Source organism: Amycolatopsis sp. NPDC051903 (genome assembly GCF_044452505.1).
Lineage (GTDB): Bacteria > Actinomycetota > Actinomycetes > Mycobacteriales > Pseudonocardiaceae > Amycolatopsis.
The window spans coordinates 1-51,372 of sequence record NZ_JBITBT010000056.1 but is presented as its reverse complement, the minus strand read 5'-3'; the positions used below and the strand labels follow the sequence as shown (position 1 = coordinate 51,372).

The window sequence follows — 51,372 nt, the reverse complement described above, 5'->3', positions numbered from 1 at the left end:
CGCGGCTATGACCCGCACCTCGTGCAGCACCTGGGCAACGTCGCGATCGACTACCGCAACGGCGTGTTCGCCGGCACCAACGACGTCGTCGAGAAGATCGGCGGGAAGCCGCCTCAGTCGGTGGAGCAGTTCGCGCGGGAGAAGCGCGCCGGCTTCGAAACCAGCGGACCGCGCTTCGTCCCGGCGTCGTGAGGGTCGACCGTGTCGGCGGGCTCCGCCCGAGTGCGGCCTTGACCGAACACCGGTGTCGCTGACGGCTGCGAGGTTCCCATGGTTTTTCCGGCGACCGAACGCTACGGCCTGGTGCCCGCTCCGGGCGGGCTGGGGCTCGTGCAGGACCTGCTGAACACCCACCGCAGCCCCCGCGGAACCTTCGGGGACCTGCTCGCGTCCGTCGGCTCGGCTCAGGCGTGGGCCGGCGCGGCGGTCGCCGAGTGGGCCTCGGTGGAGGGCCGGCGCGCCTGTCGAGTCCGGCTCAGGGCAACGGATGTCGACGCGCTGCGCACGCTCCGGGACCAGCTCGGGGATCCGGCGTCCGAGGCACCGCCCTTGCTGGCCGGCCTGAGCGTCGTCGCCGGGAACGACGCCGCCGGCCGGCTGGTGCTCGAACCGGCCGGAACCGGGTGGCAGGTCGTCGCGGGCGCGGTCCTGCTCGGGGTCCACCGCGCCCAGCGGCGCGACGAGTGGCGGCGGCTCAAAACCTGCCGCAGCCCGATCTGCCGCGCCGTGTTCTACGACCGGTCACGCAACAACAGCGGTGTCTGGCACGACGTCCGCGCGTGCGGCAACGCCATCAACCTGCGCGCCTCCCGGGCGCGGCGGTCTCAAACGGCGGGAAGTGAGGCCGGTGCGTAGCCGGTCAGCGCCGGGAGCGGCTGCGCTTGACCCGCGCCTGAGTGTCCTCGATGGACACGTCGTGGCCTGCCGTGCAGCGCACCGCGGCGGCCAGCGGTTCACCGCAGCCGGCGTGGACGAGCTCGACCCCGGCGGAAGGCCCGCCCAGCCCGGCTCCCCACTCCATCAGCGCCACCACTACCGGGAAGAGCGCGCGTCCGCGGTCGGTCAGCACGTACTCGTGGCGCGTGCGCGACCCGGGCTCGCGGTAGGGCTGCTGCGTCATCAGGCCGTCGTCGACCAGCTGCTTGAGCCGCTTCGCCGCGACGGCGTCGCTCAGGCCGGTGCGCCGGGTCAGCTCGTCGAAGCGCCGGCCACCGTAGAAAGCCTCGCGGATCAGGATCATCGCCGACCGCGTGCCGACGACCTCCAGCGAGCGCTCGATCTTGCACCAGCCTTCCGCCGTCCACGCGTCGCGGTCGACGAAACCTCCGACCCGCGTGAACACGGGACGCTCTTCCGGCGACTCCGGCCGGTCCGCACGGGGGTGTGTCATGGCTATCACCCTACCTGTCTAGTGCTCGGCATAGTCAGGGTGCTAGCTTGCTGACTATGTCTTTAGAAAGTCAGCTGGCGCCGGCGCGCGTCGAACCCGGGCAGCGCGGTCGCTGGGCCGGCGTGGCCGTGGTGTGCCTCGGGGTGATGATGGCGTTCGTCAACGTCTCGTCCACGATCTCCGCGTTGCCGGCCGTGCAGAACGACTTGCACACGTCGCCGAGCCAGCTCGTGTGGATCAGCAGCGCCTACAGCCTGCTGGTGGTGAGCCTCGTGATGTCCGCCGGCACGCTCGGCGACCTCGTCGGCCGCCGGGCGGTGTTCCTCTCCGGAGTGGCCGTGTTCGCCGCGAGCAGCGCGCTCGCGTTCTTCTCGGGTAGTGCCGGAGCGCTGATCACCGCGCAGGCGCTCATGGGTGTCGGCGGTGCCGCGATCCTGCCGGCCAGCCTGTCGATCGTCAGCCACGCCTTCGCCGACCCGCGCGAGCGCACCGGCGCGATCAGCGTGTGGGCGAGCTGTTCCGGCCTGGGGCTCGCGATCGGCCCGCTCACCGCGGGCGTCCTGCTCGACGACTTCGGCTGGCACGCGGTGTTCCTCATCAACGTGGTGCTGGGTCTCGTGGCGCTCGCCCTCACGCCGTCGCTGGTCCCGGAGAGCCGGTATCCGTCGCGGCGCCTCGATCTCGGCGGCGTCGTGCTCGGCACGATCGTCGTGGCGTCGGCGACCTACGCGATCATCGAGGGCGCGTCCGCCGGCTACACGGCCGGGCGGATCGTCGCGGTCTACGTGGTTTTCGCGGTGTCCCTCGTGGCGTTCGTGCGCGTCGAACTGCGCCACCGCGACCCGATGCTCGACCTCCGCCTGTTCCGGAGCCCCTCGTTCTCGGCCGTGCTGGGCGTCGCGGCGGCCACCATGTTCGGCTTCGTCGGCGTCGCACTGCTGAGCGTGCTCGACCTCGAACGGGTGCGCGAGCTCGGCGCCCTCGCGACGGGCCTGCGGATGCTCGTCATGTTCGGCACCTACATCCTGGTCAGCGCCGCGGCCGCCCGGCTCGTCCGCCGTGTCGGGTTCCTCGCGATGCTGACCGGCGGCCTGCTGATCATGGGCGGCGGAGCGCTGCTCCTGCTCGCCACCGGCCCGTACGCCGGCTTCGAGCGGATGTGGCCCGGCCTGCTCGTCGTCGGCATCGGCTCCGGGCTGCTCGTGGCGCCGTCGACCGCCGCCGCGGTGAACAGCGTCCCGGCCGGGCAGGCGGGCATGGCCAGCGCCGCCGTGAACATGTTCCGCCAGCTCGGCAGCGTGCTCGGCCCCAGCATCCTCGGCACCATCGTCACCACCGGATTCTCGCGCACCCTGGTGACGGGTCGCTCCCCGGCCGAGGCCTTCACCTCCGCCGTCCACACGGGACTGCTGGTGGGTGGCACCACGCTGCTGGCCGTGGTCGTGCCCACCGCGCTGTTCGTCCGCCACCGCGCGGCTCCGGCCGGGAAGGACTGAGGGCTGCCGCCGGTCGTTCACGGCCGTTTCGTTCACTGAAAGGAGAAGAACGTGATCACCCAGTACACAGTGGAGAACTACGAGTACGTCACGGACAAGACGTACGAAGAGGTCGTCGCCGCGTTCGACGCGGTGCTCGGGGACGTGGAGTACGGCAGGTTCACGGAGATCCTCAAGGCCGCCGAGACGCGAGAGGAGTGGGAACGGGCGGTCACCGAGGTTCTGGGCACGAGCGGGATGCTGCGCTTCTTCACCGTGGACCACGGCAAGTGGATGGGCTTCTACGGGCACGCGGTGAAGGCGAAGAAGTACGTGTACGGCAACCCGCTCATCGCCGAAACCATGATGCGCCACGACACGCGGTTCGGACAGCAGGCCCCGAACCGGCTGCAGGTGTACGAAGACGCCGACGGGCACGCGCGCGTCTCCTACGACCTCCCGTCGTCGATCTTCGGCTTCATCGGCAACGAGGAACTGACGCGCACCGCCTACGGCCTGGACGCCAAGGTCGCCGAGTTCGTCGAGCGGATCACCGGCACCACCGCCAACGCGCGCTGACGGGCCGGCTCGCGGCGCGCGGCCGCTCAGCCGAACGCGAGGCGCTTCCTCGGCTTGCCGGGCTCGAGCAGCTCGAACTTCAGGTCCAGATCGCTGCGGTGCAGAAGATCCACCTGCTGCGTGAACTGCTCACTCGTGACGTAGACGGTCTTGTCGAGCTTCCACCCGTCCTTGAACCACGCACGGAGCGCGGCGAGAAGGCGCTCGTCCATGCCGCTCTCGACCTGGGACAGCCGAGCCCAGAAGAAGATGACGGCATCCACGTCCGCCCACTCGTCGTCGCCGACCGGAATCACGGTGCAGTTCGCTAGGAATGTGGCGCTCGTGGGGAAGACGTACACGCAGCCCAGGCACCTGGTGCCGGCCGGGTCGAGCACCGTGTACGTGAACGCACGATGCGCAGCGTGGCGTTGTTCGAGGTCGACGACGTCTTTCCGGTTCGCCTCCACCGTGAAGTCGTCCTCGGGCCACGCCGTCTGGCGCCACAACCGCAGGTGCTCACGCGTTTCCATCACGGCCGCGTAGTCCAGCTCCGTGTCTTCGGCCACGATCGGCCGCAAGCTGAACCCTTCGGTCGTCAACTCGGCGGGGACGGGTTCGGTCGAATCGGTGAACGGCACGCGCAGCTCCTCGGCCGGGTATCCCTGGGTGCTGCTCACGTTACGGCGGCGCGCAAGTGATTATGCCGTCCCGACCGACCGGCCCGCCACCATCACCCGGCCGGCGTGAACACCAGGCTGCCGTTGTGCCCGCCGAAACCGAAACTGTTCGACAGCACCGGTCCGGGTGTCCACGGGGTGGGCTCGCGCGCGACGTCGACGTCGAGTTCCGGGTCCTGAGTGGACAGTCCGAGTGTCGGCGGGACGAGCTCGTTCGCCATCGTCAGCGCGACAACGACCGCCTCCACCGCACCGGCCGAGCCGAAGGAGTGCCCGGTGGCACCCTTGACGCTGGTCACGAGCGGCCGCGCCGCGCCGAAGACGCGGCGGATCGCGTGGGCTTCGGCGGCGTCGTTCAGCGCCGTCGAGGTGCCGTGGGCGTTGATGTGCGTGATGTCCCGCGGCGCGTAACCGGCGTCCTCGATCGCCATGCGCATGCACCGCTCGGCGCCGGCGCCGTCCGGGGCGGGCGCGGTGACGTGGTGCGCGTCGGCGGTGGAGGCGGTGCCGTCGATGGTCAGGTACACGTGCGCGCCGCGGGCGAGGGCCGAGTCGAGGGGCTCCAGCACGAGGATCCCGCTCGCCTCCGACGCCGCCAGGCCGTCCCGGTCCACATCGAACGGACGCGAGATCCCGCTGCGGCTCAGCGCCCGCATGTTCGTGAACCCGGCGATGCACGTGGGCGTCAGGCTGGAATCGCTGCCGCCGGCGAGCACGACGTCGGCCGCGCCGGACGCGATGAGCTTGGCGCCCGCGGCGATGGCGTCGGTCCCGGCCGCGCACGCGGTGGTGATGACGGACGCGCTACCGCGCAGCCCGTAGCGGATGCTCAGCGCGGCGGCACCCGCGTTCGGCATCGTCATCGGCACGACGTGCGGGGAGACCTTGCGCTCGCCCAGCCGGCCCAGGACCTCGGCCTGCGCTTCCAGCGTCGACACGCCGCCGATACCCGTGCCGAGGCTGACGGCGGCGCGCTCGGGCTCGACGCCGGCCAGGCCGGGGGCGGGATCGTCGGCGTCGCGCCTGATCAGGAGACCGGCGTCGGTGAGGGCCTCGTCCGCCGCCGCGACGGCCATCTGCGTCGCGATGTCCGACGTGCGCGCCACTATGTGGGACATCCAGAGCCGCGGGTCGAACCCGCTGAGCCGCCGCACGTTCGCCGCGGCGGCGGGGCGGGAGAGGCCGTCCCAGAACGCCTTCACGCCGATGCCCACCGGCGAGACGACCCCGATCCCGGTCATCGCCACACGTCGGTTGAGGGCTGGCTTCATGCACTTGCTCCTTCGAATGACAGGTGACCCCGGCGTCACCACCTTATCCACTGGCTAGGCCTTTGCAAAGTCAGGGTGCTGGAACTTGAGTCACAGCAGCGGTTGACGAGTGAGTCTCGTTGAGCAACTCTGTACGGGCGACCCTTCGACGAAAGCAGGCGAACCGTGTTTGTCGGCATCTACAACGAGTACAGCGCGAAGGGCGGCTTTCGCGACCTGGCCGACGACGTGGTCGCGTACGAGCGCGCCGGCGCGGACATCACGTACGTGGCCGAGGTGTACACGTTCGACGCCGTGAGCCAGCTGGGTGCGCTCGCGGCACTGACCAGCCGGATCCGGCTCGGTTCGGGGATCCTGCCGATCTACACGCGCACACCGGCGCTGCTCGCCATGACCGCCGCCGGGCTCGACCACGTGAGCGAGGGCCGGTTCGTCCTCGGCCTCGGCGCTTCCGGCCCGCAGGTCGTCGAGGGCTTCCACGGCGTGCCCTACGACGCACCGCTCGCGCGCACCCGCGAGATCGTCGACGTCTGCCGGCAGGTCTGGCGCCGCGAACGCCTCGTCCACCAGGGCAAGCACTACCGCATTCCGCTGCCGGAGAGCGAAGGGACCGGTCTGGGCAAGCCCCTCAAGCTGATCAACACCCCGGTGCGCGACCGGATCCCGATCATGATCGCCTCGATCGGCCCCAAGAACGTCGCTCTCACCGCGGAACTCGCGGAAGCGTGGCAGCCGTTCTTCTTCTTGCCGGAGAAGGCGAAGGACGTCTGGGGCCAGGCGCTGGCGGACGGCGCGGCGAAGCGGCTCGACGGCCTGCCACCCCTGCAGATCGAGGCACAGGCGGTGTTCCGCATCACCGACGACCCGGGCCCCGTGCTCGACTCGATGCGCCCGACGCTCGCGCTCTACCTCGGCGGGATGGGGGCGAAGGGCCGCAACTTCTACAACGACCTCGCCCGCCGCTACGGGTACGAAGCCGAGGCCGAGCAGATCCAGGACCTCTACCTGGCGGGGAAGAAGACGGAAGCCGAAGCCGCGGTCCCGGAGTCCTTGCTGCGCGCGATCTCGCTCGTCGGCCCCGCATCGTACGTCCGCGAGCGCCTCGCCGCGCACGCGGAAGTCGGCGTCACCACGATCACCATCACCCCTTCCGGCGCGAGCCGCGCCGAACGCGTGCGGACGGTCGAGCAGTTCCGCGCGCTCGCCGACGAAATCTGAGCGCGCCCCCGTCCGTCCACAGAGGAGGACTCGTGACCGACGACGTCCGGATCGAGACCGAACAGCACGTGCTCACCTTGACGCTGGCGAGGCCGGGCAAGAAGAACGCGCTCACCGAGGCGATGTACTCGGTGCTGGCCGACGCGCTCGAGTCCGCCGAGGACGATCCCGGCGTTCGCGCCATCCTGGTGCGCGGCGAGGGCGACAGCTTCACCGCGGGCAACGACCTCGCCGAGTTCGTCACCGACGACGCCGTCGTCACCGGCTCGGACCGGCAGGTCTTCCGCTTCCTGCGTGCGCTCTCCACCGCCACCAAACCCGTCGTCGCGGCGGTGCACGGCCGGGCGGTCGGCGTCGGCACGACGCTCCTGCTGCACTGCGACGTCGTGTTCGTCAGCCAGGACGCCCGGCTGTCCTGCCCGTTCGTCGACCTGGCCCTGGTGCCGGAAGCCGCCGCCAGCCTGCTGCTGCCCGCCCGGATCGGGCACGTCCGCGCGTACGAGATGTTCGCGCTGGGCCGCACCGTCGACGGCCCGACCGCCGTCGCGTGGGGCCTCGCGAACCACGTTGTGCCGGCCGGTGAGCTCGGCCCCGCCGCCCTCACCGCGGTGCGCGACCTCGCCACCCGCTCTGCGGCCGCGCTCGCCACCACCAAGCGGCTCATGCGCGACAACGCCGCCGTGGCCCACCGGCTGGACGAGGAGGTCCGGCTCTTCTCCGAACGCGTGGTGACCGCGGAGGCCCAGGCGAAGTTCGCCGCGTTCACGCACCGGCAGCGCTGAGCCCTAGCGCGGCGGCCGGCCATCGGTACGAGCGCACCGGCCGGTCACCGTCGCAAGTGGACGAACCACGCTCCCGTGCTCACCTGGCGGCTTACCGCGCGACCATCCCGCGCCGGGAGGGCCGTCATTCGCACAGCGACCGGACGGCGCGGTCCAACGCTGTCCGGTGCAGCTGGTCGAAGTGGGTCCGCAACGAGGCCCGCTCCGCCGACAGGCGCACCGCCACCCCGCACACCGCCGAGGTCCGCAGGGACTTCGTGGCCACCATCCCGTCGAGCAGCTCCCCGGTGATCCGGTCGAGGATCGGGCGGATCTGGCTGAGGTCGGGGATCGTGGTGGGGGCGTGCTCGGGGTTCGCCGTCCAGTCGGAGAAGAGCCCGTACTGCACGGTCTTGCTCGCCGCGATCTGGTCACCGAACACGGCGACCGCGCCGGCCGGGTCGAGTCCGCGCTCGGTGGCACCCGCCGACGCCGCGTCGAGGACCACCTTCTCGCGCGCGGGGTCTTCGATGGGCCCCCGCGTGGGCCACTTCGCGGCGGCCACGGTGTCGCCGGTTTGCAGCCGCTCCACGACGGCGCCGATCAGCTGGTCGAGCGGGGCTGAGGTGAGCTGGTCCGCGGCGCCGGCAGCCGGGGCGGCACCGGCGACCGGGCTGGTCAGCGTGGTCAGGGGCACGAGCACGGCCAGAGCGACGGTCAGCCGGCGGAACGTGGGCACGGGATCTCCTCGTGGTCGGGAACAGGTCGGAACGTGAGCACGTACCGACCGGACTGGGTCGGCCGCGCGGAGTCAAGGGTGACGCCCGCGTCCCGGCCGAGCGACTCGAATTCGGCGCGCGTGCGCTCGCGGCCGCCGAACAGGACGAACAAGCGCAGATCCTGGTGCGCGGCGTCGTGGCCGCCGTGGTCGAGCAGGCGCTCGATCACCAGCACCACGCCCGTCGCGCCGGCGGCCTCGGCGGCGCGACGCAGGATCGTCCTGGCGGTGTCGTCGGGCCAGTCGTGCAGGACGTGGGCCAGGACGTAGACGTCGGCTCCCGCACGAAGGGGGTCGCGGAAGTCGCCGGCGACGACTTCGACGGCCGCGGGTACGTCAGCGGCTCCCGACCGGTCGACGAGCACACCACGCAAATGTGGCCACCTGGCCGTGAGGGCACGCAGCAGGTGCCCCCGGCCGCCCCCGACGTCGACGACGCTCCGCACGCCGGCCCACAGGTCCAGCTCGGCCACCGACGGCACCCACTCCGCGGACCGGGCGGTCATCAGCCGGTCGAAGGACGCGCCGAGCGCTGGTTCGGCCAGCTCGGCCCACAGGTCGCGACCACTGCGGCCAGTCCGGAGCACGGTGAGCAGATCGGCGATGAAGACCCGGTCGAGGTGGCCGGCCGCGCCGGTCCAGTCCAGGCGCGCGGCGGCCGACGTCCCGGAGACGAGGCACGCGCCCGCGGCAGCGAGCCGCACCGCTCCGTCGCTGGTCACCGTCACGATCCCCCGCGTGGCGAGCAGCCGGACGAGCCGCGCGAGCGCGCCCGCGTCGGTACCCAGGTCGGCGGCGAGGACCTCGACGGGAACCGGCTCGTTTGCGATCCTGTCCGGCAGGCCCAGTGCCACCGCCGCCCGCACCGCCAGCGGCGTGACGAGATCGGCCAGTTCGTCCATGGCAGCAGCCTGTACGCACCGGGCCCGGCAGCGCAGGGTGTTGGCGAGAACTCGCCACGGAGGGGGATTGCATGGGGGACGTCCACGCCCGGCTGCTCGCCGCGCTCGACGAGTCCGATTTCCGCGCCCGCCGAGGCCAGGCGGTCCCGGCCCGGATCGTCACCGGACCGCGTTCCCGCATCTGGGGAGTCATCGGGACCCTGCGCGCCGCGGTGTCCCGCGAACTCCTCAGCTGCGACGACACCGGGTACCTGATCCGGGCGGGTGTCCCCGAACGCATCCAGGCACGTGGCCCGCAGACGCTCACCGCCGCACTGGACCGCGGCGTGGCCGTCCGGCAGCTCACCACCCAGCCCGGCCTCCTCGCCGACCGCAACCTCGGCGCGATCGTGCACCGCGCCGGCGGCCAGGCCCGCGTCGTCGGCCGCATCCCCTTCAAGCTCTCCATCCTCGACCGCCGCGTCGCCTGCTTACCCCTCGACCACACTGTCCTCGCCGATGGCTTCCAGCTCATCCGCGACCCCGTGCTGGTCCACGCCCTCGTCGCCCTCCACCGGCAGCTCTGGTCGTCCGGTCGGGTTCCCCAAGACGCCGGCCTGCCCCCTCGGCTGGCTGTGCTGCTGCCCGTGCTGGCTTCGGACGAGCCCGACGAGGTGGCCTGCCGCCGGATCGGGTTGTCGCCGCGCACCTACAGCCGCAGGGTTGCCGAACTGCTGGTGGTGCTCGGCGTGAAGAACCGTTTCCAGGCCGGCGCCGAAGCCGGCCGCCGCGGCTGGTTGTGAGCCCGGCCGGCCGAGCGGGGCGGTGGCCCGCGGGTGTGCTGATGGACGTGTGGACCAGCCGCCCGAAGCCGGCTCGACGACGCGCGCCACGGCGGCCGTGGGTACCGACGGTCGTCAGGCGTTTTGCCGGGCCGGCTCACCGAACGCCGCCAGCGCGACCGGCTGCCATTCGTGCCACGTGCGCAGGCGCTCGGCGTAGATCTGCTCGACGTCGGCGAACGATTTGCCGAAGAACACGCGTCGCGGCGGGGCTTCGGCGTCCGCGACGGCCAGGATGGCCGGGCCCGTGGCGAGGGGGTCGCCGAGCTCGAAGGCCGGGGCGAGCGTGCTGCGGACGGCGGCGTAGTCCGGGTGTTCGGCGCTGACGCGAAGGCTGTCGCCGCCGAACTCGGTGGCGTAGGGGCCGGGTTCGACGATCGTGACGTGCACGTCGAAGGCGGCGACCTCCTGGGCCAGCGACTCCGTCAGGCCTTCCACCGCCCACTTCGACGCGTGGTAGGCGCCGAGACCCGGGTACGCGCGGACCCCGCCTTCGCTCGTGACCTGCAGGATCCGGCCGGAGCGCTGGGTCCGCAGCACGGGCAGCACCGCCTGCGTGACCCACACCGTGCCGAAGAAGTTCGTCTCCAGCTGCGCGCGCAGCTCGGCTTCGGTCAGGTCTTCGAGCAGCCCGACCTGGCCGTAGCCGGCGTTGTTGACGACGACGTCGAGCCGGCCGAGCCGCTCGGCGGCGTGCGCGACGGCGCCGAACACCGCCGCACGGTCGGTGATGTCCAGCCGGACCGGGACGAACGCGTCGCCGAACCGGGCGGTGAGCGGTTCGAGCGCGGCCGGGTTCCGGGCGGTGCCGGCGACGCGGTCGCCACGGCCGAGCGCCGCCTCGGCCCACACCCGGCCGAGGCCGCGCGACGCGCCGGTGATGAACCAGGTCTTGCTCATGACTTTCTCCTCGAGATCGCAAAGGGCTTTCGCCTTCCATCGTGGGCACCGGGCACTCATTCCACCAGCGATGATCAAGAAGAACAGACATGACGAGACCGCATGCCTCAAGATGGGGGCATGGCCGAGTTCACCGTCACCGCGCTGAGAGTCGTCCACGCCGTCGCCGGCACCGGGTCCTTCACCGCGGCCGCCGAACTGCTCGGCTACACGCAGTCGGCGGTGTCCCGACAGGTGGCCGCCGCCGAAACGGCCGCGGGCGCCCCGCTGTTCGTGCGCGGCGCCCGCGGAGTCTCGCCCACCCCGGCGGGTGCGGCCGTGGCCCGTCGCGCGGCGACTGTGCTGAGCGAGATCGACGCCGTGGACCGGGATCTCGCGGAGCTGGCCGACCGCCTCGCCGGACGGGTCGGGCTCGGCGCGTACCCGACGGCGATGTGGGTCCTCGTCCCGCGCGCCGTCGCCGAAGTCCGCCGGCGCCACCCGGGGCTCCTCGTCGAGCCCCGGGTGGCGGCCACGCCCGCCCAGCTGCGGCAGCTGCGCGCCGGGCGGATCGACGTCGCGGTGGTCGCGGTCGGCCCGGACCTGCCGTCCTACGACCTCGACGGCCTGCGCCTGGCGCAGCTGCCCGGAACCGGCTTGCGCGTCGCGGTTTCTCGCGAGCACCGGCTGGCCGACCGCACCCGGGTCGCGGTGACCGAGCTGGCCGGCGAACCCTGGATCGCCGGCGCCGGGCTCAAGGGCGAACCGCAGTTCGGCGCGTGGCCGACCCTGGCCGACCCGCACCTCGCGTACGTGATGCGCGACTGGCCCGCCCGCCTCGGCCTGGTCGCGGCCGGCCTCGGGATCACCGTGGTGCCGGCCCTGGCCGCGCCCGCCGTGCCGGCCGGCGTCGTGACCCTCCCCGTCGACGACCCGGCCTGGCTCGGCCGCACCACGGTCGCCGCGACGCGCGAAGACCACACCGCGAACGCCGACGCGGTGGTCGCCGCGCTGCGCCAGGTGGCGGAACAGCTGGGGGAGTAGCGCTCTGTGTCCGGGGCGACCAACGAAGGTCGGCCGAGGGTCAGCGAGCCGGATTCCTGCCGTGGACGAACCAGATCGCTTCCGCCGGCCCGTCACCCCGGTTGGTGAGGCGGTGCGGGGTCGTGGAGTCGAACGCGATCGAGTCGCCGGCGTGGAGGTGGTAGGTGTCGAAGGCGAGGGCGACTTCGAGGGTGCCGCTGATGATGTAGCCGTATTCGATGCCCGCGTGGCGCGTGAGCTTGTCGTCGGGGACGGAGCTGCCGTCGACTTCGTAGCGGACGTAGAGGAAGTCCACCGTGCTGTCGTGGATGGACGAGAGCTGCTCCCAGGTGACGCCGGAGTCGAGGACGAGCTGGCGGCGCTCGCCGGGGCGGAGCATGGGGCTTTCGTGCTCCTCGGGATCCTCGTTGAGCTTCGCGAGAGCGCCGTGGAAGCTGTGCTTCTCGACGCCGGCGGCCGGTGCGGGCGCGGGCGCTTCCGCCGCGTCCGCACCGCTGCCGGCGAACAGTTCGTCGATGGAGACGTTCAGCGCGCTGCACATCGCGTACAGCGTCGCGACCGACGGCTGCGACTTCCCGTTCTCGATCTGCGACACGAAGGCCGCCGAGTAGCCGAGGTCGCGCGCGAACTGGCGCAGTGACAAGCCCGCGTCCTGCCGGCGGGCGCGCAGCTTCGAGCCGAGGTGCGCGGCCTCGGGGTGCTCCGCCGGCTCGTGCTTGGCAACCACGTCTCGCTCCTCGTGCTGTCGTTCAGTAAGTGTTCACTGTAGCTTGACGCGGGACTCAAGCGGTGAGCCGGTCGCGCACGAACTCCAGCTCCCGCACGACGTAGTCGGTGATGTCGCCGGACTTGAGGTGCTCGGGCAGCACGTCCCACGTGTACGTCTCGATCTCCAGGTGCGAAGACTGCGGCTGCGCGCGGTGCCGGTCCAGCGCCTGCTCGAGTGCGAAGCGCGTGGTGCGGAACGGGCCCAGGTCGTCGAGGAAGACCGGCACGTGGAAGTGCGTGCGCCACTCGCGCGCGCCACCGGGTTCCCGGCGCCAGGCGGCGATCGCGTCGGAGAGGTTCAGGTGCCGTGTGACGGAACCGTCGCGCAGTTCCGACGTCTGGCTCAGGTAGATGGTGCGGGTGAACCGCTCCAGCTCGCGCACGACCTCGTCGGTCACCTCGGGCACCCACAGCGCGGCGGCCTGCTGCAGCTTGAAGATCGGCACGCCGGCGTCCGCGAGCAGGTCGAGCGACGCCGGGATGTCGTCGAACTCCACCGCCTGGTGGCCGATGTCGAACACGATCCCCGCGTGCCTGCGCAGGGCCCCGAACGCTTCCGCGAGCGGGAGGTCCGCGAGTCCGGACAGCGCCTCCGCCGCCGCACAGGAGTACAGCCGCGTCGTGAAGTAGCGGACCGTCTCCTCGATGGTTTCCAGGTAGCAGAACGGTTCCGGCTCGATCGCGAGCTTCACGCGCCGGCCGGTCCGGCGTTCGAGCCCGACGAGGTGGGCCACGACCCGCAGGACGTTGCGGGTGAACGATTCCACGTACGCTTCGCCGGTGACCTTGGGGCGGTAGGCCAGCGGCACCGTCTGGATCGTCGGCTCGACGCCGTCGGCCGCGACGTCCGCGAGCACGTCGGCCACGCGCATCGTGTAGGCGACGCGCTCTTCGGTGCTCCAGTCCGGTTCGTACACGTTCTCCATCACCGAGCGGCCCTTGAACGGCCCGTGCGGGAACGCGTTGACGGTGTAGACGTAGAGATCGTTCTCCGCCAAGTACTTCTTCAGCCGCTCGCGCTCGGGCCCGTCGTCCGAGAGCCGGTCGGCCGACGCGCCCGAGAGCCGCAGCGACACCCCGAACGGCGCGTCCGGCGAGACCCGGCGTTTCACTTCGGGGACGTACGTCTCGAGGCTGGTGTTCATCTCGTCCCAGGTGTCACCCGGGTGCACGAGAGTCGAGTAGGACAGGTGGCCCAGACGCGTGCCGAGGTCCATGAGGTTCCTCCGGGGAAGGCGGCAGAGAAGGTGCCGGAAGCGCTGCGGTGACGGCTCGCAGCGGTCGTTTGCTCGAAGTGAACAGTCCGGATCCCAGTCCTGTCAAGGATGAAGGAGCATGACCTGCGGGTCTGGCAAAGTTGTTCGCTGACCCTTGACTCACCGTTCGGTTCATTGTTCACTATCGCTGTACAGCGTCGTCGAACGGGAACGCACCCGGCGATCACGACGCCGCGTCCGCGCCCGGATCCCGGCTGCGCGGGCTCTCGGAGACAACGAAGACTACGAGGAGTAGAGCATGCGCGCCGCAGTCTTCCACGACAAGCACGACATCCGGGTCGAGAACGTACCCGAGCCGGCCGCGGTCGGCGCCAAGGAAGTGCGCGTCCGGCCCTACCTGTGCGGGATCTGTGGCACCGACCTGCACGAGTACGCGGCCGGGCCGATCGTGATCCCCACCAGCCCGCACCCGCTGTCGCACGCCGCGGCCCCGCAGGTGCTCGGCCACGAGTTCTCCGGCCAGGTGCTCGAGATCGGTGCCGAGGTCACGGGAATCCGCGTCGGCGAGCGGGTTTCGGTGATGCCGTTGATCTACTGTGGACACTGCTATTACTGCCGCCGCGGGCTCAACCACCTGTGCCCGCGGATGGCGTGCACCGGGCTCAGCTGGCACGGCGGCGGGATCAGCGAACAGGTGGTGGTGCCCGACTACCAGATCGCCGTGCTGCCGGAATCGGTTTCCGACGTGCAGGGCGCCCTGGTCGAACCGGCCGCGGTCGCCGCGTACGGCGTCGACCGCACCGGGTTCGGGGCCGGCGACACGCTGTTCATCACCGGCGCCGGTCCGATCGGCGCGCTCGCCGCGCTGTACGCCCACGCGTCGGGCGCCGCGCGGGTCATCGTGAGCGAGCCCAACGCGCGGCGCCGGGCTCTGCTCGAAGCGCTCGAGGTCGCGACCGTGCTCGATCCGCTGGCCGAGGACGTGCCGGGGGTGGTCCGTGCGCTCACCGGCGGCGTCGGGGCCGACGTCGCCGCCGAGTGCTCCGGGTCCGAGGCCGGCCTGGCCACGGCACTCGGCAGCCTGCGCTCCCACGGCACCGCGACCCAGGTGGGCCTGCACGTGCGCCCCGCGACGATCGACCCGATGGCCCTTTCGCAGCGGGATCTGAGCCTGGTCGGGACGTGGTGCTACCCGGTGTTCGACTTCCCGCGCATCATCTCGCTCGTCGCGACCGGACGGTTCCCGGTGGAGCGGGTGCTCACCGAGGTGATCGCGGTCGACGACGTCGTCGCCGGCGGGTTCGACCGGCTGCTCGATCCCGAAGGCGACGCGCAGAAGCTGCTCGTCAAGGTCGGCTGACCCCACCAGAACAACCCGTCCCGAAGTCCGCAAGACCTTTGTGGACGGACTTCGTCCTGCCCTGCGAACCGGTGCGCGCAGCACCCGAGGAGCGATCCGATGAGCGACACGACAAGGGGCTCGGTGGCCGTCACCCGGTCGGCCCCGGCGCCCGCCCCGGCTCCGGGGACCGGCCATCCGCCCCGGCCGAGCTTGTGGCGGCGGACGACGGCGCAGCACGCCTCCCGCGGCCTGGTCACGATCCTCGTCGCGACCGTCCTGCTGTTCCTCGTCAGCCTGCTGCTGCAGCCCGAGAGCCTGGGCCGCAGCTCGTTGCAGGGGATGCTGCCCTTCGCCGCCGTGCTGGCCGTGGTCGCGCTCGGGCAGACGCTGGTCGTCCAGCAGGCCGGGATCGATCTGTCGGTGCCCGGCACCGTGTCCCTCAGCGTGATCATCGTGACCCACTACCCCGGTGGTGACAACGGAAAACTGCTCCCCGCGGTGCTGCTGGCCTACGTCGCCGCGCTGGCGGCGGGCCTGCTCAACGGCCTCGTCGTCAGCCGGCTGGGAATGTCGGCGATCGTCACTTCCCTGGGCACCAACGCGTTGCTCTACGCGGTGGTGCTGGGGGTTTCGGGTGGTTCGCCGGTGACGACCACGGCCGCGCTGCACTCGATCGCCACCGGCCGGTTCCTCGGCCTGCCCTGCGCCGTCTACATCGCCGTGGTCCTCGTCGCCGTGACGGGCTTCGCGATGAAGCGCACCGTGCCGGGCCGCCGGTTCGAGGCCGTGGGCGACAACCCGGAGGCGGCGGGGCTCGCGGGCCTGCGCGTGCGGCGCCACCAGCTGGCCGCGTACGTCTGGGCTTCGCTGCTCTACGGCACCGCCGGCATCCTCCTGGCCGGCATCGTCACCACGCCGGGGGCGTTCCAGGGCGACACGCTGCTGCTGCCCTCGGTCGCGGCCGTCGTGCTCGGCGGCACGTCGCTGCTCGGCGGCAAGGGCAGTCCCGTCGCCAGCGCCATCGCCGCCCTGTTCCTGTCCCAGCTCGACCAGTTCGTGCTGACGCTCGGCGTCAGCGCGGCGACGGACAACATCGTCCAGGCCCTCGCGCTCGCCGCGGGTGTCGCCGTCTACACCGTGAACTGGGCCGCCGTGCGCGGCTGGTTCCGCCGTGTCCCCACTCCCCGGACCCAGCAGTAGGAAGGGTTTCCCATGTCTCCCCGTCACTTCCGCCGGTCGGTGCTCGCCGGCCTCGCGTCCCTCGCCCTGGTGACCACTGCGTGCACAGTGGACGACGGCGCTTCGACCAGCGCCCAGGGCAAGCCCGCCAACGCGAACGTGCCGTCCTGGTGCGGTTCGAAGCAGATCTCCCTCGGCCTGGCCGACGGCTTCGGCGACAACAACTGGCGCAAGGTCACCACGGCCGAAGCCAAGGCCGAGGTCGCGAAGTGCCCGAACGTCACGTCGTTCACCTACACCGACGGGCAGGGCAACACGCAGAAGGCCATTTCGGACATCCAGGGTCTCGTGGCCAAGGGCACGCAGGCGATCGTGGTGTTCCCCGATGCCGGCCAAGCCGTGCTGCCGGCCCTGCGCAGCGCGTACAAGGCCGGCGTGGTCACCGTGCCGTACCGCGTCAGCCCCGGCGGAACTCCCGGCCAGGACTACGACGCGTTCGTGAGCACCGACTTCGAGCAGGCCGGTGTGCTGTGGGGCCAGTGGCTCGTGAAGGCGCTCAACGGCAAGGGCAAGGTGCTCAACCTCGGCGGGCCGCCCGCGAACTCGCAGAGCCTCGACGAGTACAAGGGCATGCAGAGCGTGCTCAAGGACCACCCGGGGATCCAGTTCGTCGGCACCACGCCGTACGAGGTGACCAACTGGGACGCCGCGCAGACCCAGCGCGTGATCACCGCGGCGCTGGCGAAGAACCCGGAGATCGACGCGATCACCACCGACTTCGGGGCGGCGCTGGCCAGTTCGTTCTCCGCCTTCACCTCGGCGGGGCGCAAGATCCCGGCGATCGCGACCGAGGACGCCAACCAGCTCGCCTGCAACTGGCAGCAGCAGAAGGACGCCGGCAGCGCGTTCCCGCTGTTCACCGTGTCCTCGCAGAACGCGATGTCGCGCCTCGCGATCGACGTCGCGGTGGCCAAGGCGACCGGCGGTGTGGTGCCGAAGGACCAGGTGTACCCGCAGACCGCGTTCGAGGACTCCATCTCGGGCCAGCCGCACCCCGTCACGTGCGACAAGGGCCTGCCGAGCGACGCGTTCGTGTCCAGCTCGCTGTCCAAAGCGGACCAGATCGCGGCGCTGAAGTAGGAGGCGGAAGATGACCGAAGTAGCGGCTCTGAGCCTCACCGGGGTCTCGAAGAGCTACGGGCCCGTGCGCGCACTGGCCGAGGTGTCGCTGGACGTCTTCGGCGGCCGGGTGCACGCGCTGCTCGGCGAGAACGGCGCGGGCAAGTCGACGCTGATGGGCATCGCGTCCGGCTCGACCCAGCCCGACGAGGGCACCATCGCGGTGGCCGGTGAGCCGATCGCGGCGCTCACCACCGACCGCGCGAGCCGGCTCGGCATCGCGATCGTGCACCAGCACCCCGCCGTGGTGGCCGACATGACGGTAGCCGAGAACATCCGGCTCGCGGTGCCCGCCGAGCGGATGCCGGCCGGGACGCCGCGCGTGTGGATGGTCGAACTGCTGCGGCGCGTCGGCGCGGACCTGCGGCTGCAGGACCGCGTGGCCGACCTCGGCGTCGCGCAGAAGCAGCTGCTCGAGCTGGCGAAGGCCATCGCGCTGGAGCCGAAGGTGCTGATCCTCGACGAGCCGACCGCGCCGCTGGGCGCGGAGCAGACCGAGATCCTCTTCGACCAGGTGCGCCAGGCCACCGCCCGCGGCACGGCGGTCGTCTACATCACCCACCGCCTGGCCGAGGTGCGCGAGATCGCGGACGAGGTGACCGTGCTGCGCGACGGCCGGGCGCGCGGGCACGCGGCCGTCGCCGACCTCACGGACGACGAGATGCTGCGGATGATCGTCGGGCGCGAACTCGCCTCGACGTTCCCCGAGAAGTGCACCGATCCGGCCGGCGCCAAGGTGGCGCTGGAGGTCGACGGCCTGTCCGGTGAGGGGTTCCACGACGCGCGGCTCGTCGCGCACCACGGGGAGATCGTCGGGCTCGCCGGGATCGTCGGCAACGGCCAGAGCGAGTTCCTGCGCGCGCTGGCCGGACTGCGGCACTCGACGGGCCGGATCGTGCTGGACGGCGCGCGGCTGCGGGGCCGCGCCCTCGTCCGCTCGACCGCGTACATGCCCGCCGACCGGCACCGGGAAAGCCTGTTGCCGGCGATGTCGGTGCGGGAGAACGCTGCGGTGAGCGCGCTGCCGTCGTTCGCCGGCGGGGGAGTCGTCTCGGGCGAGCGCGAGCGATCCACAGTGGACGCCGAGCTGGCCAAGCTCTCGGTGAAGACCGCGTCGCGCGAGACGAACGTGATGGCGCTCTCGGGCGGGAACCAGCAGAAGGTCGTGATGGCGCGGGCCCTCCTCGCCGCGCCGCGGCTGCTGCTGGCCGACGAGCCGACCCAGGGGGTCGACGTCGGCGCCCGGTCGGAGATCTACACGATCATGCGCGACGTCGCTGCGTCCGGCGTGCCGGTGGTCGTGGTGTCCTCGGACGCCAAGGAGCTGGAAGGCCTCTGCGACCGGGTCGTCGTGTTCTCCCGCGGGCAGGTCGTCGCCGAACTCACCGGCGACGACGTGACCGAGGAGAAGATCACCGGCTCGGTCGTGAACGCCACCACCCTCCGCAGCGAAACGCCGCCGGCGAAGAAGGCCCCCGAGGCCCGGACCGCGCGGACGCCGATGGCCGAACGCCTCCGGGACCTCGCGAAGGGGGACTACGCGCCGAGCCTCGTGCTGGCGCTGGTGATCCTCGCGCTCGGCGGCTACACCTTCGCGCACAACGTCCGGTTCCTCGCCCCGTTCAACGTCACCTCGTTGCTGACGCTGCTCACGGCGCTCGCCTTCATCAGCCTGGGCCAGACGATCGTGATCATGACCGGCGGGATCGACCTGTCGGTCGGTCCACTCGCCGGGCTGCTCGTGGTGATCGCGTCGTTCTTCGTCACCGACGGGCATTCCCCGGTGCTCATGGTGCTCGCGCTCGTGATCATGCTCGCGGTGGCCGTGCTGTCCGGAGTGCTCAACGGCCTCCTGATCCGCTTCGGCGGGTTCACGGCGGTCGCGGCGACCCTGACGCTCTACATCGGACTGCAGGGCATCTCCCTGCTGCTGCGGCCGTTCCAGGGCGGGTTCATCAGCACGACGGTCACGGACGCGATCACGGTGTCGGTCGGCTTCGTGCCGGTCGCGTTCCTCGTGGCGGTCGTCGTCGCGGTCGCGCTGGAGCTCGCGCTGCGGTTCACCGCCTGGGGCCGGGGCCTGCGCGCGGCCGGTTCGAACGAGGGGTCCGCCCTGCGCCTGGGCGTCAAGGTGAACCGCGTCCACGTGCTCGCCTACGTCGGGTGCGCGGTGCTGACGTTCTTCGGCGCGCTGCTGCTGATGGCCCAGATCGGCGTCGGCGACCCGACGCAGGGCGTGAGCTACACGCTCTCCAGCATCACGGCGGTCGTGCTGGGCGGGGCGAGCCTCGCCGGCGGGCGCGGGTCGTTCATCGGCACGTTGCTGGGCGCGACGCTGATCCAGGAAGTGCTCAACGCGACGACGTTCCTCAACCTGAGCCAGAGCTGGCAGTACTTCTTCCAGGGCATCCTCATCCTCGTCGCCGCCGCGATCTACACCCGCGTGCGCCGCCGGACGCCGGCCCTGGTCTGACCGAACGCGAGCAGAAAGCAGAGACAGTGAGCGAAAAAGCACTCGTCGTCGGGGTCACCGGCATCGCCGGGGCCGCGGTGGCCACGCGGCTGGTCGAGCGCGGCTGGGCGGTGACCGGCGTGTCGCGGCGCAGCGAATCCGGCCTCGCCGGGGTCCGGCCGGTCCGCACCGACCTCGAGGACCCGGCCGCGCTGCGCGCCGCCCTCGCGGACACCGCGCCGACGCACGTCTTCCTCACCGCGTGGTCGCGCCGCCCGACCGAGGCGGAGAACATCGAGGTCAACGCCGGCATCGTGCGCGACGTGCTCGCGGCGGCCACCGCCCGTGGCGCGGTGCGGCACGTGGCCCTGATGACCGGGCTCAAGCACTACCTCGGGCCGTTCGAGGCCTACGCCGCCGGTGTCACGCCGGACACTCCGTTCCACGAGGACGAAGCGCGCCTCGACGTGCCGAACTTCTACTACGCGCAGGAGGACGAGCTCTTCGCGGCCGCCGAGCGGCACGGCTTCACCTGGAGCGTGCACCGCGCGCACACCGTGATCGGGCACGCGGTCGGCAACGCGATGAACATGGGGATGACGCTGGCCGTCTACGCGGCCGTGTGCCGGGAAACCGGGCGGGACTTCCGCTTCCCCGGGTCGGAGGTCCAGTGGAACGGCGTCACCGACATGACCGACGCCGGGCTGCTGGCCGACCAGATGGTCTGGGCGGCCACGGCCGAGAACGCGCGCAACGAGGCGTTCAACATCGCCAACGGTGACGTGTTCCGCTGGCGCTGGATGTGGCCGCGCATCGCGAAGCTGCTCGGCGTCACGCCCGTGGGGTTCGACGGCAAGCCCGCGCCGCTGGAGGAGCAGATGGCCGACGCCGCCCCGGTGTGGCGGCGGATCGCCGAGCGCCACGGGCTGCGGGAACCGGACGTCGCGCGCGTCGCTTCGTGGTGGCACACCGACAGCGACCTCGGCCGGCCGATCGAGTGCCTGACCGACATGAGCAAGAGCCGCAAGGCCGGGTTCGCGGGCTACACCAGCACGCTCGACTCGTTCGCCCGGCTCTTCGAGACCCTGCGCGCGGAGCGGATCATCCCGCCCGCGGCGGACCGGTGACCGCCGGGTCAGCGCTCGTCGCCGGTGACCGGGTGCGCGCCGCCGAGCAGCCGCAGCAGCTCGGCCGGCGGACCGGCGATCCGCTCGCGCGCGCGGCCGGAGACGGTGCGGCCGACGACGAACCACAGCCCGCGCGCGGGCTCGGACGTGTGGTTGACGTAGAGGTGCGGGCGATCGGAGCGGAACGAGACCGAGTCGCCGGCGCGCAGCACGTGGTCGGCCGATTCGAACCGCAGCGTGAGCTCACCGGCGAGGAGGTACGCGTGTTCCCTGCCCGGGTGGCGCATCAGCCCGCCGTCGGCGGAGCTGCTCGCGCCGGGCTGGTAGGTCACCAGCAGCGGTTCCACGGACCGCGGGTCGTCGACCGCGAGGCGTTCCCAGCGCACGCCGTTGTCCATGTCCAGCACCGGGTTGTCGGCCGCGCGCTGGATGGTGGTCTCGAGCACGTCCGGTTCGCTCGCCGGGGCGCGGCCGCCGACGTCAAGCCCGAGCAGTTCGTCCAGCGAGAGGCCGAGGTGGCTGACGAGGGTGTACAGCGTGCTCACGGACGGCTGCGACTTACCGGTCTCGACCTGCGACAGCAGGCTCGCCGAGAGCCCCGTGGCCAGCGCGACGCCGCGCAGGGTGCGCTTCTGCCTGACCCGTGCTTCGCGCAGGGCAGGGCCGATCCGGTCGTCCACGGTGCCGCTCCCGTTCCGTTCACGGCGCCATCGCCGACTGTTCACTCGATCATACGTTCGTGCGCTGGGGCTGTACACAAGCCCGGGTGCGACCTGCACTACACCGCGGAACGGCCCTCGCCTGTTCAGCGTGAGCGAACGCCAGGGATTCAACGAAAGGAGCATGGCCATGGCTGAGCGACTGACCGGCAGGACCGTGGTGGTGACCGGAGCGGGCCGGGGGATCGGCGCCGCCCTCGCCCGCGGGATGGCGGACGAGGGCGCGGCCCTGGTCGTCACCGACCGCGACGAACCCGAGGCCGCCGCGGTGGCGCAGGCCATTCGCGACAGCGGCGGGCGCGCCGTGCACCGGCGCGTGGACGTCGCCGACCGCGAGGACGTGCGGGCCGCGATCGAACTGGCCGTGAGCGAGTTCGGCCGGCTCGACGTGTACTTCAACAACGCCGGCTTCAACGAGCCCGAGAAGTTCCTCGACATCACCGAAGCCGTGTGGGAGCGCATCTTCCGCGTCAACGCGTTCGGCGTCGTGCTCGGCAGTCAGGAGGCCGCCCGGCAGTTCATCCGGCAGGGGACGGGCGGCAAGATCGTCAACACCTCTTCGATCGCCGGACGGCAGGGCTTCCCGAGCTTCGCGCCCTACTGCGCGAGCAAGGCCGCGGTGATCTCGCTGACCCAGTCCGGCGCGCGGGCGCTGGCCACCCACGGCATCACCGTCAACGCCTTCGCCCCCGGCGTGGTGCGGACCCCGTTGTGGGACAAGCTCGACCGCGACCTCGAGCGCATCGGGGAGGGCGACGCGGGGTTCGCCGCGATGTCCGGCGACATCATCCTCGGCCGCCCGGCCGAACCCGAAGACCTGATCCCGACGGCCGTGTTCCTCGCCGGCCCCGATTCCGACTACATCACCGGGCAGGTGATCCCGATCGAGGGCGGGATGGTCCTCGTCTGAGGCCGCCCGCTCGTCCACGTTCCCGGCGGTCAGCCGCCGCGGGGGAAAGGAAAACTCATGCCGATCGCCACGTTCGGGCCCAACGCCGTCGACTGGGAGACCCGGATCGACCACGACCTCCTGCGCACGCAGCGGCTGCAGCGCCTGCGCGAGCAACTGGACAAGTCCAGCCTCGGTGCGGTCCTCGCGTTCGACTTCTCGAACATCCGGTACATGTCCGCGACCCACATCGGCACGTGGGCGATGGACAAGCTCATCCGGTTCGCGCTGGTGACCCGCACCAGCGACCCGATCGTGTGGGACTTCGGGTCCGCGGCCAAGCACCACCAGCTCTACAACCCGTGGCTCGCCACCACGACCGCCGAAGCCGACGCCGACCCGCACGCGCCGCACCACGGCGCCGTGCGGCCGCGCGCCGAATCCGGTGCCCGAGCCGGGATCTCGACGCTGCGCGGGGCGTTCCACCCCGACGCGGGCATCGCCGACGAGGTCGCCTCGAAGATCAAGCGCGAGCTGGAGAAGTTCGGGCTGCTCGGCGAACCGCTCGGCGTCGACGTGATCGAGCTGCCGATCCTGGCGGCCCTGCAGCGCGCGGGCGTCACGGTCACCGACGGGCAGCAGGTCTTCATGGAGGCCCGCCGCGTGAAGACCGCCGACGAGATCTCGCTGCTCACCCAGGCGTGCTCCATGGTGGACGCGGCCTACGACGACCTCTACCGCTTCCTGCGCCCGGGCGTGCGGGAGAACGAGTGCGTGGGCCTGGTCTCGAAGTCGTTGTACGACCTCGGTTCCGAGTACGTCGAGGGCGTCAACGCGATCTCCGGCGAGCGCTGCTCGCCGCACCCGCACGTGTTCTCCGACCGGCTGATCCGGCCCGGTGACCCGGCGTTCTTCGACATCCTGCACAGCCACCAGGGTTACCGCACCTGCTACTACCGCACGTTCGCCGTCGGTTCGGCCAGCAGCGCGCAGCGCGACGCCTACGTGCGCGCCCGCGAGTACATGGACCGCGCCATCGCGCTGGTGCGCCCGGGCGCCACGACGGCGGACATCGTGTCGGTGTGGCCGACCGCGCGGGAGTTCGGCTTTCCCGATGAGGAAGCCGCGTTCGGGCTCCAGTACGGGCACGGCGTCGGACTGTCCATCTGGGAGAAGCCGATCTTCTCGCGCCTGGTTTCCCTGGAGCACCCGGAGGTGCTGGAGGTCGGCAACGTCTTCGCGCTCGAGACGTACTGGCCCTCGGCCGACGGCGTCGGCGCGGCGCGGATCGAGGAGGAATTGGTGGTGACCCCGGAGGGCTGCGAGGTGATCACCAAGTTCCCGGCCGAGGAACTGCTCGTCGCCGGCCCACGCTACATCGGGGTGAACGGTGCGCTCGCCACCGCGCGCGAATCCCAGTCCCACCTGAACACGCCGGCCGGCCGCGGCGAAGCCACCGCCCGAAAGGAGCGCACCCGATGAAAGCCCTGAGGTTCACCGCCGCGGACGCGGTCTCCGTCGACGAACTGGAGGTGCCGCGGATCGCCGCCGACGAGGTGCTCGTCGCGGCCCGGTCGGTCGGCATCTGCCACTCGGACATCGAGTTGCTCGAAGGCCGTTACATCATCCCGTTCTCCTACCCGATCATCCCGGGGCACGAGTGGTCGGGGGAGATCGTCGAGACCGGTGCCGACGTCACGGATTTCGCGCCCGGTGACCGCGTCGTGGGCGAGTGCGTGATCGGCGCCGACCACTTCGGTTTCTCGATCAGCGGTGCGGCGGCGGAGTTCTTCGTCGCCAAACCCGCGTGGCTGCACCGGTTGCCGGATTCGCTGTCGTTCACCGACGGCGCGCTCGTGGAACCCTTCAGCTGCGGGTACCACGCCCTGATGAAGGCGGGCAACGTCAACGCCAGCGACACGGTGGTGGTGTTCGGCGCCGGTCCGATCGGGCTCGGCGTCACCGCCGGCGCCGCGGCGCTCGGGGCCCGCACGATCACCGTGGAGCCGGCGGCCGGCCGGGCGGAGGCGGCTCGCAAGCTCGGTGCCGACGTGGTGCTCGACCCGGCGGCCGCGCCGATCGCGGACCAGGTGGCCGAGGCGACCGGCGGCGCCGGCGGCACGGTGGTGATCGAGGCGACCGGGCGGCCCGCGGTGATGGCCGACGTGCTCCGGGTCGCCGCGCACGGTGCCCGGATCGTCTACGTCGGCATCGACGTCGGCGGCAGCGCGCCCGCCGAACTGGGTCTCATCCAGTCGAAGGAGCTCGCCATCCGCGGGATCATCGGGTCGCCGGGGGTGTGGCCGGACACGCTGCGGTTCCTCGACCGCGCCGGGCTCGGCCTGGGCGAGCTGGTCACGAGCCGGTTCCCGGTTTCGCGTGCGGCGGAGGCGATCGCGGCGTCGCGCGACACCGCGCGCAACATCAAGGTGCACCTCGAGTTCGGGGCCACGCGGTGACCGCGACCATGCGCGCGGCCGTCTACCACGGCCGCCGGGACGTGCGGATCGAAGAGGTGCCCGTGCCCGAGCCGCGGGCCGGTGAGGTGCTGCTCGCGGTGCGGCGCAGCGGGATCTGCGGTTCGGACGCCACGGAGTGGGTGGCCGGCCCGAAGGTGGTGCCGCTGACGCGGCGCCACCCCGGCAGCGGGCACCTCGGGCCGATGATCATCGGGCACGAGTTCGTCGGTGAGGTCGTGTCCGGTGGCTCCGGGTTCGCGGCGGGCGAGCTGGTGGCCGCCGGTGCCGGTGTCTCGTGTGGACGGTGCGACCGGTGCGGCGAGGGCCGCACCAACCTGTGCCGCCGCTATTACACGCTCGGACTCAACGCGCCCGGCGGGCTCGCGGAGTACGTCGCCGCGCCCGCCGGCCTGCTGCGGCGGATCCCGGACGGGATCTCCCTCGACCACGCCGGGCTGGCCCAGCCGCTGGCCGTCGGGCTGCACGCCGCGCGGCGGGCCGGGGTGCGGCCGGGCGACTCCGTCGTGGTCATCGGGGCCGGGGCGATCGGCTCGTTCGTGCTCGCGGGGCTGCGGCACCTCTACGACGCCGAGGTCACGGTGCTCGACTTCCCCGGCGACAAACTGGACCGCGCGACCCGGCTCGGTGCCGCGCGGGTGGTCGATGCGACGGGCGAGGTCGTCGAGGCCGTGCGCGAGCAGACCGGTGGCCGCGGCGCCGACGTGGTGATCGAGGCGAGTGGTGCGCCCGGGCAGTTCGAGAACGCGGTGCGGATGGTCACCGACGGCGGCCGCGTGCTCGCCGTCGGCCTGCCCAAGCAGGCACCCGCGGTCGACCTGTTCGGCTTGGTGCTGCGGGAGATCACCGTCGAGTCGACGGTGGCGCACGTGTGCGGCGAGGACCTGGGTCCGGCGCTGGAGATCCTCGACGGCGGCGTGCTCGGTGCCGCGCTCCTCGACTCCGTGATCGGGCTCGAGGACCTCACCGACCGGGGCCTCGCGCGGCTGGCGGCCGGGAAAGTGGACGGCAAGGTGCTGATCGATCCGGGGAGGCGCGCGTGAAGGTCGCGGTGCTGGGACTGGGCGCGATGGGGTCGCAGCTGGTGCTGCGGCTGCTCGACCGGGATGTCGACGTCACGGGCTGGAACCGCGATCCGGCGCGGGGCCCGCGGGCGGGGATCCCGGCCGAGCGGCTCGCGCGCTCGGCTTCGGACGCGGTGCGCGACGCCGATGTGGTGCTGACCATGCTCGCGGACGGCCGGGCGGTGCGCTCTGTGGTCGCCGGCGTTCTCGACGCCGTGCCGCGGAAGGCGCTCGTGCTCGACCTGAGCACCTCGGGTCCCGAACTGTCGCGGGAAGTCGCGGGTGCGGTGACCGGGCGCGGGCTCCGCTTCGCCGAAGCTCCCGTGTCGGGCTCGGTCGGCGCCGCCCGCGGCGGCACGCTGACGATCATGTTCGGTGGCGGCGCGGACGAGCTGGCCGCCGCCGAGCCGGTGCTGCGGCACCTGGGCCGCCAGACCATCCACATCGGACCGATCGGCACCGCGGCCACGTTGAAGCTCTGCGTCAACGCCTTGCTGCACACGTTCAACGCCACCCTCGGCGAGGTCCTGGGCGCCGCGGTGGGCGCGGGCATAGATCTGCGCACGGCCTACGACACGATCGGCTCGTCCGCCATCGCCGCGCCGTTCGTCGGCTACAAGCGCGAAGCGTTCCTCGCCGCGGGCCTGCCCCCGGTGGCCTGCGCCGTCGACGTGGTCCGCAAGGACCTCGAACTCTTCCTCGACGCGGTCCCCGACCCGGGCCTGGACGCCCCGACCGTGCGCACCGCCGTCGGCGTCGTCCACCGCGCCCAGGCGGCCGGTCTGGGGCAAGAGGACATGGCGACGCTCGCCCACCTCTACCGCCCGGGCGGAACCGGCGAACGCTGAGCAGCCACCCGATCGCCGTCGGTTTCCCGGACGCCGGCGGCGATCGGGGAGTGCGTGGCCCCGAGGGCCGGCTTGTGACGAATGACTGCCCGAACGTCACCGCCGCCCTCGGGTTCCTTGAGCGGCCCGGGGCCGCTGGTTAGCTTCGGGGGACTGCCGCATCGCGGGGCAGGCCCGGGCACACCCGGCCGTCGCGTGGCGAGCGGATCCGGAGCGGGTTTCGAGTCGATGCGGCACACCAGCGGCCACCATCGACGAGGAGCACCACGGGCAGTGAGCGGCAGACTCGACCCGGCCGACCGGCCCGGCCCCACTCGCGGCCGGGCGGCCGAACTCGCCGCCGCCGACGAGGCGGTGGCCGCGGTGCGGCGCGGAGCCGGCGGGGTCCTCGCGGTCGAGGGGCCACCCGGGATCGGGAAGAGCCGGCTGCTCGCCGAGATCCGCGGGCGGGCGCGGCGGGCCGGCGTCCGCACGGCGGCCGGCCCGGCGCTCGAGGGCCAGCAGGCCTACCCCTTCGCCGCCTTGCTCACCGCGCTGGCCGAGGGCGGCGTGCTGGCCGAGGCGAGCTTCGACTCGCCGGAGCGGTTTCTGCGGGAAGCGGCGCTGGCGCTCGAAGCGGCCGGCGAGCCCCTGGTGATCCTCATCGACGACCTCCACCACGCCCACCGCGAAACGCTGGCCGGGCTCCGGCGGCTGGTCCCGTGCCCGGGTGTCCTGTGGGTCTTCGCCGCCACCCCGGGCGGTGCGGCGCCGCTCGTCGCGGAGACAGTGGCGTGGCTGGAGACTTCCGGGGCTCGTCGCCTGCGCCTGGACGCGCTGGACGAACCGGCGGCCGCCGACGTCCTCGCCGACACCGCCGGTTGCCGGCCCGGGCCGGACGTCCTGGCGCTGGGGCACGAGGCCGGCGGCAACCCCGGGCTGCTGGTGGCCCTCGGGGCGGGGGTGCGGGAAGAAGGCCTGACGGCGACAGCCGGCGCCGGCGTCACCGCGGCCGGAAACCGGCTGCCCACGCGGGTCACCCAGCTCGTCGAACGCCGCGTGAAGCGGCTTTCGCCCGCCACCCAGCGCATGATCCGCGTCGCCGCCGTCCTGCCGCGGCTGTTCTCCGTCGCGCACTGGGCCGCGACACTCGGGCAGCGCTCGTCGGAGCTCATCGAGACCGTCGCCGAGGCCTTCGAGGCCGACCTCCTCGTCGAGCACGGAGACCAGGTGCGGTTCCGCCACGCCCTCGTCCGCCGCGCGCTCGTCGACGCGACCCCGCGTTCGCTGCGGCGCGCGGTGCAACGGGAGGTCACCGGGGTCCTGCTCGAAGCCGGCGCGGCGCCGACGGAGATCGCGCTGCAGCTGGCCGACAGCGCCGAGGTGGGCGACCGCGAAGCCGTCGCGCTGGTCCGCCAGGCCGTGGAAGCCATCGCCGTGTCCGACACCCAGAGCGCGGCCGAGCTGAGCGTGCGCGCGCTGCGGCTGCTGCCGGACCACGACCCGCAGCGGTGGTCGCTCGTCACCGACGCCGTGCACCTGCTGTACCGGGCGGGCCGCGACGTCGAAGCCCGCGACGTCGGCCTCGACGCGCTCAAGGGCGCGCTGCCCCCGGCGCAGGAGGCGGAGGTGCGGCTGCGCGTCACGAGCATGCCCACCCGCCCGACCGGTGACCGGCTGCGCCAGAACGTCCTCGCGCTGGAGCTGCCGAACCTGCCTGCCGTGCTGCGCGCGCGGCACCAGGCGTGGCTCGCGTACAACCTCGCGACGAGCGGGCGGCCCGCGGAAGCGGAGAAGCGCGCCGCCGGTGTGGACCTGTGCGACGACCTGCACGCCCGCGTCGTCACCGAGCTCGCCCTCACCGCGGTCGACACGGCCCACGGCCGGATCACCGCCGCGCTCAAGCGGGTCGAGGCGGCGGCCGAGCAGGTGCGGGGCGCGCCGTACGAGAGCTGGCAGGAGATGGTCCCGTTCCACCACGCCGACGTGCTCGCCACGGCCGGCCGGGTCGCCGACGCCCGCGGTGTCCTCAGGACCGCGGTGAGCCGCGCGCGGCACGTGTCCGCCGACGTGTTCGTGGGCGCCTGGCAGCAGTTCGGCGGACTGCTGTCGTTGACCGCGGGGCGGCTGTGCGAGGTCCGCGAGGAGTTCGCCGCCATCGCCGGCGAGCGCGAAGGCGAGGTCATCGGCGACTTCGACGACATCGTCCGCTTCTCCGTGTGGACGGCGCTCTACGCCCACCAGGGCGACGCCGAATTCGCGCGGCGGGCGGTCGGCGGGGCCCGCCGCATGGCGGGCGGCGTGAGCCCGAACGTCCGGCGCCTCGCGCGGCGGGTGCTCGCCGAACGCGAACTGCGCCGTGGCGATCCCGTGCGGGCGCTGCGGTTCTTCGGCGACGACCCGCTGCCGGCCACGCCGCCGTTGCTGCCCCACGAGTTCGGTTACCACGTCGCGGTCGTGCGCACGGCGCTCGCGGCGGGCGACCTCACGGCGGCCGAGTGGGCGGCGGAGGCCGTGACCGTGCCGTACCGGGAGAATCCGGGCATCCGCGTGTACGAAGGCGTCGCGGCGCAAGTGGCGGGGCTGCTCGCGGGCGACCCGCAGGTGCTCGCGGATGCCGCGCGGCTGCTGGGGGACACCGAGCGCCCGCTGCTGTTCGCGGCGGCGGCCGAGGACACGGGCCGGCTCCTCGGCGAGCTCGACGAACGCGCCGCCCTCGGCCACCTCGGCACCGCGTTCGACACCTACCTCGAACTCGACGCGGTCGCCGACGCGCGCCGCCTCGGCCGGGCCCTCGCCGAGAAGGGCGCGCGCCGGCGCGTGATCACCCGGGACCGCCCCGAATCCGGGTGGGCGAGCCTGACGAGCGCGGAGCTCAAGGTCGTCCGCCTGATCGCCGAGGGCGCGACCAACCGCGAAGCCGCGGCGAGCCTCGTGCTCTCCCCGCACACCGTGAACTCGCACCTGCGCAACGCGTTCGCGAAGCTGGGCATCAACTCCCGCCGCGAGCTGGCGAAAATCGTCCACGAGGCCGACGCCTGACGTGGTGCGCGAGCGACGCCGTGCGCACCGCACGAGCCCGCTCGCGGATGGCACGTCCGTGCGATGGACCGCGGCCGCTCCCGCGATGACGATGACTGGGGCTCCGCCACCAGCGGAGCCGGTCTCCATCCGTCGTTTCAAGAGGAGTTTTCCGTGGACCTCGAGGTACCCGAGGCCGGACCGGCCCAGGACACGCCCACGCGGCCTCGCGGCCCCGCCACCGAACCCGTCATCCTGACGGTCAACGGCCGCGACTACGCCCTCGAGCTCGAACCCCGGGTCAGCCTGCTCGACGCGCTGCGCGAACACCTGTGGCTCACCGGTTCCAAGAAGGGGTGCGACCAGGGCACCTGCGGCGCGTGCACGGTCTGGGTCGACGGCCGCCGGGTGCTGGGCTGCCTGACGCTGGCCGTCGCGTGCGAAGGCCGCGAGATCTCGACGATCGAGGGCATCGCGCGCGAGGGCGAGCTGCACCCGATGCAGCAGGCGTTCATCGACCGCGACGCGTTCCAGTGCGGCTACTGCACGGCCGGGCAGATCATGTCGGCGATCAAGCTCATCGAAGAGGGCAACGCCGAGGACGACGAGTCCATTGCGGAATACATGAGCGGCAACATCTGCCGCTGCGCCGCGTACCCGAACATCCGCGCGGCCATCCGCGACGTCCGCGACCAGCAGCGGGAGGCCTGACGTGCGTCCCCTTTCCTACGCCCGCGCCTTCGACGTGCGCAGCGCCGTCGAAACCGTCGCCGCCCACGAGAACAGCGCGTTCCTCGCCGGTGGCACCACGCAGGTCGACCTGGTCCGGCTCGGTGTCCACGGTCCGGACCTGCTCGTGGACATCAACGCGCTCCCGCTCGCGGACATCGAGGAACAGCCCGGCGGCGGTCTGCGCCTCGGCGCGCTCGCGCGGATGACCGACGTCGCCCGGCATCCGCTGGTGGCCGAGCGCTACGTCGCGACGTCGCAGGCGCTGTTGCTCGGCGCGTCCGAACAGCTGCGCAACATGGCGTCGATGGGCGGGAACCTGTGCCAGCGCACGCGCTGCACGTACTTCCGCGACAACCTCTCGCCGTGCAACAAGCGCGAGCCGGGCTCCGGCTGTTCCGCGCTCGAAGGCCTGCACCGCGGCCACGCGATCCTGGGCACGAGTGAGCACTGCATCGCGACGCACCCGTCCGACGTGGCCGTGTCGCTGGTCGCGTTCGACGCCGTGGTCCACACCACCGGCCCGGACGGTTCGCGGGCGATCCCGATCGACGAGTTCTACCTCGAGCCCGGCGACCAGCCGCACGTCGAGCACCCGCTCGCGCACGGTGAACTGATCGAGGCGATCGACCTGCCGGCCTTGCCGATCGCGCGCAACTCCGTGTACCTCAAGTTCCGCGACCGCGAGTCGTACGAGTTCGCGCTCGTCTCGGTCGCCGCCGCGCTCGAGGTCGAAGACGGGATCGTGCGCGACGTGCGCCTCGCCCTGGGTGGCGTCGCCACGCGGCCGTGGCGCGCCCGGCGGGCCGAGGAAGTGCTCCTCGGCGCGCCCGCGACGCGCGAGAAGTTCGTCGAAGCCGCCACCGCGGAGCTCAGCGGCGCCGACGTGCGCCGGGACAACGCGTTCAAGGCCGAACTCGCCAGACGCGCCGTCGTCCGCGGTCTCACCACCCTGATCGAGGGAGAAGTACGATGACCTCAGCGATCGGCAAGCCGGTGTCCCGGGTGGACGGACCGGCGAAGGTGACCGGCGCGGCGCGCTACTCCGCGGAGATCGTGCTGCCGGACCTGGCGTACGCGGTGCTCGTCGGCGCGACGGTGCCGAGCGGCCGCGTCGCGGGCTTCGAACCACTCGGCCCCGCCGACGGGCTGCTCGCCGTGCTGACCCACGAGAACCTGGGCAAGATCGTCGGACGGCCCCAGCTGCTGCCGTCGCTCGTCGGCGGCCCCGCGCCGGGCGCGAGCTTCTTCCCGATGCAGGACGACCAGGTGCACTACTTCGGGCAGCCGGTGGCCGTGGTCGTCGCCGACAGCCACGAACGCGCCCAGCACGCCGCCGCGCGCCTGCGGGTCCGCTACGAGCGCACGCCCTCGACGACGACGATCGACGAAGGCCGCGACCGGGCGTTCGAGGCCGAGCGGCTCTTCGGCGGCCTGATGCCGGGCCGCACCGAGCGCGGGGACGTCGACGCGGCGCTGGCCGATGCCGACGTCCGGCTCGACCTGCAGTTCCGGTTCGCGGCCAACCACCACAACGCCCTCGAACCCCCGGCGTCGACCGCCGTGTGGGACGGCGACCAGGTGACCATCTACGACTCCACGCAGGGGATCCGGGCGAGCCAGCTCACCGTTTCGCACCTGCTGGGCCTGCCGCTGGCGAACGTGCGGGTGATCGCGAACTTCGTGGGCGGCGGCTTCGGGTCCAAGGCCATGATCTGGCCGCACGTCACGCTGTCGGCGATGGCCGCCCGGCACGTCGGCCGCCCGGTGAAGCTCGTGCTCACGCGGCCCCAGACCTACACGTCCACCGGGCACCGCGAGGAGCAGGAGCAGGCGCTGTCGCTCGGCGCGACGCGCGACGGCCGGCTCACCGCGCTCGACCACCGCAAGCTCTCGATCACCTCGCCGTTCGACGAGTGGGCCGAGCCGGCGACGGGCGTTTCGTCGCAGCTGTACAAGTGCCCCAACTTCCGCGGCGTGCACCGGATGATCCGCGGCAACACGCTCACGCCCACCTTCATGCGCGGGCCGGGGGAGGCCGCGGGCTCGTTCGCGCTGGAGACGGCGATGGACGAGCTGGCCGTGGAGCTCGGCGTCGACCCGGTGGAACTGCGGCTGCGCAACCACACCGACGTCGACGACCGCGGCAACCCGTGGTCGAGCGACGGGCTGCCCGAGTGCCTGCGGCTCGGCGCGGAGAAGTTCGGCTGGGACGCGACAACCCGGGTGCCGCGCAGCCGGCGCGACGGCAACTGGCTGATCGGCACCGGCATGGCGTCGGCCGCCTACCCCGTGCCGCTGTTCATGCCGACGCAGCGCGCCCGCGCCCGGCTCTACGCCGACGGCAGCGCCGTGGTCGAGGCCGGCACCCAGGAGTTCGGCACCGGCGTGCTCACGGCGATGACCCAGGTCGGCGCCGACGCGCTCGGGGTGCCGCTCGCGGACACCCGGTTCCACGGCGGCTCCACGGATCTGCCCAACATCAGCGCCGCGGTCGGCTCCGCGGGCGCGGGCATGATCAGCGCGGCGGTGCACGACGCGGCGACGAACCTGCGCCGCGAGCTCGTCGACCTCGCGGTGGCGGACGAGGGATCGCCCCTGCACGGCGCGGAGCCGGCGGACGTCGAGGTGGCCGCCGGGCGCATGCAGCTGCGCGGTGACACCGCGCAGGGCGAGCACTACGGCGACCTGATGCAGCGCCACCGGCTGTCCGAAGTGGAGGCTCTCGGCAGCTGGACCCCGCCGCCGCTGGACACGCCGCACGGCCTGCTCACGTTCGGCGCGCAGTTCGCCGAGGTGGCCGTGGATCCCGACCTCGGGCTCGTGCGCGTGCGGCGGCTGCTCGGCGCGTTCGCCCCCGGCCGGGTGCTCAACGCGAAGCTGGCCCGCAGCCAGCTCATGGGCGGCATCCTGTGGGGCATGGGCCAGGCCCTGCTGGAGGGCAACCGCATGGACCCGCGCGGCGGCCGCTGGGGCGCCGGGAACCTGGGCGAGTACCTCGTGCCGGTCAACGCCGACGCGCCCGACGTGCAGGTCGAGTTCGTGTCCGTCGCCGACGACGTGGTCAACACCCTCGGCGTCAAGGGCGTCGGCGAAGTCGGCCAGGTCGGCGTCGCGGCGGCCATCGGCAACGCAGTGTTCAACGCGACCGGGCGCCGGGTCCGCGAGCTCCCGATCGCGGCCGAGCTGGTGATGGACCCGGTGGACAGCTGGTCGTGACGACGAAGACGAACGCCCGAAGACCGGCGATCAGCCGGCCGGACCGGCACCGCCGGGCCGAACCGGCGGGGCCGGGGGTTTCGCGCTGGGCGCGGCAACCGTGGCTCGGGGTGGCGGGGCTGTCGCTGGTGATCCCGGTGGCGGTCCTGCTCGCCGTCGCGGCCGGTGGCGCGGAGGGCTCGCTGCTGGTGTTCGCGCCCCTGGTCACGTTCTCCCTGCCGGTGGTCGCGATGATCGCGTTCTGGTGGGAGGACTGGCCGGGCACGCGGCTCGGCCCGGACTGGGCCGGGTGGGCCGACACCGTCCTGATCGTGGTCGCCGCCGTGGTGTTCACGACACTGGGCGCGGCCCTGGTGGGGCACTTCTCGCTCGGTGCGGTGTTCGACCCGTTCCCGAGCAAGCCGGAGCTCGGCACCTTCCCGGCGACGATGCCGCTGGCGGGCGCCGCGTTCGTGGCGATGCTGCAGCTGACGCTGGTGAGTGAGCATTGGCCGGTGCGCCGGTTCGTCGGGTCCATCGCGGGCGGCGTGGTGTCCGTGGTGCTGGCGTGGGTGATCGCGCTCGTGCTGTGGATGGCATTGCTGGGCGGGAAACCGTTCCACGGCGAGGGATCCGGCGTGCTCACCGGCGGCCAGTTCGGCGCGGTGCTCACGTGCGTCGGGGCCTGGCAGGTGTGGTTGTTCGTGCTGTGGCGCGGGTGGCCGTTCCGGCTGGTGCCGCGTCAGGGGGTGCGGTTCGCGTGCGCCAACGTCGTCAGCCTCGGCGGCGGGATCCTGACCTACGTCGTGGTGGCGGTCGTGCTCGGCGCCGACCCGGCCACAGTGACCACGATGGCCGGGGACTTCGTCGCCGGGGGCCTGCTCGTCGGCATGCTCTTCGAGGACGCGTTCCCGGCGCGGTGGCCGGCGGGGCTCGAACGCGCGGTGGCCCTGGCGCTCACGCTGGTGGTCGCCGTGGGGTTGCACTTCGCCCTGCTGGCCGTGGCTGACTCGCTGACGTGGAGCCGGGGTTCGGCGATCGACTGGGTCGGCCACGTCACGCTCAACGCCGTCGGTACCTCGGTGATCCTGCACGTCGCGATCGGCCGGCGCTGGCCGTTCGGCCGGAAGCGCGAAAACGATAAGAAATCTTGACTATCCTCTCGATTGATCACTGGTTTCACTGGTGCTGAACGGAATGTGAACGGAGCGAGCGGTGCCCACTGACGTGCAGCTGTTCGCCGACGGCTACCACCGTCGCGGCGGGGCGGGGCAGCTGCGGGTCACCGATCCCGGTACGGGCCGGCGGCTCGGGGTCGTCGAGCTGGCGAGCGAGGCGGACGTGCGGTACGCGCTGAGCGTCGCGCACCGCGCGTTTCCCGGCTGGAGCGCCACCCCGCCCGCCGAACGCGGCGCGGTGCTCAAGCGGGCGGCGGACACCCTGCTCGCCCTCGCCGGGCGGGCCGCCTCGGCGCTGGTGGCCGAACTCGGCCGGACCCGCGCCGAGGCCCGGCGTGAGATCACCCGGGCGATCGAGGAGCTCCGGCACACGGGCGAGCAGGCCGTGCAGCTGCCGGCCGGGGCGAGGAGTTTTCCCGCTCCGCTCGGGGTCGTCGCGGTGGTGACCCCGTGGTACTCCCCGGTGGTGCCGGCCGCCCGGCACCTCGCCGCGGCCGTGGCGGCCGGCTGCCCGGTGGTGCTGAACGCCGCGGTGAACGCGCCGAGCGCCGCGGCTCTGGTCGTGCAGGCGCTGGCCGAAGCGGGTGTGCCCGACGGCGTCGTGAACCTGGTGTTCGGCGACGCTCCGGCGGTGTCGGAGCAGCTGCTGCGTTCGCCGGTGGTCCACGCCGTCGCGGTCAGCGGTCCGGCAACCGCGGCCCGATCCCTGGCGGAACCGGCCGCACGCCGGCTGATCCGGTGCGTGGTCGACCTCGACGGCCACACGCCGGTTCTCGCCGGCGAGGACGCCGATCCCGCCGCCGTCGTGGCCGTCACCGGCTCGGCCGCGTTCGCCTGCGCCGGGCAGTCGGGCGCGGCGCCGTCCCGTTACCTGGTGCCCCGCGACCTCCACGACGCCTTCGCGGACGCGTTGAGCACCTTCGCGCGTTCGCTTCAGCTGGGTTCGGCCCGTGATCCGGCGACGACACTCGGCCCGGTCGCCGGCCCGGCGCGCCTGGACACCCTGGTGCGGTCGACCGGTGAGCTCGTGGCCCGCGGCGCCCGCCTCGCCACCGGCGGCGCTCGCGCCGACGGCAAGGGCTTCTTCTTCCAGCCGACGGTCCTCGCCGGCGTCGACCCGGCGGCGGAGGTGCCCTTCGGCCCGCTCGTCACCGTCACGCCCTACGACGGCTTCGACGAAGCGCTCTCCCTCGTCGAGGCCGGCGGCTGGGTGCCGGCGGTCGCGCTGTTCACGGACTCGGGGGCGCGGCGCGAGCGGGCCGTGGCGATGCTGCCGGCCGGCAGCATCGGGATCAACCGGCTGCCCGCCGAACCGCCGACCACCGCACGGGAGCGGATCCTCGAGTTCACGCGGCCACGCCGGGTCGTGATCACGTGAAGTACAGCTTCGACGGCGCCGGATCCTGGTACACGCGCGGCTTCCCGTCCTGCGTCGGATCGGCGCCGAACGTCGAGCCCTGGCCGGTGCGGACGCTGGTGAGGGTGAAGTAGCCGCTGAAGCTGGAGTCGCCGCCGACCGGGTCGAGGGTGGTGACGGTGAACTCGTCAGCGTGGTCGGAGTTGTTGGCGGCACACGTGTACAGCAGCTGGTGGCCTTGCGGCGACGTCGTCGCGCTCGCGTGGAGGGACCGGCCGGTCGCCTTGCCGGTGAGCGACGTGCCGGCGCCGAGGGTGCCGAAGGACCACAGGTCCGAGTCCTCGACGCCGCCCGGGCGGGGGCGGTGGACGACCTCGAAGTTCGGCGGGGCGCCAGGGGCCGCGGGGATCGGTTCGGTGCTCGCGTGGAGGCATTCGTTGGTCGCGTCCTCCCGGACGTACGCGCCGCCGGGGCCGGGCAGGCCCGCGCAGAGGTAGCCGGCGGACGTGGCCAGCCGCAGCTGTTTGCGGACGGTGATGAGCTGCGCCGGCACGTCGGGCACCCCGAGGCTCGTCAGCACGGTGCCCATCCGCTCGAGCAGCGGCGTCAGCACTTCCTGCTGGGTCTTGCGGCCGAAGACGGTGTCGCGGTAGGTGCGGATCTGGTCCATCAGCTGCGCGCGGCGGCCGGCGCCGTCGCGGACCAGCTTGGCCAGCAGGCCGCTGGTCCGGACCGTGAAGTGCCGCGCGGGTTGCAGGGTCTGGTCGACGCCCCACGGGATGAGCTTGAACTTCACTTCGCCCACGCCGGGGGAAGCGACGGCGTCGACGTCGTCGTAGGCGTAGGTGTTGTTCGTGTTGCCCGAGTAGCCGTCCCAGTGCTTGAGGAAGAACTCCATCGCGTAGAGCTTGACGAACTGGTCGAGGTCGAACACCTCCGCCGCCCCGGCGAGCCCGTGGGCGGCGATGTGGTCGACGGCGAGGCGCAGGTCGGCTTTGTCGTCGAACTTCGACAGGTCTTCCACGCCGATGAAGTCGAACCGCCCGTCGACGAAGTCGTCTTTGTGCTCGAGTTCGTACAGATTCCCCTTCAGGTGCCCGAAATTGCGCTCGATGTACCGCGGCATCACGGGCTCGGCGTTCACGAAGACACCCGGCGCGACAGCGCCGGTGCCCTGGCCGATCAGCGTGCCGTTCACGCGGACGAGGGCGAAATTGCACCGGGAATGCGGTAACCCGGCGAGTTCCAGCAGCTTGTAGTCCAGTGGCCGGCGCACGAACGCGGAATCCTGGACGGAGTTGTTGAGCGTGAGGTACCGGGATCCGATGAGGTTCGCGATCAGCGGTTTGTTGGCGTCGCGGAACTTCCCGAAGGCGATGTGCAGGCACGGTTTGTCGTTGCTGAACGAACCGCAGAACGACTTCTTCTTGATCCCCACGTCGGCGAACGAAGTCCGCGCGGGGAACCGCGTCCCGGAGATCTCGACCGACGTCGCCTTCCGCCACGTGAAGCGGCTGCCGCCGGTCCAGTGTACGGCCGCACGTGCGCGGTCCCGCGACGGAAAATCCAACGGTGCCAACGATCTTCGTGGCCGGGTGACGGGGTGCCGGGTGGCCCGGTGAGGTGGTGTCGTCAGGCCGGGCGGGTCGCGTCCAGACCTGCGAGCATGATGCCGAGCGCGTAGCGGAAGTCGTCGGTCACCGTGGCGCCGGCGGCGTGGCGTTCCGCGAGACCGCGCGCCAGCAACGGGAACGGGATCGCCGGGTCCGGGGCTTCGGCGCGGTCGGGCCACGCCTGGTCTTCGACCGCCCGGCCGAGGACGAAGTGGACGAAGACCCCCGCGGCCCGGGTGGCGTCGGCGAGCGGGAACCCGGCGTGGTGCAGAACACCGACGGTCCGCTCGGCGAACTCGCCGAGTGCGCGCGCCACCCGCAGGTCCGCGCCGAGCGCGATCCGCGGCCCGTCGCGGTGGCCGAGCAGCGCGGAGTGCAACGCGAGCCCGGCGGCCTCCAGCCACTTCAGCCACGGCGTGCCCTCGGGCGGGAGGCCGGTGACGACCGGCGCGACCACGGCGTCGGCCAAGTGGTCGAGCAGTGTGCGCTTGCTGCTGAAGTGCCAGTACAGCGCCGGTGCCTTGACCCCGAGTTCGGTGGCGAGGCGCCGGAGGGTGAGCTTGTCGAGACCATCGGCCTCGACCAGGGCCAGCGCGGTGCGGACCGCGTCGCGCACGTCGATCGGCATCGGCGGCTCCTTGACGATTTAACTTGTTAAGGGCAGCCTAGCACTTAACAAGTTAAGGAGGAGCTATGGATGCCGAAGTGATCGTCGTCGGAGCGGGACCGGTGGGGCTGCTGCTGGCCGCTGAACTCCGGCTCGGGGGCGTGCGGCCGCTCGTGCTGGAGCGGCTGGCCGAACCCGCGAGTGACCCGAAGGCGCGGGGGATCGGTGCGCTGGCCACCGAGGCGTTGTGGCGGCGCGGGCTCGGTCCGCGCCTCGAGGAGGTGCATCCGGAGGGCGCGCGGGATCTGGCTCGCGACCACGGCACCACGCTCGGCCACTTCGCGGACATCCACAAGCTCCGGCCGGACGCGCGGCGGCCCGGCACGCAGATCTGGCAGCCGGATCTGGAGCGCGTACTCGCCGAGCACGCCGGGAAGCTGGGTGTCGAGATCCTGCGGGAGCACGAGATCGTCGCGCTGGAGTCCGATGAGGACGGAGCGGCGGTCGTCGCGAAGACGCCGCGAGGTGAGCGGCGGCTGACCGCGTCGTACGTGGTGGGCTGCGACGGCGGCCGCAGCACCGTCCGCACGCTCGCGGGGTTCGACTTCCCGGGAACTCCGCCCGTGCTGCGCACGATCGCCGGCCGGGCGCGGTTCGCCGGTGACGTGCCGGAGGCGGGGCGGTACGAGACGGGTACGTTCCTGCGTGGTGGCAGCCTCGCCGGGGTCACCGAGCCGGCCGGGGCCCGGGGAACGGACGGGACCGTTTCCTCCGCGGAACTCGCCGAGGCGATCCGCCGGGTCACCGGCGCCGGTGTGGTCGTCGAGGACCTCCGGGACACCCGGCGCTTCACCGATCAGGCCCGGCAGGTGAGCACCTACCGCCTCGGCCGGGTGCTGCTGGCGGGGGACGCGGCCCACGTGCATTCGCCCAGCGGCGGGCAAGGACTGAACCTGGGGCTGCTGGACGCGGTGAACCTCGGCTGGAAGCTCGCCGCCGTCGTCCTCCGTGCCGCGCCCGAGGCGTTGCTCGACACGTTCACCCGCGAACGCCACCCGGCCGGCGAAGCGGTGCTGCGCAACACCCGCGCCCAATCCGCGTTGCTGGCGCCGGGGCCGCACGTCGACGCGCTGCGCGAGGTCGTCGGCGAGCTGATGGACCTGCCGGAGGTGAACCGCTACTTCACGACCCTGCTGTCCGGTGTGGACCTGCGGTACGAGTTTCCCTACCCCGCCGCGGGTCCGGTGGGGCAGCACTGCCCCGACTTCGCACTCGTCGGCGACGACGGCGCGCGGTCGCGGCTGCACGAGCACCTGCACGCGGGACGCGGTCTCCTCGTGCTCACCCCGTCGACCCTGCGGTTCGCGGCGCGAGCGCGGGGACGAGTCGAGGTCCGGTGCGTGACGAACACCGCTCCGCTATTGCTGCGGCCCGACGGAGTCGTCGCCTGGGCCGACGGCGACGAGGCGGCCCTCGAGGTCGCGCTGGCCGCGTGGTTCTTCGAGCCGGGGCGGGCCGCGTGAGGCGGTGCCCGCAGCCGGCGCCCTGGTGGTGATTCACGGTATTCCCGTTGCGGGCAAACAACTCTGTACCGCCCGCGTCGCCGCTTCTAGGATGGATGCCGGGGTCCTGGCAGCCGAGGAGGAGCCCATGGCAGCGGTCGACGATCTCGTGGAGCTGGTCCAGCGCGCGGCGGCGGCCGAGAAGAACGCCATGGCCGCGAAGTGGAAGGACGAGGACGACGTGCGGCGCCTGATCGGCAAGGCGCGCACGGCCGCCGAGGAGCAGCGGCGGGAGATGAGCCAGGACGTCGATCCGGCGCGGCTTTCGCCGGAATGGGTGCGGCTGCGGCAAGACCACCTCGACGCCGGACCCGGCGGCGACAGCGCTGACGCCGTGACGCACCACGACGCGGCGCAAGCGGAGCGCGACGCGGTGGCGGCCGTCGCGATCGCGAAGCTGGCGCTGACCGACGCGGCGCAGGCCGTGCTGCAGGGGCGGCTCGCGCGGATCCGGGCCGGCGAAGACGAGCCGGGCGCGTCGGCCGCCGACGGGCACGTGCCGCTGCACGGCACCAACGCCGTCAGCCGGCACGGCCCGGCGCTGGCGCACGGGCTGGCCGGCGAGATCCGGTACGTGCTGACCCGCAAGCCGCGCAAGTCGGTCAAGGCGCTGGGGGTCGCGTTCGGCCTGGGCCTGCTCTACCTCGGGTACCTGCGGTTGTTCCGGTGGGACCAGGACCAGAAGTGGCTGCCGTACCTGGGGTTGTGGACGATCTCGTACGTGATGGGCGGCGCCGTCTGCGTCAACGCGATGAGCTTCGACGCCATGCGCGTGCGGGCGGCGCTGGACACCGGGTCGCGCTTGTGGCACGTGCTGGTGATCAAGAACCTGGCGCTGCTGTGCATCGTCGCGCCGATCGGGTTCGCGCTGTCCGCTCTGCTGGCGTGGCGCGCCGGGGAGTTCGGTGCGTTCGTGCGGGCGTGCACGCTGGTGGTGTGCTTCATCCTGCTGTGGCTCGGGGTGGGCAACGTGCTGTCGATCGCGCTGCCGAACCGCGACGAACCCCTGTTGAAACGGCGGAAGACGGGCACGCTCAAGCAGTTCCTGATCGCGCTGGCCGTGGCGACGGTGGTCGGGTACCTCGTCAACTTCATGTTGGTGTGGCGGGTGATCGCCGCGCGCACGCTGACGCAGCGGTTGGGCGAAGTCTGGTTGCCGGGGATCGCGATCGTGCTGAGCTGCGTGGCGATGTGGGTGCTGCTGACGGTGTTCGCGATCGCGCTCGCGCAGCAGCCGTCCGTGCGGCGGCGGCTGCAGCGGGAGACCGCCGACTACACCGCGAACGCGGAAGCCGAGGCGTACGCCGCCGAAGAACGTGAGGCGAAACCGGTGGCGCCGTCGCCTTCGTGACTCCACCCGACGCGGGTGAGGCGCCGGGCCACCGGGCCACCGCATGCTCGCGGCCGAGACCCTCGGGAGGAGAACGGCCATGGCATCGCACAAGGACGCGCCCGTCGACCTGTACATCGCCGCCTACTCGGACCCCGACGCGGCCCGTGGTGACTGGGGCGCGCTGAAGCAGCTCGCCCACGAAGACGTGATCAAGGTCGACGGCCTGATCCTCGTCAGCCGCCGCGGCGACGGCAAGATCCACGTCGACGACGACTTCCACACCGCGCGCAAGGGCGCCAAGTGGGGTGCCGTCGGCGGCGCGGTCGTCGGCCTGATCTTCCCGCCTTCACTGCTGGCCGGCGCACTGGTCGGGGCCGGCGTCGGCGGCGGGATCGGCGGCCTCAAGGCGCATTCGGACAAGAAGGCGATCAAGGCCGAGGTCGAGGACACGTTGCCGCCGGACAGCTCGGGCATCGTCGCGCTGTTCGAGGAACGCTGGGCCACCGACGTCGACAACGCCCTGCCCCACGCCGAGACCGTCACCAAGGAGAAGGTCGACGGCGACAGCGCCGAGCAGGTCAAATCCGCGGCCACGCCACCCGCGACCACGGGCAACGCGTAACGACCGTCCACAGGGGAGTCGCCCCACCCGGTTCACCTCGGACGGGCGATGTCCGCCGCCGAGCCGGCGCGCACCGTGGCGGCACGCCCGCACGGCGCCCACCCGGCGAGGAGGCCCGACCCCATGACGGACCCCACGACGCCCGCACCCGACGGCCCCCCGCCCACCTCGCACGACCCCGCCGCGCCCACCCCGGCGGGCGGCACCCCGGACCGGCGCGGCGACCCGGCCGCGCCGGACTACGCCGCGCCCAACGTAAACGCCGGGCCGCCTTCTGGGGCGCCGGCGCCCCACGGCGCCGCTTCGGGCCCTGGCGGCGAGCCGACGGTGCCGGATCCCGCTGCCCACACACCGGGCGGCGCTCCCGGCCGCCGACAGGGCCCGACCGCGCCGGCCGGTGGTCCCGCTCAGGCTGAGTCCGCGGGGCCGGATGCTCGTGGGTCCGCCGGCGCGGGCGGCACCGGCAGCCGCTCGGGCGGGCCGGAGCCCACTGCATCCGCTGCGGCCGGTGGTGCCGCTCAGGGGGAGTCTGCGGGGTCGGATGCTGGTGGGTCCGCCGGCGTGGGCAGCGCCGGGAAGCGCTCGGGTGGGCCGGAGCCCGCGGCGTCTGAACCGCCGGGCGGGGCCGCTCAGGGGGAGTCTGCGGGGTCGGATGCTGGTGGGTCCGCCGGCGCGGGCGGCACCGGCAGCCGCTCGGGCGGGAAGGAGCGGACTGGATCCGCTGCGGCCGGTGGTGCCGCTCAGGGGGAGTCTGCGGGGCCGGATGCTGGTGGGTCCGCCGGCGGGGGCAGCGCCGGGAACCGCTCGGACGGGCCGGAGCCCACGGCGTCCGCACCGGCCGGCGGTGCCGCGAAGGGTGCGGCCGCCACCGATGTCATGGCAAGGCTGCGCTCGCCGGCCTACGTGCGGCTGCTGGTGCTCGCCGCGGTGATCGGGGTGCCGATTTCGGCGGCGGCGTACTTCTTCCTGCAGCTCATCGACGCGGTGCAGCGGTGGGTGTACACGGACTTGCCGCACGCGTTCGGGTTCGCTGCGCCGCCGTTGTGGTGGCCGGTGCCGTTGCTCGCGATCAGCGGGGTGCTCGTCGGGGCGGCTGTGCGGTACTTGCCGGGCGGGGGCGGGCACCCGCCGACGAAGGGGTTCACGCCGGGACAGCAGCCGATGCCCTCGGAGCTGCCCGGCGTGTTGTTCGCGGCGCTGGCCACCCTGGGGCTGGGCGCCGTCCTCGGACCCGAGGCGCCGTTGATCGCATTGGGAGCCGGGCTGGGGGTGTGCGCGGTGCGGCTCGCGCGGCCGGACGCGCCGCAGCAGGCGTTGGCCGTGGTGGCGGCGACGGGGAGTTTCGCGGCGATCAGCACGCTGCTCGGCTCGCCGATCCTCGGGGCGTTCCTGCTGATGGAGGCGTCCGGGATCGGCGGTGCCGCGATGGGCCTGGTGCTGCTGCCGGGGCTGCTGGCCGCGGGGATCGGGACGTTGCTGTTCATCGGACTGGACTCGCTGACCGGGCTCGGGCCGGCGTCGCTCGCGCTGCCGCAGCTGCCGCCGTTCGCGCACCCCGACGTCGTGCAGTTCGGATGGGCGCTGGTCATCGGCGGGGCCGCGGCGCTGGTGGGCACGGGGGTGCGGCGGCTCGCGCTGCTGCTGAAGCCGCACGTCGATCGGCGCATCATGCTGGTGACGCCGGTCGCGGGGCTCGCCGTCGCCGGGCTCGCGGTCGCGTACACCGCCACCGGCGGCAAGCTGTCCGACGTGCTCTTCTCCGGTCAGGCCGCGCTGCCCGCGCTGCTGGCGAACAGCGCGCAGTACACCGTGCCCGGGCTGGTGCTGCTCGTCGCGTGCAAGGCGCTGGCGTACGGGGTGTCGCTGTCCGCGTTCCGCGGTGGCCCGATCTTCCCGTCGATGTTCCTCGGCGCGGCCGGCGGCATCGCGCTGTCACACCTGCCCGGACTGCCGCTCGTCGCCGGAGTGGCGATGGGCATCGGCGCGATGTGCGTGGTGCTGCTGCGGCTGCCGCTGACCTCCGTCCTGCTCGCCACGCTGCTGCTCTCGTCCGACGGCCTCGCCGTGATGCCGCTGGTGATCGTCGCGGTCGTCGTGGCGCACGTGCTGGCGGCCGCCCTCGCCCCGCGCGAACCCGCGCAGCAGGCCGGGTGAGGACGTAGGTCCCTGCGCGCGGTGCCTTGTGACCGGCGCGCCACCACCCCCGCTGACGGTTCCCTGAACGGGTTCGGTCGGAGGAGGCGGAGGGGAGCAACAGTGACGAGCGAGGCGGAACTCGGGCCCGGGAGCTGGACCGGTGCCGAAGCCGAGGTGCTGGGCCGCGCGGTGCAGCGGGCGCCGTCGGTGCACAACACCCAGCCCTGGGTCGTGGAGCCGGTCGACGGCGCCGTGCTGCTCCGGGAACGTAGGGACGTCGCGTTGCCGCACCACGACCCCCGCCGCCGCGACCTCGCGATGTCGTGCGGCGCGGCCCTGGCGAACCTCGAGCTGGCCGTCCGGATCCTCGGCCGCCGCGCGGACGCGACGATCCTGCCCGATCCCGGCCGCCCGGACGTCGTCGCGCGCATCGACGCGACGGTCCCGGCCTCGCCGTCGGAAGAAGACCTCCGGAGGTACGCCGCGATCACGGCCCGCCGCAGCCACCGGATGCAGTTCACCGGGCTCCCGGCGGGGCGGCAGCAGGTCGCTCGCGTGGCGCGGGCCGCGGTGGCGACGGGCGCCGCGGCCGTGCTGCTGCCCGACGCCGGCGAGCTGGCCCGGCTGTTCGACCACGCCGCCCGCGCGATCCGCGACGACGGCGCGTACCAGCGCGAACTCGCCCTGTGGACGATCCGCGACGAACCGAGCCACCGGCACGGCTCCGGGCTCGGGCGCACCGTGGTGCCCGACGGTGAACTGCCGTGGGCCGGCCTGGTCCGCCGCGGCACCGCAGTGCCCGAGCCGCGGGTGCTGCGGTCGCGGCTCAAGCACGAGACGTTCCTGCTGTTCCTCACCACCGACGACGCCCGCGCCGACCACGTCCACGCGGGCCACGCCCTGGAGCGGTGCTGGCTCGAAGCGGTCTCCCTGAAGCTGTCCGCAGCCGTGCTCACGCAGCCGCTGCACGTGCCGGAGGTGCGTTCGGCGCTGATCGAGGACCGCGGCCTCGCCGGGTTCCCGCAGGCGCTGATGCGGCTGGGCCGCACCTCGCGGACCGCACCGCCGAGCGTGCGCCGCGGGCTGGGCGAGGTGCTGGTCGGGCGGCGGAGCCATACGTGAGCACCGCCCTCGACCCGGTTGTCGTCGGGGTCGACGGCAGCAGGCCGGCGGCGGTGGCCGCGCGCTGGGCCGCCCGGGAGGCGGCTCTGTGGGGGACTTCGCTGACCGTCCTCACCGTGAGCGCGGTCGACGAAGGCCCGTCCGCCGGCGGCGGGACGGAGTGGCGGGCCGCCAAGGAAGCCCTCGCACAGGACGTCGCGCGGACGACGCGCGACGAGCTGACGGCGCTCGAACCCGGCGTGCCGATCACCACCGACACGAGCCCGGCCGGCGTCGAAACCGCGCTGCGCCAGGCGTCGCGCCACGCGCTGCTGCTGGTGGTCGGCCCGCCGACCGGCACCCTGTCGGGCCTGCTGGCGGGCTCGCCCGACGCGGACCTCATCGCCCGCGCCGACTGCCCGGTCGTCATCGTGCGCGGCAGTGGCGCGACGCGAACGGACGGCGCGGTGGTGGTCGGCGTGGACGGCAGCCCGATGAGCGACGCCGCGATCGCGTGGGCGTTCGAAGAGGCCTCGCGGCGGGAAGCGCGGCTGGTCGCGCTGCACGCGTGGCACGACAGCTACAGCGGCCGGCCGTTCGGGGAGAACCCGGCGACGCCGCTGATCGAGGTCGGTGAGGCGGAACAGCGCGTGCTGGCCCAGCGGCTGGCCGCGTGGCGCGACCGCTTCCCGCACGTGGAAACCGAGGTGGTCGTGGAGCGCGACCAGCCGCGCGACCGGCTGATCGACCGCAGTGCCGAAGCGGCCGTCGTGGTCATGGGCAGCCGGGGGCGCGGCGGGTTCACCGGCATGGTCCTCGGTTCGACGACACACGCGCTGCTGCACCACGCCGACTGCCCGGTGCTGGTCGTCGGCAGCCCGCGGACTCCGCGGGGGGTCCGCGCTTTCGTCCCACCGGGAAGGGACTTCGGCCCCTGACCGGACACGCGGCCGATGGGTGACCGTGAGGTGTGCCGCCGGGGCCCGGCGGCGGGAAGGAGGCGGCTCGTGACAGGGACCGCAGCCCGGGCCGGGGTGGTGGCGGGCGTCGACGAATCGGAAGCCGCGCTGGTCGCCGTCCGGTGGGCGGCGGAGGAGGCCACGCGCCGCGGGTGCGTGCTGCAGCTGTTCCACGCCGGGCTGTTCGACACCGCCGGTCTCACCGGGCCGGAGCGATCGCGGGAAGCGCCCCGGCTGCTGGAGCGTGCGCACCGCTGGATCCGCCGGGCCGCGCAGGTCGCCGAGGAAGCGTCACCGGGCGTGCGCACGGAGTACCTGGTGCGGCTCGGACTCGCCTCGGACCTGCTCGTGGAGCTGTCGGCGGACGCCGACCTGATCGTGCTGGGCTCGCACGGGCTCGGCGGCCTGCACGGCGCCGCGATCGGTTCGGTCGCGCTCCGCGTCGCCGCGGGCGCGCACTGCCCGGTGGTGGTCGTGCGGGGCCGCGCGAAACCGGACGGCCCGGTGCTCACCGGCGTCGACCGGGACGACAGCGCGCTGGAGTTCGCCTTCGAAGCGGCTCTCGACCGGGGCGTGTCCGTGGTCGCCGTGCACGCGTGGCACGAGGGACTCCTGGACGCGCCGGAGATCGTCGAAGCCGAGGCGCAGTGCGAAGAGGAAGAGCTGCACCGGCGCGTCGAAGCCTTGTCCGGGAAGTACCCCGAAGTCGCGGCGCGCAGCTGCGCGGTTCGCGACCGGTCGCCCGCGCGGGCGCTGCTGGGGTTCGACGATGCGCAGCTCGTCGTGATCGGCAGCCACGGACGCGGACCGGTCACGGGTGCGCTGTTCGGCTCGACCGGGAACCGGCTGCTCGCGGAGTCGGCGTGCCCGGTCGCGGTCGTGCACTGAGCGAGCGGGGAAGATGACCATGACCGCCTTGAGTTCCGTGACGCCGCTGCGTCCGCTCGTGCGCTACGACGTCACCTACTACGACACCGCGGGCCTGCGCCTGCGCCACCGCGGCCTGGTGCTGAGCCGCACCGGCGCCGAGTGGCGGCTGGACCGCGGCGACGGCCACGGCTGCCGGATGGCCGCGTCGGCGACGGACCACGTGCCCGTCGAACTGCGCCGGCTCGTGCGCGCCTACAGCCGGGACCTGGAGCTCGCCGTGGTGCCCGGACCCGGCACCCGCCGGCCGGACGCGGAGTTCCGCGCCCACGACACGGCTCGCGACGTGGTGCTCGGCTACGTCGCGGCCCAGGCCGAGGCCCTCGCCCGCGCCGACCTCGCCACGCGCCTCGAAGAGCCCGACGGCGTGCCGCACCTGCGCGGTGCGGCCCGGCGGATCCGGGCGACGCTGCGGACGTTCGCGCCCGTGCTGGGCGGGCGCCGGCTCGTGCGCGGGCTGGGCGGCTCGGTGCGCTGGTTCGAGGCCGGGATCGGGTCGGAGGCCACCCCGGAAATCCTGGATTCGCTGCGCTACCTCCAGCTGCTCAACGCGCTGGAACTGCTCGACGTCGTCCTGCGCGAGCAGCCGCGCGCCGAACTGCCCAAGGCGGCGCGCCGGCCGGCCGGCGCGGTGCTGCCGGGTCTGGTGTGGACAGTCGTGGCGGAAACCGGCAAGCGGTGGGACGCCGCGACCGGCGAACCCGGTTCCGTGGCCGCCGTCCGCAAGAGCGTCCGGCGCCTTCGCTACGCGCTCGAAGCGGCGGAAGCGGTGCTGCCCTTCACCCCGGACCGGCTTCTGGCGCAATGCCGGGAGCTGCAGGACCTGCTGGGGGAGAACAGCGACCCGGCCGCGCGGGAGCGCCGCGCGGCGGCGTGGGCTGCGGTGCGCGACGGCGTCGAAGCGCTGGGCCGCTGACGGACGTCGGCTGCTGAAAGCCGTCTGCGCCGGTGACGTTGGTCCCTCGCGCCGGTGACTCCGGACCGGGGTGCCGGACCCCTCGCGTTGCCTATTTTCGACTACAGCACGAGGAAAGGGAGAACCCGATGCGCGCACGCGACCTGATGTCGGCGCCCGTGGTCACCGTCCACCCGTGGGCACCGGCGAAAGAGGTGGCCGAAGTGCTGGCCGAACACGGCTTCACGGCTCTGCCGGTGGTCGACGACGACGAACGCCTCGTCGGCATCGTCACCGAGGCCGACCTGATCCGCGGGCGGTTCGCCGCCGACACGCGCACGGCGCCCGGGCGCCCCGGACCGCGGCCGCCGGTGGACACCTCGGTCGAGCAGGTGATGACCGCGCCGGTCACCGCGATGGCGCCGGGGACGGACGTCGCGGACCTGTGCCAGGCGCTGGTCGACGCGAAGATCCGGGCGATGCCGATCGTCGACGGCAGCCGCGTGGTCGGGATCGTCACCCGCGGCGACGTCGTGCGCGTGCTGGCCCGTTCCGACGCCGCGATCGCCGCGGATGTGCGGCACCGCCTCGAGATCTACGGTGGCACGGGCCGTTGGAAGGTCGAGGTCCACGATGGGCTCGTGCGGATCGTCGACCGCTACGACGACGAGTCCGACCGCCACGTCGCCACGCTGCTCGCGCTCGCCGTGCCCGGGGTCGTCGGTGCGGACACGGTTCCGGTCGGCGTGCGGCCGGAGTCCTGACGCCACACCGCACGGGACGCGGTTTTCACACCCGGGATTTCCGGTGGGAGATAAACGATCTCGCTCGTCCACGGTGTACCGGAGCGCGAATTTTCCCAGGGTTGAGGCGAATTCTCCTGTGGACCGTCGACGACCGGGGTTGACGGTTTTCGCCGGACGTGGCCAAACTGGATCGCTGCGCGGTTTTCGTCCGACGCGGGCTGCCGACCACCGGGAGCCGGGGTGAGCGAGCACGACGAATCCGAGCCGGGCCGGTTGACCTTTCCCGACCAGCCACGGCTGGAGCTGGACCAGTTGCTGGCCCAGCTGGTCGAACGCGCCCAGGAAGTGATCGGCACGGAGGGCCGGTTGCGTGGCCTGCTGCGCGCCACCCAGGTCATCACCAGCGACCTCGCGCTTCCGGCACTGCTGCGCCGGATCGTCGACGCCGCCCGCGAGCTGATCGGCGCGCGGTACGCGGCGCTGGGCGTGATCGGTTCCGACGGGCGGCTCATGGAGTTCGTGCACGACGGCATGCCGCCGGACGTCGTGGCGCGGGTCGGGCACCTGCCCGAGGGCAAAGGCCTGCTCGGCGCCCTCATCGAGGACCCGCGGACGATCCGGCTGACCCGGCTCCAGGACGACCCCCGCTCGATCGGCTTCCCGGCCGGGCACCCGCAGATGGAGAGCTTCCTCGGCGTGCCGATCCGCGTGCGCGGCGCCGTGTTCGGGAACCTCTACTTCACCGATCGCGATCGTGGCCGGTTCACCGCCGAGGACGAGCAGCTCGCGCTGGCACTGGCGGCCGCCGCCGGCAGCGCGATCGACAACGCCCGGCTGTACGAGACGGCGCGCAGCCAGCAGGCCTGGCTGCGCGCGTCGGCCGCGGTCGCCCGCGAGCTCCTCGCGCCCGATTCGGACAGCCCGCTCGACCTCGTCGCGAACCACACCCGGGAACTCGCCGCGGCGGATCTCGTCACGATCATCCGGCCGTTCGGCGAGGACGGCGTCCTGCGGGTCGATCGCGCGGTCGGGCTCGAAGCGGACGTGCTGGTCGGCGCGGTCGTCCCCGCCGACACCACGATCGCCGGGGCGGTGTTCGCGAGCGGGAAACCGATGGCGGGGTCGTGGCCGGAGGAACGGCAGCGGCTGGCCACCGAACCCATCGTCGAGCTGGATCTCGGCGCCGTGCTCGCGGTTCCGCTGACGGGCGCGGGCCGCGTGTCGGGGGTCCTGGCGGCAGCGCGGCGCAGCGGCCGCCCGGCGTTCACCGAGGACGACCTCGAGATGGCCGCGGCGTTCGCGGACCAGGCCGCCGTGGCGATCGAGCTGGCGCAGGCCCGCGCCGAGCAGCAGCGCAACGCCCTGCACGACGAGCGCGACCGGATCGCCGCCGAGCTGCACGGCGAGATCGTGCAACGCCTGTACGCCGCGGCGCTGTCCCTGCAGACGACCGCCGGGCTGGCCCGGACGCCCACGGTCGCGACGCGGCTCCGCCGCTCGATCGCCGACCTCGACGACATCATCCACCACGTGCAGGACACGGTCTTCCGGCTCGACGAGCCGGCCTCGACCGAGCAGACACCCCTGCGCGACGAGGTGCTGCGGGTCCTGGCCGACGCGACGCCGCTGCTCGGCTTCGCCGTGGCCACCCGCTTCTCCGGGAAGCTCGACGCGTACCCCGCCGACGCCGTGGTCCCGTTCCTCGAGGAAGCGCTGCGGGTGATCGCCGGGCACGCGTCGGCCACCGCGGTGGTGGTGGAGATCCGCGCCGATCCGGCCCGGCTCGTGGCGGTCGTGCGGTGCGACGGACCGGCCGAGCTGACGCGGGAGTCCGCGAACGAGCTGGCTGCCTTGGCCGAGCAGGCACGCGGGCGCGGCGGCACCCTGGCCGTGGAGCGGGTGGCCGAGCAGACCCGCCTGAGCTGGTCGGTGCCGGGCTGAACCGGGACCAACCGCGGCGTCCGCGGGGACTTCGGACATCGCTGCCGGGCCACTGCGCGTCGTAGGCTCGGGGTGCCGCACGGCGCACCGCTGTGCGCGAGGTGCGAGGAGGACCGATGTTGCGGGTTTTCCTGGTGGACGACCACGAAGTGGTGCGGCGCGGCGTCGCCGAGCTGCTGGAGGACGAAGACCTGACCGTCGTCGGGCAGGCCGGCAGCGTTTCGCAGGCGTTGGCCCGGATTCCCGCGCTGCGCCCGGACGTCGCGGTCCTCGACGTCCGCCTGCCCGACGGCAACGGTGTCGAGCTCGCCCGCGAACTGCTGTCGAAGCTGCCGGAGCTCAAGTGCCTGATGCTCACGTCCTACACCGACGAACAGGCGATGCTCGACGCCGTGCTCGCCGGTGCCAGCGGCTACGTCATCAAGGACAT

Annotated in this window: 45 protein-coding genes and 1 pseudogene; 35 read left to right on the top strand and 11 right to left on the bottom strand. The window is 72.8% G+C overall.

Annotation, left to right across the window (positions count from 1 at the left end; all coding sequences use genetic code 11):
* Together ACIA77_RS49010 and ACIA77_RS49005 are read left to right on the top strand one after the other, a co-directional pair.
* Positions 1-192: pseudogene (locus tag ACIA77_RS49010) on the top strand (hypothetical protein); the annotation flags it as partial.
* Between the two features lie 78 nt (positions 193-270).
* Positions 271-855 (top strand): CGNR zinc finger domain-containing protein, encoded by a 585-nt coding sequence (locus tag ACIA77_RS49005; protein ID WP_395893095.1) that lies wholly within the window; start codon positions 271-273, stop codon positions 853-855.
* A 4-nt stretch (positions 856-859) separates the two neighbouring features.
* On the opposite strand, the gene ACIA77_RS49000 is transcribed toward ACIA77_RS49005, so the two are convergent.
* A complete protein-coding gene (locus ACIA77_RS49000) occupies positions 860-1,390 on the bottom strand; it encodes a winged helix-turn-helix transcriptional regulator (protein WP_395893094.1) in 531 nt (176 codons plus the stop codon).
* 56 nt (positions 1,391-1,446) lie between these two features.
* On the opposite strand from ACIA77_RS49000, the gene ACIA77_RS48995 reads away from it, so the two are divergent.
* Both ACIA77_RS48995 and ACIA77_RS48990 read left to right on the top strand, forming a co-directional pair.
* Positions 1,447-2,886, top strand: coding sequence for an MFS transporter (locus tag ACIA77_RS48995; RefSeq protein WP_395893093.1), 1,440 nt, complete (start codon positions 1,447-1,449; stop codon positions 2,884-2,886).
* 51 nt (positions 2,887-2,937) lie between these two features.
* Positions 2,938-3,444 carry a DUF302 domain-containing protein gene (locus ACIA77_RS48990; protein ID WP_395893092.1) on the top strand — a complete coding sequence of 169 codons (507 nt, stop codon included), beginning with the start codon at positions 2,938-2,940 and terminating at the stop codon, positions 3,442-3,444.
* A 26-nt stretch (positions 3,445-3,470) separates the two neighbouring features.
* Here ACIA77_RS48990 and ACIA77_RS48985 read toward each other — a convergent pair whose 3' ends face one another.
* Positions 3,471-4,103: a hypothetical protein gene (locus ACIA77_RS48985; protein WP_395893091.1), complete on the bottom strand. Its 633-nt coding sequence runs from the start codon at positions 4,101-4,103 to the stop codon at positions 3,471-3,473.
* A 53-nt stretch (positions 4,104-4,156) separates the two neighbouring features.
* Complete coding sequence (locus ACIA77_RS48980) at positions 4,157-5,374, bottom strand: beta-ketoacyl-[acyl-carrier-protein] synthase family protein (protein WP_395893090.1); 1,218 nt, start codon at positions 5,372-5,374, stop codon at positions 4,157-4,159.
* A gap of 165 nt (positions 5,375-5,539) precedes the next feature.
* Here ACIA77_RS48980 and ACIA77_RS48975 point away from each other — a divergent pair, with 165 nt between their 5' ends.
* Positions 5,540-6,592, top strand: a complete 1,053-nt coding sequence (locus tag ACIA77_RS48975; RefSeq protein ID WP_395893089.1) for an LLM class F420-dependent oxidoreductase — start codon at positions 5,540-5,542, stop codon at positions 6,590-6,592.
* 32 nt (positions 6,593-6,624) lie between these two features.
* Complete coding sequence (locus tag ACIA77_RS48970) at positions 6,625-7,374, top strand: enoyl-CoA hydratase-related protein (RefSeq protein WP_395893088.1); 750 nt, start codon at positions 6,625-6,627, stop codon at positions 7,372-7,374.
* Positions 7,375-7,498: 124 nt separating this feature from the next.
* Here ACIA77_RS48970 and ACIA77_RS48965 read toward each other — a convergent pair whose 3' ends face one another.
* On the bottom strand, positions 7,499-8,092 hold the full coding sequence (locus ACIA77_RS48965; RefSeq protein ID WP_395893087.1) for a chorismate mutase: 594 nt from the start codon (positions 8,090-8,092) through the stop codon (positions 7,499-7,501).
* Positions 8,071-9,033, bottom strand: a complete 963-nt coding sequence (locus ACIA77_RS48960; protein ID WP_395893086.1) for a methyltransferase — start codon at positions 9,031-9,033, stop codon at positions 8,071-8,073. Before ACIA77_RS48960 ends, ACIA77_RS48965 begins: the two co-directional genes overlap by 22 nt.
* Before the next feature lie 71 nt (positions 9,034-9,104).
* On the opposite strand from ACIA77_RS48960, the gene ACIA77_RS48955 reads away from it, so the two are divergent.
* The gene (locus tag ACIA77_RS48955; RefSeq protein WP_395893085.1) at positions 9,105-9,815 is read left to right on the top strand and encodes a hypothetical protein; all 711 of its coding nucleotides are present in this window, start codon (positions 9,105-9,107) and stop codon (positions 9,813-9,815) included.
* Positions 9,816-9,929: 114 nt separating this feature from the next.
* Here ACIA77_RS48955 and ACIA77_RS48950 read toward each other — a convergent pair whose 3' ends face one another.
* On the bottom strand, positions 9,930-10,754 hold the full coding sequence (locus tag ACIA77_RS48950) for an SDR family NAD(P)-dependent oxidoreductase (RefSeq protein WP_395893084.1): 825 nt from the start codon (positions 10,752-10,754) through the stop codon (positions 9,930-9,932).
* Between the two features lie 120 nt (positions 10,755-10,874).
* Here ACIA77_RS48950 and ACIA77_RS48945 point away from each other — a divergent pair, with 120 nt between their 5' ends.
* Positions 10,875-11,777 carry a LysR family transcriptional regulator gene (locus ACIA77_RS48945; RefSeq protein ID WP_395893083.1) on the top strand — a complete coding sequence of 301 codons (903 nt, stop codon included), beginning with the start codon at positions 10,875-10,877 and terminating at the stop codon, positions 11,775-11,777.
* Positions 11,778-11,817: 40 nt separating this feature from the next.
* Here the strand turns inward: ACIA77_RS48945 and ACIA77_RS48940 are convergent, their stop codons facing one another.
* The gene (locus ACIA77_RS48940) at positions 11,818-12,504 is read right to left on the bottom strand and encodes a helix-turn-helix domain-containing protein (protein ID WP_395893082.1); all 687 of its coding nucleotides are present in this window, start codon (positions 12,502-12,504) and stop codon (positions 11,818-11,820) included.
* 55 nt (positions 12,505-12,559) lie between these two features.
* On the bottom strand, positions 12,560-13,762 hold the full coding sequence (eboE, locus tag ACIA77_RS48935; RefSeq protein WP_395893081.1) for a metabolite traffic protein EboE: 1,203 nt from the start codon (positions 13,760-13,762) through the stop codon (positions 12,560-12,562).
* Positions 13,763-14,060: 298 nt separating this feature from the next.
* On the opposite strand from eboE, the gene ACIA77_RS48930 reads away from it, so the two are divergent.
* From ACIA77_RS48930 to ACIA77_RS48910, 5 genes are all read left to right on the top strand, one after another.
* On the top strand, positions 14,061-15,122 hold the full coding sequence (locus tag ACIA77_RS48930; protein WP_395893080.1) for a 2,3-butanediol dehydrogenase: 1,062 nt from the start codon (positions 14,061-14,063) through the stop codon (positions 15,120-15,122).
* Positions 15,123-15,221: 99 nt separating this feature from the next.
* Positions 15,222-16,304 (top strand): ABC transporter permease, encoded by a 1,083-nt coding sequence (locus ACIA77_RS48925; RefSeq protein WP_395893079.1) that lies wholly within the window; start codon positions 15,222-15,224, stop codon positions 16,302-16,304.
* Between the two features lie 12 nt (positions 16,305-16,316).
* Positions 16,317-17,423 (top strand): substrate-binding domain-containing protein, encoded by a 1,107-nt coding sequence (locus ACIA77_RS48920; RefSeq protein WP_395893078.1) that lies wholly within the window; start codon positions 16,317-16,319, stop codon positions 17,421-17,423.
* 10 nt (positions 17,424-17,433) lie between these two features.
* Entirely contained in the window at positions 17,434-19,935 is a 2,502-nt protein-coding gene (locus ACIA77_RS48915) for an ATP-binding cassette domain-containing protein (protein WP_395893077.1), read from the top strand.
* Positions 19,936-19,961: 26 nt separating this feature from the next.
* Positions 19,962-21,041, top strand: a complete 1,080-nt coding sequence (locus ACIA77_RS48910) for an SDR family oxidoreductase (protein WP_395893076.1) — start codon at positions 19,962-19,964, stop codon at positions 21,039-21,041.
* A gap of 8 nt (positions 21,042-21,049) precedes the next feature.
* On the opposite strand, the gene ACIA77_RS48905 is transcribed toward ACIA77_RS48910, so the two are convergent.
* Positions 21,050-21,721 (bottom strand): cupin domain-containing protein, encoded by a 672-nt coding sequence (locus ACIA77_RS48905; protein WP_395893075.1) that lies wholly within the window; start codon positions 21,719-21,721, stop codon positions 21,050-21,052.
* Between the two features lie 169 nt (positions 21,722-21,890).
* Here ACIA77_RS48905 and ACIA77_RS48900 point away from each other — a divergent pair, with 169 nt between their 5' ends.
* The 11 genes from ACIA77_RS48900 (at position 21,891) to ACIA77_RS48850 (ending at position 36,521) form a co-directional block, all read left to right on the top strand.
* Positions 21,891-22,670: an SDR family NAD(P)-dependent oxidoreductase gene (locus ACIA77_RS48900; RefSeq protein ID WP_395893074.1), complete on the top strand. Its 780-nt coding sequence runs from the start codon at positions 21,891-21,893 to the stop codon at positions 22,668-22,670.
* A gap of 57 nt (positions 22,671-22,727) precedes the next feature.
* Positions 22,728-24,131 carry a M24 family metallopeptidase gene (locus ACIA77_RS48895; protein ID WP_395893073.1) on the top strand — a complete coding sequence of 468 codons (1,404 nt, stop codon included), beginning with the start codon at positions 22,728-22,730 and terminating at the stop codon, positions 24,129-24,131.
* The gene (locus tag ACIA77_RS48890; RefSeq protein ID WP_395893072.1) at positions 24,128-25,108 is read left to right on the top strand and encodes a zinc-binding dehydrogenase; all 981 of its coding nucleotides are present in this window, start codon (positions 24,128-24,130) and stop codon (positions 25,106-25,108) included. The genes ACIA77_RS48895 and ACIA77_RS48890 overlap by 4 nt, the downstream gene beginning before the upstream one ends.
* Complete coding sequence (locus tag ACIA77_RS48885) at positions 25,105-26,169, top strand: zinc-binding dehydrogenase (RefSeq protein ID WP_395893071.1); 1,065 nt, start codon at positions 25,105-25,107, stop codon at positions 26,167-26,169. The genes ACIA77_RS48890 and ACIA77_RS48885 overlap by 4 nt, the downstream gene beginning before the upstream one ends.
* Positions 26,166-27,038, top strand: a complete 873-nt coding sequence (locus ACIA77_RS48880) for an NAD(P)-dependent oxidoreductase (protein ID WP_395893070.1) — start codon at positions 26,166-26,168, stop codon at positions 27,036-27,038. The genes ACIA77_RS48885 and ACIA77_RS48880 overlap by 4 nt, the downstream gene beginning before the upstream one ends.
* 273 nt (positions 27,039-27,311) lie before the next feature.
* Entirely contained in the window at positions 27,312-30,059 is a 2,748-nt protein-coding gene (locus ACIA77_RS48875) for a LuxR C-terminal-related transcriptional regulator (RefSeq protein WP_395893069.1), read from the top strand.
* Between the two features lie 153 nt (positions 30,060-30,212).
* Positions 30,213-30,749: a (2Fe-2S)-binding protein gene (locus ACIA77_RS48870; protein ID WP_395893068.1), complete on the top strand. Its 537-nt coding sequence runs from the start codon at positions 30,213-30,215 to the stop codon at positions 30,747-30,749.
* A 1-nt stretch (position 30,750) separates the two neighbouring features.
* Complete coding sequence (locus tag ACIA77_RS48865) at positions 30,751-31,743, top strand: FAD binding domain-containing protein (RefSeq protein WP_395893067.1); 993 nt, start codon at positions 30,751-30,753, stop codon at positions 31,741-31,743.
* Complete coding sequence (locus tag ACIA77_RS48860; RefSeq protein ID WP_395893066.1) at positions 31,740-33,986, top strand: xanthine dehydrogenase family protein molybdopterin-binding subunit; 2,247 nt, start codon at positions 31,740-31,742, stop codon at positions 33,984-33,986. The genes ACIA77_RS48865 and ACIA77_RS48860 overlap by 4 nt, the downstream gene beginning before the upstream one ends.
* Positions 33,983-35,119, top strand: a complete 1,137-nt coding sequence (locus ACIA77_RS48855; RefSeq protein ID WP_395893065.1) for a hypothetical protein — start codon at positions 33,983-33,985, stop codon at positions 35,117-35,119. The genes ACIA77_RS48860 and ACIA77_RS48855 overlap by 4 nt, the downstream gene beginning before the upstream one ends.
* A 61-nt stretch (positions 35,120-35,180) precedes the next feature.
* Entirely contained in the window at positions 35,181-36,521 is a 1,341-nt protein-coding gene (locus ACIA77_RS48850) for an aldehyde dehydrogenase family protein (protein ID WP_395893064.1), read from the top strand.
* Here the strand turns inward: ACIA77_RS48850 and ACIA77_RS48845 are convergent.
* Together ACIA77_RS48845 and ACIA77_RS48840 are read right to left on the bottom strand one after the other, a co-directional pair.
* Positions 36,514-38,070 (bottom strand): CotH kinase family protein, encoded by a 1,557-nt coding sequence (locus ACIA77_RS48845; protein WP_395893063.1) that lies wholly within the window; start codon positions 38,068-38,070, stop codon positions 36,514-36,516. The genes ACIA77_RS48850 and ACIA77_RS48845 overlap by 8 nt on opposite strands.
* Before the next feature lie 62 nt (positions 38,071-38,132).
* Positions 38,133-38,741 (bottom strand): TetR/AcrR family transcriptional regulator C-terminal domain-containing protein, encoded by a 609-nt coding sequence (locus ACIA77_RS48840; protein WP_395893062.1) that lies wholly within the window; start codon positions 38,739-38,741, stop codon positions 38,133-38,135.
* Between the two features lie 65 nt (positions 38,742-38,806).
* Between ACIA77_RS48840 and ACIA77_RS48835 the strand changes: the two genes are divergently transcribed.
* The 11 genes from ACIA77_RS48835 to ACIA77_RS48785 all read left to right on the top strand — a co-directional run.
* The gene (locus ACIA77_RS48835; RefSeq protein WP_395893061.1) at positions 38,807-40,243 is read left to right on the top strand and encodes an FAD-dependent monooxygenase; all 1,437 of its coding nucleotides are present in this window, start codon (positions 38,807-38,809) and stop codon (positions 40,241-40,243) included.
* 127 nt (positions 40,244-40,370) lie between these two features.
* The gene (locus ACIA77_RS48830) at positions 40,371-41,633 is read left to right on the top strand and encodes a hypothetical protein (RefSeq protein WP_395893060.1); all 1,263 of its coding nucleotides are present in this window, start codon (positions 40,371-40,373) and stop codon (positions 41,631-41,633) included.
* 79 nt (positions 41,634-41,712) lie between these two features.
* Complete coding sequence (locus ACIA77_RS48825; protein ID WP_395893059.1) at positions 41,713-42,237, top strand: DUF1269 domain-containing protein; 525 nt, start codon at positions 41,713-41,715, stop codon at positions 42,235-42,237.
* 876 nt (positions 42,238-43,113) lie between these two features.
* On the top strand, positions 43,114-44,391 hold the full coding sequence (locus tag ACIA77_RS48820; protein WP_395893058.1) for a chloride channel protein: 1,278 nt from the start codon (positions 43,114-43,116) through the stop codon (positions 44,389-44,391).
* A 102-nt stretch (positions 44,392-44,493) separates the two neighbouring features.
* Positions 44,494-45,495, top strand: coding sequence for an Acg family FMN-binding oxidoreductase (locus ACIA77_RS48815; protein ID WP_395893057.1), 1,002 nt, complete (start codon positions 44,494-44,496; stop codon positions 45,493-45,495).
* Positions 45,492-46,412, top strand: a complete 921-nt coding sequence (locus ACIA77_RS48810) for a universal stress protein (protein WP_395893056.1) — start codon at positions 45,492-45,494, stop codon at positions 46,410-46,412. The genes ACIA77_RS48815 and ACIA77_RS48810 overlap by 4 nt, the downstream gene beginning before the upstream one ends.
* A 69-nt stretch (positions 46,413-46,481) precedes the next feature.
* Positions 46,482-47,321, top strand: a complete 840-nt coding sequence (locus tag ACIA77_RS48805; protein ID WP_395893055.1) for a universal stress protein — start codon at positions 46,482-46,484, stop codon at positions 47,319-47,321.
* A gap of 19 nt (positions 47,322-47,340) precedes the next feature.
* A complete protein-coding gene (locus ACIA77_RS48800) occupies positions 47,341-48,276 on the top strand; it encodes a CHAD domain-containing protein (RefSeq protein WP_395893054.1) in 936 nt (311 codons plus the stop codon).
* Between the two features lie 128 nt (positions 48,277-48,404).
* On the top strand, positions 48,405-49,019 hold the full coding sequence (locus tag ACIA77_RS48795; protein WP_395893053.1) for an HPP family protein: 615 nt from the start codon (positions 48,405-48,407) through the stop codon (positions 49,017-49,019).
* 222 nt (positions 49,020-49,241) lie between these two features.
* Entirely contained in the window at positions 49,242-50,942 is a 1,701-nt protein-coding gene (locus ACIA77_RS48790; protein ID WP_395893052.1) for a GAF domain-containing protein, read from the top strand.
* A gap of 116 nt (positions 50,943-51,058) precedes the next feature.
* Positions 51,059-51,372: response regulator transcription factor (locus ACIA77_RS48785; RefSeq protein WP_395893051.1), on the top strand; the 314-nt coding region annotated here is incomplete at its 3' end.

Coding starts and splice junctions, on each gene's coding strand:
- ACIA77_RS48950 (WP_395893084.1), bottom strand. CDS start 10,754: ATGAGCAAGACCTGGTTCATCACCGGCGCGTCGCGCGGCCTCGGCCGG.
- ACIA77_RS48820 (WP_395893058.1), top strand. CDS start 43,114: ATGGCAAGGCTGCGCTCGCCGGCCTACGTGCGGCTGCTGGTGCTCGCC.
- ACIA77_RS48800 (WP_395893054.1), top strand. CDS start 47,341: ATGACCGCCTTGAGTTCCGTGACGCCGCTGCGTCCGCTCGTGCGCTAC.
- ACIA77_RS48825 (WP_395893059.1), top strand. CDS start 41,713: ATGGCATCGCACAAGGACGCGCCCGTCGACCTGTACATCGCCGCCTAC.
- ACIA77_RS48980 (WP_395893090.1), bottom strand. CDS start 5,374: ATGAAGCCAGCCCTCAACCGACGTGTGGCGATGACCGGGATCGGGGTC.
- ACIA77_RS48895 (WP_395893073.1), top strand. CDS start 22,728: ATGCCGATCGCCACGTTCGGGCCCAACGCCGTCGACTGGGAGACCCGG.
- ACIA77_RS48925 (WP_395893079.1), top strand. CDS start 15,222: ATGAGCGACACGACAAGGGGCTCGGTGGCCGTCACCCGGTCGGCCCCG.
- ACIA77_RS48860 (WP_395893066.1), top strand. CDS start 31,740: ATGACCTCAGCGATCGGCAAGCCGGTGTCCCGGGTGGACGGACCGGCG.
- ACIA77_RS48920 (WP_395893078.1), top strand. CDS start 16,317: ATGTCTCCCCGTCACTTCCGCCGGTCGGTGCTCGCCGGCCTCGCGTCC.
- ACIA77_RS48795 (WP_395893053.1), top strand. CDS start 48,405: ATGCGCGCACGCGACCTGATGTCGGCGCCCGTGGTCACCGTCCACCCG.
- ACIA77_RS49005 (WP_395893095.1), top strand. CDS start 271: ATGGTTTTTCCGGCGACCGAACGCTACGGCCTGGTGCCCGCTCCGGGC.
- ACIA77_RS48900 (WP_395893074.1), top strand. CDS start 21,891: ATGGCTGAGCGACTGACCGGCAGGACCGTGGTGGTGACCGGAGCGGGC.
- ACIA77_RS48915 (WP_395893077.1), top strand. CDS start 17,434: ATGACCGAAGTAGCGGCTCTGAGCCTCACCGGGGTCTCGAAGAGCTAC.
- ACIA77_RS48840 (WP_395893062.1), bottom strand. CDS start 38,741: ATGCCGATCGACGTGCGCGACGCGGTCCGCACCGCGCTGGCCCTGGTC.
- ACIA77_RS48890 (WP_395893072.1), top strand. CDS start 24,128: ATGAAAGCCCTGAGGTTCACCGCCGCGGACGCGGTCTCCGTCGACGAA.
- ACIA77_RS48995 (WP_395893093.1), top strand. CDS start 1,447: ATGTCTTTAGAAAGTCAGCTGGCGCCGGCGCGCGTCGAACCCGGGCAG.
- ACIA77_RS48945 (WP_395893083.1), top strand. CDS start 10,875: ATGGCCGAGTTCACCGTCACCGCGCTGAGAGTCGTCCACGCCGTCGCC.
- ACIA77_RS49000 (WP_395893094.1), bottom strand. CDS start 1,390: ATGACACACCCCCGTGCGGACCGGCCGGAGTCGCCGGAAGAGCGTCCC.
- ACIA77_RS48960 (WP_395893086.1), bottom strand. CDS start 9,033: ATGGACGAACTGGCCGATCTCGTCACGCCGCTGGCGGTGCGGGCGGCG.
- ACIA77_RS48930 (WP_395893080.1), top strand. CDS start 14,061: ATGCGCGCCGCAGTCTTCCACGACAAGCACGACATCCGGGTCGAGAAC.
- ACIA77_RS48955 (WP_395893085.1), top strand. CDS start 9,105: ATGGGGGACGTCCACGCCCGGCTGCTCGCCGCGCTCGACGAGTCCGAT.
- ACIA77_RS48835 (WP_395893061.1), top strand. CDS start 38,807: ATGGATGCCGAAGTGATCGTCGTCGGAGCGGGACCGGTGGGGCTGCTG.
- ACIA77_RS48830 (WP_395893060.1), top strand. CDS start 40,371: ATGGCAGCGGTCGACGATCTCGTGGAGCTGGTCCAGCGCGCGGCGGCG.
- eboE (WP_395893081.1), bottom strand. CDS start 13,762: ATGGACCTCGGCACGCGTCTGGGCCACCTGTCCTACTCGACTCTCGTG.